49 protein-coding genes and 1 CRISPR repeat array (1 of these 50 cut by a window edge) are annotated in these 47,240 nt (G+C 29.6%); of the genes, 43 read left to right on the top strand and 6 right to left on the bottom strand.

What is annotated here, in order from left to right:
* Both B3630_RS08930 and B3630_RS08935 read right to left on the bottom strand, forming a co-directional pair.
* Window positions 1-4,063: the 5' portion of a hypothetical protein gene (locus B3630_RS08930; RefSeq protein ID WP_346897375.1), read on the bottom strand. The gene continues 3,239 nt to the left of window position 1, outside the view; the window shows 4,063 of its 7,302 coding nt (coding positions 1-4,063); the start codon lies at window positions 4,061-4,063; the stop codon falls past the left edge of the window.
* Between the two features lie 98 nt (window positions 4,064-4,161).
* The gene (locus B3630_RS08935; protein WP_346897377.1) at window positions 4,162-4,587 is read right to left on the bottom strand and encodes a hypothetical protein; all 426 of its coding nucleotides are present in this window, start codon (window positions 4,585-4,587) and stop codon (window positions 4,162-4,164) included.
* Between the two features lie 302 nt (window positions 4,588-4,889).
* On the opposite strand from B3630_RS08935, the gene B3630_RS08940 reads away from it, so the two are divergent.
* From B3630_RS08940 to B3630_RS09015, 16 genes are all read left to right on the top strand, one after another.
* A complete protein-coding gene (locus B3630_RS08940; RefSeq protein ID WP_346897379.1) occupies window positions 4,890-5,102 on the top strand; it encodes a hypothetical protein in 213 nt (70 codons plus the stop codon).
* 521 nt (window positions 5,103-5,623) lie between these two features.
* The gene (locus B3630_RS08945) at window positions 5,624-6,502 is read left to right on the top strand and encodes a conserved phage C-terminal domain-containing protein (protein WP_346897381.1); all 879 of its coding nucleotides are present in this window, start codon (window positions 5,624-5,626) and stop codon (window positions 6,500-6,502) included.
* 1 nt (window position 6,503) lies between these two features.
* Window positions 6,504-7,832, top strand: coding sequence for a replicative DNA helicase (gene dnaB, locus B3630_RS08950; protein WP_346897383.1), 1,329 nt, complete (start codon window positions 6,504-6,506; stop codon window positions 7,830-7,832).
* Between the two features lie 187 nt (window positions 7,833-8,019).
* Window positions 8,020-8,634, top strand: coding sequence for a hypothetical protein (locus B3630_RS08955; protein ID WP_346897385.1), 615 nt, complete (start codon window positions 8,020-8,022; stop codon window positions 8,632-8,634).
* Between the two features lie 267 nt (window positions 8,635-8,901).
* Entirely contained in the window at window positions 8,902-9,063 is a 162-nt protein-coding gene (locus tag B3630_RS08960; protein ID WP_346897387.1) for a hypothetical protein, read from the top strand.
* A gap of 105 nt (window positions 9,064-9,168) precedes the next feature.
* The gene (locus B3630_RS08965; RefSeq protein ID WP_346897389.1) at window positions 9,169-9,606 is read left to right on the top strand and encodes an HI0074 family nucleotidyltransferase substrate-binding subunit; all 438 of its coding nucleotides are present in this window, start codon (window positions 9,169-9,171) and stop codon (window positions 9,604-9,606) included.
* A 1-nt stretch (window position 9,607) separates the two neighbouring features.
* Complete coding sequence (locus B3630_RS08970) at window positions 9,608-9,907, top strand: nucleotidyltransferase domain-containing protein (RefSeq protein WP_346897391.1); 300 nt, start codon at window positions 9,608-9,610, stop codon at window positions 9,905-9,907.
* A gap of 2 nt (window positions 9,908-9,909) precedes the next feature.
* A complete protein-coding gene (locus B3630_RS08975; protein ID WP_346897393.1) occupies window positions 9,910-10,068 on the top strand; it encodes a hypothetical protein in 159 nt (52 codons plus the stop codon).
* A 77-nt stretch (window positions 10,069-10,145) separates the two neighbouring features.
* Window positions 10,146-11,132, top strand: a complete 987-nt coding sequence (gene cas1, locus B3630_RS08980) for a CRISPR-associated endonuclease Cas1 (RefSeq protein ID WP_346897395.1) — start codon at window positions 10,146-10,148, stop codon at window positions 11,130-11,132.
* The gene (gene cas2, locus B3630_RS08985) at window positions 11,132-11,422 is read left to right on the top strand and encodes a CRISPR-associated endonuclease Cas2 (RefSeq protein WP_346897397.1); all 291 of its coding nucleotides are present in this window, start codon (window positions 11,132-11,134) and stop codon (window positions 11,420-11,422) included. Before cas1 ends, cas2 begins: the two co-directional genes overlap by 1 nt.
* Entirely contained in the window at window positions 11,397-12,008 is a 612-nt protein-coding gene (cas4, locus tag B3630_RS08990; protein ID WP_346897399.1) for a CRISPR-associated protein Cas4, read from the top strand. Before cas2 ends, cas4 begins: the two co-directional genes overlap by 26 nt.
* Before the next feature lie 223 nt (window positions 12,009-12,231).
* On the top strand, window positions 12,232-13,917 hold the full coding sequence (locus B3630_RS08995; protein WP_346897401.1) for a TIGR02556 family CRISPR-associated protein: 1,686 nt from the start codon (window positions 12,232-12,234) through the stop codon (window positions 13,915-13,917).
* A 1-nt stretch (window position 13,918) separates the two neighbouring features.
* Window positions 13,919-14,839 carry a type I-B CRISPR-associated protein Cas7/Csh2 gene (cas7b, locus tag B3630_RS09000; protein WP_346897403.1) on the top strand — a complete coding sequence of 307 codons (921 nt, stop codon included), beginning with the start codon at window positions 13,919-13,921 and terminating at the stop codon, window positions 14,837-14,839.
* A gap of 20 nt (window positions 14,840-14,859) precedes the next feature.
* Window positions 14,860-15,528, top strand: a complete 669-nt coding sequence (gene cas5b / locus B3630_RS09005; RefSeq protein ID WP_346897405.1) for a type I-B CRISPR-associated protein Cas5b — start codon at window positions 14,860-14,862, stop codon at window positions 15,526-15,528.
* Complete coding sequence (cas3, locus tag B3630_RS09010) at window positions 15,512-17,824, top strand: CRISPR-associated helicase Cas3' (RefSeq protein WP_346897407.1); 2,313 nt, start codon at window positions 15,512-15,514, stop codon at window positions 17,822-17,824. Before cas5b ends, cas3 begins: the two co-directional genes overlap by 17 nt.
* A 12-nt stretch (window positions 17,825-17,836) precedes the next feature.
* On the top strand, window positions 17,837-18,487 hold the full coding sequence (locus B3630_RS09015; RefSeq protein WP_346897409.1) for a CRISPR-associated endonuclease Cas6: 651 nt from the start codon (window positions 17,837-17,839) through the stop codon (window positions 18,485-18,487).
* A gap of 200 nt (window positions 18,488-18,687) precedes the next feature.
* Window positions 18,688-19,596: direct repeats of the CRISPR family, unit length 37 nt; unit sequence GCCATAGAGGTTAATCCATTAAAACAAGGATTGAAAC.
* Between the two features lie 348 nt (window positions 19,597-19,944).
* Here B3630_RS09015 and B3630_RS09020 read toward each other — a convergent pair.
* A complete protein-coding gene (locus B3630_RS09020; protein WP_346870754.1) occupies window positions 19,945-20,178 on the bottom strand; it encodes a BhlA/UviB family holin-like peptide in 234 nt (77 codons plus the stop codon).
* 204 nt (window positions 20,179-20,382) lie between these two features.
* Between B3630_RS09020 and B3630_RS09025 the strand changes: the two genes are divergently transcribed.
* Complete coding sequence (locus tag B3630_RS09025) at window positions 20,383-21,684, top strand: hypothetical protein (RefSeq protein WP_346897411.1); 1,302 nt, start codon at window positions 20,383-20,385, stop codon at window positions 21,682-21,684.
* A gap of 110 nt (window positions 21,685-21,794) precedes the next feature.
* Here the strand turns inward: B3630_RS09025 and B3630_RS09030 are convergent, their stop codons facing one another.
* Window positions 21,795-22,817 carry a branched-chain amino acid aminotransferase gene (locus B3630_RS09030; protein ID WP_346897413.1) on the bottom strand — a complete coding sequence of 341 codons (1,023 nt, stop codon included), beginning with the start codon at window positions 22,815-22,817 and terminating at the stop codon, window positions 21,795-21,797.
* 252 nt (window positions 22,818-23,069) lie between these two features.
* Here B3630_RS09030 and B3630_RS09035 point away from each other — a divergent pair, with 252 nt between their 5' ends.
* From B3630_RS09035 to B3630_RS09050, 4 genes are all read left to right on the top strand, one after another.
* On the top strand, window positions 23,070-23,285 hold the full coding sequence (locus tag B3630_RS09035; RefSeq protein ID WP_346870757.1) for a heavy-metal-associated domain-containing protein: 216 nt from the start codon (window positions 23,070-23,072) through the stop codon (window positions 23,283-23,285).
* A gap of 171 nt (window positions 23,286-23,456) precedes the next feature.
* Window positions 23,457-23,756 carry a DUF2089 family protein gene (locus B3630_RS09040; RefSeq protein WP_346897415.1) on the top strand — a complete coding sequence of 100 codons (300 nt, stop codon included), beginning with the start codon at window positions 23,457-23,459 and terminating at the stop codon, window positions 23,754-23,756.
* Between the two features lie 2 nt (window positions 23,757-23,758).
* Entirely contained in the window at window positions 23,759-24,055 is a 297-nt protein-coding gene (locus B3630_RS09045) for a hypothetical protein (RefSeq protein ID WP_346897417.1), read from the top strand.
* Window positions 24,056-24,280: 225 nt separating this feature from the next.
* On the top strand, window positions 24,281-24,514 hold the full coding sequence (locus tag B3630_RS09050; protein WP_346897419.1) for a hypothetical protein: 234 nt from the start codon (window positions 24,281-24,283) through the stop codon (window positions 24,512-24,514).
* Between the two features lie 103 nt (window positions 24,515-24,617).
* Here B3630_RS09050 and B3630_RS09055 read toward each other — a convergent pair whose 3' ends face one another.
* Window positions 24,618-25,286, bottom strand: coding sequence for a RusA family crossover junction endodeoxyribonuclease (locus B3630_RS09055; RefSeq protein ID WP_346897421.1), 669 nt, complete (start codon window positions 25,284-25,286; stop codon window positions 24,618-24,620).
* A gap of 314 nt (window positions 25,287-25,600) precedes the next feature.
* Between B3630_RS09055 and tsaD the strand changes: the two genes are divergently transcribed.
* The 20 genes from tsaD (at window position 25,601) to B3630_RS09155 (ending at window position 44,447) form a co-directional block, all read left to right on the top strand.
* Window positions 25,601-26,641 carry a tRNA (adenosine(37)-N6)-threonylcarbamoyltransferase complex transferase subunit TsaD gene (gene tsaD / locus B3630_RS09060; protein WP_346870760.1) on the top strand — a complete coding sequence of 347 codons (1,041 nt, stop codon included), beginning with the start codon at window positions 25,601-25,603 and terminating at the stop codon, window positions 26,639-26,641.
* A gap of 318 nt (window positions 26,642-26,959) precedes the next feature.
* Window positions 26,960-27,238, top strand: coding sequence for a CD3324 family protein (locus tag B3630_RS09065; protein ID WP_346897423.1), 279 nt, complete (start codon window positions 26,960-26,962; stop codon window positions 27,236-27,238).
* A 129-nt stretch (window positions 27,239-27,367) separates the two neighbouring features.
* Entirely contained in the window at window positions 27,368-28,087 is a 720-nt protein-coding gene (locus B3630_RS09070) for an MBL fold metallo-hydrolase (protein ID WP_346897425.1), read from the top strand.
* Between the two features lie 395 nt (window positions 28,088-28,482).
* The gene (locus tag B3630_RS09075) at window positions 28,483-29,070 is read left to right on the top strand and encodes a bifunctional transcriptional activator/DNA repair enzyme AdaA (protein WP_346897427.1); all 588 of its coding nucleotides are present in this window, start codon (window positions 28,483-28,485) and stop codon (window positions 29,068-29,070) included.
* Between the two features lie 32 nt (window positions 29,071-29,102).
* On the top strand, window positions 29,103-29,576 hold the full coding sequence (locus B3630_RS09080; protein WP_346897429.1) for a methylated-DNA--[protein]-cysteine S-methyltransferase: 474 nt from the start codon (window positions 29,103-29,105) through the stop codon (window positions 29,574-29,576).
* A 32-nt stretch (window positions 29,577-29,608) separates the two neighbouring features.
* Entirely contained in the window at window positions 29,609-30,280 is a 672-nt protein-coding gene (locus B3630_RS09085; protein WP_346897431.1) for a response regulator transcription factor, read from the top strand.
* 1 nt (window position 30,281) lies between these two features.
* Complete coding sequence (locus B3630_RS09090) at window positions 30,282-31,295, top strand: sensor histidine kinase (protein WP_346897433.1); 1,014 nt, start codon at window positions 30,282-30,284, stop codon at window positions 31,293-31,295.
* Window positions 31,296-31,509: 214 nt separating this feature from the next.
* On the top strand, window positions 31,510-32,277 hold the full coding sequence (locus B3630_RS09095) for an ABC transporter ATP-binding protein (RefSeq protein ID WP_346897435.1): 768 nt from the start codon (window positions 31,510-31,512) through the stop codon (window positions 32,275-32,277).
* A complete protein-coding gene (locus tag B3630_RS09100; RefSeq protein WP_346897437.1) occupies window positions 32,270-34,243 on the top strand; it encodes an ABC transporter permease in 1,974 nt (657 codons plus the stop codon). The genes B3630_RS09095 and B3630_RS09100 overlap by 8 nt, the downstream gene beginning before the upstream one ends.
* Before the next feature lie 417 nt (window positions 34,244-34,660).
* The gene (locus B3630_RS09105) at window positions 34,661-34,786 is read left to right on the top strand and encodes a hypothetical protein (protein WP_346897439.1); all 126 of its coding nucleotides are present in this window, start codon (window positions 34,661-34,663) and stop codon (window positions 34,784-34,786) included.
* Between the two features lie 234 nt (window positions 34,787-35,020).
* Window positions 35,021-36,028 carry a YHYH domain-containing protein gene (locus tag B3630_RS09110; protein WP_346897441.1) on the top strand — a complete coding sequence of 336 codons (1,008 nt, stop codon included), beginning with the start codon at window positions 35,021-35,023 and terminating at the stop codon, window positions 36,026-36,028.
* 473 nt (window positions 36,029-36,501) lie between these two features.
* The gene (locus B3630_RS09115) at window positions 36,502-37,287 is read left to right on the top strand and encodes an ABC transporter ATP-binding protein (RefSeq protein WP_346897443.1); all 786 of its coding nucleotides are present in this window, start codon (window positions 36,502-36,504) and stop codon (window positions 37,285-37,287) included.
* Window positions 37,288-37,289: 2 nt separating this feature from the next.
* Entirely contained in the window at window positions 37,290-38,945 is a 1,656-nt protein-coding gene (locus B3630_RS09120; RefSeq protein ID WP_346897445.1) for a hypothetical protein, read from the top strand.
* A gap of 76 nt (window positions 38,946-39,021) precedes the next feature.
* Window positions 39,022-39,831, top strand: a complete 810-nt coding sequence (locus tag B3630_RS09125) for a MerR family transcriptional regulator (protein ID WP_346897447.1) — start codon at window positions 39,022-39,024, stop codon at window positions 39,829-39,831.
* Between the two features lie 430 nt (window positions 39,832-40,261).
* A complete protein-coding gene (locus B3630_RS09130) occupies window positions 40,262-40,540 on the top strand; it encodes a CD3324 family protein (RefSeq protein ID WP_346897449.1) in 279 nt (92 codons plus the stop codon).
* 219 nt (window positions 40,541-40,759) lie between these two features.
* Entirely contained in the window at window positions 40,760-41,296 is a 537-nt protein-coding gene (locus B3630_RS09135; RefSeq protein WP_346897451.1) for a GNAT family N-acetyltransferase, read from the top strand.
* Between the two features lie 270 nt (window positions 41,297-41,566).
* A complete protein-coding gene (locus tag B3630_RS09140) occupies window positions 41,567-42,268 on the top strand; it encodes a M15 family metallopeptidase (protein WP_346897453.1) in 702 nt (233 codons plus the stop codon).
* 19 nt (window positions 42,269-42,287) lie between these two features.
* On the top strand, window positions 42,288-42,980 hold the full coding sequence (locus B3630_RS09145; protein ID WP_346897455.1) for a response regulator transcription factor: 693 nt from the start codon (window positions 42,288-42,290) through the stop codon (window positions 42,978-42,980).
* Complete coding sequence (locus B3630_RS09150) at window positions 42,970-44,061, top strand: HAMP domain-containing sensor histidine kinase (RefSeq protein ID WP_346897469.1); 1,092 nt, start codon at window positions 42,970-42,972, stop codon at window positions 44,059-44,061. Before B3630_RS09145 ends, B3630_RS09150 begins: the two co-directional genes overlap by 11 nt.
* 152 nt (window positions 44,062-44,213) lie before the next feature.
* Entirely contained in the window at window positions 44,214-44,447 is a 234-nt protein-coding gene (locus tag B3630_RS09155) for a hypothetical protein (RefSeq protein WP_346897457.1), read from the top strand.
* A gap of 267 nt (window positions 44,448-44,714) precedes the next feature.
* Here B3630_RS09155 and B3630_RS09160 read toward each other — a convergent pair whose 3' ends face one another.
* Window positions 44,715-44,876: a hypothetical protein gene (locus tag B3630_RS09160; protein WP_346897471.1), complete on the bottom strand. Its 162-nt coding sequence runs from the start codon at window positions 44,874-44,876 to the stop codon at window positions 44,715-44,717.
* A 469-nt stretch (window positions 44,877-45,345) separates the two neighbouring features.
* On the opposite strand from B3630_RS09160, the gene B3630_RS09165 reads away from it, so the two are divergent.
* Together B3630_RS09165 and B3630_RS09170 are read left to right on the top strand one after the other, a co-directional pair.
* Complete coding sequence (locus B3630_RS09165; protein ID WP_346897459.1) at window positions 45,346-45,879, top strand: NUDIX hydrolase; 534 nt, start codon at window positions 45,346-45,348, stop codon at window positions 45,877-45,879.
* Window positions 45,880-46,078: 199 nt separating this feature from the next.
* Window positions 46,079-47,134 carry a spermidine/putrescine ABC transporter substrate-binding protein gene (locus B3630_RS09170; RefSeq protein ID WP_346897461.1) on the top strand — a complete coding sequence of 352 codons (1,056 nt, stop codon included), beginning with the start codon at window positions 46,079-46,081 and terminating at the stop codon, window positions 47,132-47,134.
* Window positions 47,135-47,240 lie beyond the last annotated feature (106 nt).

The following is a 47,240-nucleotide window of genomic DNA, read 5'->3' on the forward strand; positions in this document are numbered from 1 at the left end:
CAATTAGTGTACCCAATGGTAATGGTGTTCCACTAAATGTTCCTGGAACATAATTTTGTTCAATAGGGATAATATCTCTAAATGATAGATTGTATACGGCAACTTCACTTGGAATTGTTACCGTTAGAGTATAGTTTATTATACTTCCTATAGTAGCTACGCTAGTATTAGCTGTTTTAAAGAAAGAAATTAAAGGTGTATCTAGAGTAACTGTATTAGAATTCTCATTATAAGTTATTGGATTTACATCATTAGAGTCGTAGGTGGAGGTTGCAGTATTAGATATACTATCACCAGCACCAATTCCGCTATTTATATCTACTTGAAATTCATAAATTGCAATGGAGCCATTAGCTAATTCAGGAATATTCCAATTCAAAGATGGTCCAGGTGGGGTAACTGTACCTATTGTAGGTCCAGATATAGTTCCAATAAAAGTTATTTTGTTACTTAATACATCATCTAGATTAACATTATAAGCAGGAGAAGCACCATTAGATGTTATTGTAAGTCTATAATAAATAATATCTGTTGGATAGGCTGAGATATTAGAAGTTGTATAGCTTCCACCAGTACTTACATTTCTTTGTTCCTTTAATATAGTGATGTTAGGAGTTTTTACAGTAATGTTTATATTAGATGATCTATTTACACTTTGACCAATTGGAGTTCGACGCCAATTAATATTGGATCTATTTGTTTGAATTTCTTGAAAAGGAATACTATGGGTAGCACTTGTTATTCTTGCTACAAAAGTATAAGTTAGTGTTCGTGTTCCAGAAGTTGCATCTATATTAGGATCCGTTGGGAAAGTAATATTAAGACCTACTACAGTTGGTATTACTGGTAATACTGGACCTCCAGTATCTTGCCTTGTGGCTGGACCAATATAAGTTTGCCCTATGGGAAGGATATCCGTCAAAATAGGACTATAGGCTATAGTTCCATTAGGTACCGTATAGGTAATAGTATAGGTAATATCATCTCCTATTTCCCCTTCAGTAATGGATGAGGTTTTCAATATAGTTACAGCAGGGGCTACAAGTTGTACAGTGTTTGTATTTATAGGTCCATAGGTTACTTCAAATCCATTATTGTTTGAGTTATATATAAATGAAGAACTGTTTGGAATTCTACCATCAGATCCTATTCCAGTTAATGTAGTTACAGTGAATGTGAGTGTAGCACTAGCACCTGATGGAATAATTGGTATCTCCCAAGTGATAGTATTCCCTATATTAGAAGCTGAGCCATTAGTTGTAGAAATTGACCCTGAATTAAAGGATAATAGTGGATTTACGATATCAGTTAAAACAGTATTAAAGGCTGATTCAGCTCCAGTGTTAGTTAAGGTAATTCTGTACTGGATGATGTCCCCTATGCTATAGATTAAATTTCCAGATGTAAAATTACTTCCAGTTGAAACGTTTCTTTGTTGTTTGCTACCTATAAGATTAGGTGTCCTTACCTGAAGGGTAGCAGAAGTATTAAATGGAACAGCTGGAGTACCTAAATTATCAAGATCCCAATTTACAGTAGCATCATCAATTTGATTTTCAATAAAAGGTGGGACGTGAGTACCACTTACAACTCTTATATCAAAGGCATAAACTATTGTTACTGCCTCAGTGGAGGCATCGACAAAGGGAATCATTGGAAAGGTTACTGTATCTCCTACAACAACTGGGAGGATAGATACGCCATCCTTAGTTGCATTTCCTTCGTAGGCTTGAGTAGCCACAGGAAATTTATCTGTTACCTGTATATTATACGCAGTAGTTCCAAGAGGAACTGTAACTTGAAGTAGATAAGTTACTAAGTCACCTATTTTGGAGGATATTGGCGATATAAGTTTGGTTATGGTGATTCCTAAAGCTATCAAAGTAGTAGAGGCGGCAAAAGGAGCTCCAGGAAATTTATATGATCTATCTGGCTGTGAATAAGGTCTTTGAAGTTCTGCATTATTGATATAACTTTGACCACTAACAACAAGGGGTGTAATTAGTACATCATAGGTAAATGTTAAACTTTCATCAGGAGCAAGTTTTAAAATAGTCATAGATATATTTTGACCTACAAAGGTTGGCGTTGAATAGATACCTGTACCAATGACACTGTAAGTTCCTGTATAGCTAAGGCCAGTAGGGATTACATCTGTTAAATCCATTTCAAAGGCGTCAGTTACATTGCCATCTTGATTTTGAGGATTAGAAATCGTAATGGAATAGGTATAGGTTTCACCAGCTTTTATAGCATTTATATCAGGTCCTGTCACTGTTTTTTCAAAGGTTATATTTGGCTCACCAAAAGTGACTTCAACTTGATCTCGACTACTGTAACCAAAACCTTGTGTGTCCATACCTCCAAGCTTAGCAAGGTTATTATTTTTACCTACAAAATCTACATCTGCAACAGGAATAATAAAATTAGCAGTCCAAAAACTATTTCCAGGTACTGTACCCAAAGCCCATCTTAAACCGTTTGGAGATACAGTGATTGGGGTAAAAGAGGTACCAAGAGTTCCACCGTAAGTTACTGGTAGAGTATCAGTTAGGGGTCCCATATTTAGTGGAGCATATTCATCTATTTCAATACCTAGTTGTGGAGCTGTAAGACCTAAAGAACTATAAGTGATTATAAATTCCACACCATCTCCAGGAGCAACTACGTTGCTTGTTTTTAAACTACCATCTTTATAGAAGTAATTAACTATTTCTTTTGAAATACTAGGTAAACCTATACCTATACGCGTACTAGAGTTATCAGGTGTAGGTGTTATAGTAGTATCATTTGTACCTGTAATTGTAACATTATTATTTAGTGAATCCCCAGCACTTACAGGGCCTCCTAGGTAATAATTATTGCTTGTTGTAGTACTAAAGGTAATGGTACCAGCTTTACCTGTAGTGAGTGGACCAAGATTCCAAGTTAAGGTAGTGGTGCCGTTAGGATTTATTGGTGGGTTAGGGTTAACAGGTAATAAAGATGCAGAGCCTATATTATAGGTTTGGCCATTACCTATAACATCGGTTATAACAACATCATCTACATCATCATATTGGTTTATTCTATAGGTTAGAGTATAGTTGTTTATTTGTCCAACATCTGTAGAAGAGGATGATACACCTTTATTAATAGTGGCATCCATAGCATTAGTTACAACTATACCTTGAACTGGTCCAGAAGCTCCATTCAACGTTGACACATTTTGAAGAGGTGTCATATGTGAGATTTTATCTCCACTATTTTCAATACAGTTTGCTGTATAGTTATCCCAAATAGCAGCGTCAAATACAATTGTATTTACGCTATTAGGTGACAATGTCACAGTTCCCCAGTCAATAGTTACAAAATCTTGACACAAGGGACCTACTGAAGGCGTAATTATAGTAGGAGTAGAAAGTTCTAAACTATCTGGGCCAGTTACTGAAAGATTTCCAAGATATCTTACTCCATTTGGGAAATTATCAATTAAGGTAATAGTAGAAGGGGTTAGGCTATTATTCATAATTGTTAAAGTGTATTGATATGGCCAAATCGGTGGAGTAATAGGGCTTAAAAGTCCGGCTCCTTTTGGAATTTTACTTGGACCAGTTTTTGCAATATTATATCTAAGTGGTATAAAATTAGCAGAATCAGACTTAGTTATTTGAACATTCCCTGGATCATCATTACTTCTAGGCATGGTATCTAATGTACCCTCGAGATCAACGCTTATTAATGGTATATCAAAAGGAACAGGCAGCCCACTATCTCTAAAAAATTCATCAGACTTTAAAGTAATTCCTAGATTGTATCCAATTTCATTGGATTCTAAATCTTTTATACTTTTCCATGTAAGTATAATGGTTCCATTTGTGCCCTCTGTAGTTGAAGTTGGCGGTATGAGTCCACCAGCATAAGAAACACCATCAGGTAAGGTCAAAACTACTGACAGATTATATCCTTTCTCTGTTAAACTTGTATTTGAAAATGATAGGTTTACATCGCTAGTCATGCCAATAACTGCTCTTATTGGGTCAGGAGATATGCTTAGATTAAAATCGTTGGGGTCTAGTGCCATAAAATCACTTCCTTAGGTTTTATAAAAATCATAGTATAATATATTCTTTAGCAGTAGTATAAGTGCCTTGAAAGCTATTTTATATTTGGTAAATATTGTTATAAAGTATTAAATCCATCCTTATTGAAAATAAAGTCATAGTAATTTCTAATTGCTGCATCCACAATGGTATTCATATAAACATTAACATTGGGATGAACAGCTTTAATTTCATTTAGCATTCTAACAGTGGAATTTCTTATTTTATAACATCTCTGAGTATCAAAGAATTCACCATCTATGGGTGGAGTTATTCCAGGAGCTTCAGTTTTAACCTTGCGATTATTAGTAAAGCTATCAACAGAAGGTGGTAGAGAAGTTAGATTAGCTGTGGATAAATTCTCCTTAGAGAGAGTATCTTTTTCAAAATTAAAGGATGATATGGGAATACCAGTTATGGCCTCACAGATGCCATTAAGTTCTTCCAAATCTTCTTCAGAATTAAATTCATCTATGGGATCATTAATTTTATTTTCTTTTTTCATGAAAAACCTCCTTATAAATTATTTAACACTTACTATATATGCTTTTATTAAGAAAATTCACTAGAGTCAATGATTAAAAAAAGATTTGGATAATATTTATTGGGATTTCAATATATGAAATTGTAATCTTATGCAGTAAAATCATACTTTCATGTATTTTTATGGAATGTAAAACATTAAATGCATTATAATAAATTTAGCACATATGCAAACCAAAAGATTGTCTTAAACATTATTGAAGGTTTAAATTTTGATATTAAAGGGAAGAATAATTGATAATAGTGAGTTGAGGAGAATTAAGTATGAAAGATATAAGGAGAAAGAAATCCAAAGGAATTCAATTAAGTAGGAATATTTTCATTTTAGTTATAGCTATATTACATCAACCTATTAGTAAAATTATTGAAAATAGAAACCTATATGTTGCTTTTAATTTAGCTTATTTATTGCTTGCGATATATTTTATTACATTACTTTTGAAAGATATTGGGTATTGTAAAAGTAAAACTCAGTAAGTTATTTTAACAAAGTTTAAGAAAGTATTATAATTAGTAATTAACATACAGTGCTTATTAGAGAAAGCCTTGAAACCCCCATAAACACAACAAATAGTTAACTATATTACTATTTAACTATTTTTCTATATTCCTATATTCATATTTATATATTTCTATAGGTATATAGTTTTCTAGGTAAAATGTGGTGTAATTTAATGTGAGATTTTAGTAATATAATTTAATGAAAATCAGATTTTTACAATGTGGTTTCGGCAACGTTATTAAAAATAAAAGGCTGCGTATTTCACTAGAATCTTTAAGGGATGTCCATCAATATTTCCATAGCTTGTATATTTTATCACTGTAATTTTCAATAGAGCCAAATAAAAAAATAATATTGTATAAGTATTTTAGACAATTCAGCATTAACTTCTGGATTGTCTTTTTCATTTTCTATAGAATAATTTTCCACTTTTCGTATAAATTGCTTATTTAGTATATAGAGATACTTATTTAAATAAAGATAGGAGAGGAAGATTATGAAACATACAATTATGGGTTTTAGGCAGGATAAATTAATAAAATTTGGACTAGATATTATTGATGCAAGTATTCTTAGGTATTTCATTGATTTTAAAGAAAGTAATAGAATGAACACAAGGGAGGTAGAGGGACATATTTATTATTGGCTTCGTTATGATGCAGTTTTAAGAGAGTTTCCTGTTTTTGAAATTAAGAAATGTACAGTTCAATCTAGATTTTTTAAATTGAGAGATGCAGGAATGCTTACTCATTTGGTAGTGAGGGAAAAGGGAACATACTCCTTTTTTGGCTTAGGTGAAAATTATAAGGAACTTATAACTAGAGAAGGAGCAGAGGAGGAAAACTCTAAGGGTATTAATGAAGGAGCTAAAGGTATGGATGAAAAATTTAAGGGTATTGATGAAAAATCTAAGGGTGTGGATGAAGAATCTAAGGGGTGTGGATTTAAATCTACAACAAATAATCTCTCTACTAAAGACTTATCTACTAAAATAAATAAAAATCTTCTTTTGGAGAAAAGTGCTTTTGAAATAATAGAATATCTAAATTTGAAAACAGGAAAAAACTTTAGAAGCTCAACAAAGATAACTATTAGGCTTATTAAAGCAAGGTTTAGTGAAGGCTTTACCATAGAGGACTTTAAAACCGTTATTGATAATATGAAATATAAATGGACAGGCACCAAGTTTCAGCAATATTTAGTTCCGACTACTCTCTTTGGCAATAAATTTGAGACCTATCTAAATCAAGAAAGAAAACCAGAAAAGGAAAGTGACGGGAAATTTAAGAGGGGAAATATGGTCCTTAGTGATGAAAGAAATAAAGTTGAGTTAAAGGAAAAGCTAAAGAATATAGTTTTGAAGGAGGACATGTAGCATGGATATGGTGATGCCACATAGTTTAGAAGCAGAGCAGGTAGTCCTTGGGGTCTTAATTAACGATAAGGATAAAATTTATGAAGTGGAGGATATTTTAAACTTAGAAGATTTTTATTATGAAAATCATAAAGTGATTTATAGGGGGATTTTAAATCTTAGAGCTAGGGAGATTAATATAGATTTAATAACCCTTTCCGAGGAACTAAAATCTAGGGAAGTTTTAGAAAAATGCAATGGTATAACATACCTTTCTAAGCTTTCTAGTTCTGCTGTGTACTTAAGTAATATAAGAAATTATTGTGAAATTATCATGGATAAGGCAAGCAGAAGAAGGGTTATAAAGGCTTGCAGAAAAGCCATTGATGAGAGTCATGGAGAGTTCCTTGTAGACCAAGTGGTGGAAGAGTTAGAGGATAATATTCATAAAGCCTATAGCAGTGAAGCCATGGAAGATATGGAACCCATTATGGATACACTGGAGAATACCATAAGTCATATTGAAAAAAGATACCTGGATAAAAGGGCCCTTGAAGGTATTTCCACGGGGTATAAGGACCTAGATGCAGTAACCTCAGGCTTAAAAGCTGGAGAACTAGTTATTATAGCTGCAAGACCCTCCATGGGAAAGACAGCCTTTGCTTTAAATCTTGCCCAACATGTTTCTAAAGAGGCAAAGGTGGGCTTATTCTCCTTAGAAATGCCAAAGAACCAACTTGTACAAAGAATGCTTTCTGCTAGATGCTTGGTTTCTTTAAAAAATATACAGAGTGGAAATCTAGAAGAAGACCACCTAAAGAAGCTTATTATAGGAGCCTCAGAACTTTCAAAGAGAAAAATTTTCATAGATGACACATCAACTACACTTTCAACCATAAGAGGAAAGGCGAAGACTTTAAAGGAAAAAGAAGGTTTAGATGTGATAATAATTGATTATCTTCAGCTCATAGAATCTGTTGGAGTAAGTTCATCTAGAGAGCAAGAAGTTGCAAAGATATCAAGGGAGCTAAAGGTAATGGCAAAATCCTTAAAAATTACCGTCATAGCACTAGCTCAACTCTCCAGGGCAGCAGAAAGCAGGAATGATTCAAGACCAATGTTATCAGACCTAAGAGAATCTGGCTCCATAGAACAAGATGCAGATATGGTGCTCTTTCCTTACAGGGAAAGTTATTATGACGCTGAAAATAAAGATAAAAATAAGGAGGAAGATAGGGAAACACCTAAAGAAATCATGGAAATTATCATAGGTAAAAATAGAAATGGTGAAGTGAGAAATGTAAATCTAGGATGGATTGGAAAGTATCAGAGAGTGTTGGGGCTTCGGTAGAGGTCTAATAGATAATTTCATGTAATTAATTTATACTTTTAAGCAAAATTAATGATATATAATGTTATTTGTGTTATATTTTAAATATAATATAAAAAATATTATATCTTTGCTTATTTTTTATAAGAATTATGTTAAAAAACATAAAAACAAGGCTATATTTAGCTAAGTATGGGGGTAAAAATTTATGAAAAAGAGAATTTTAACATTACTACTTGTAACTACAATGGCAATTACAATGGTAGGATGTGGTTCAAAGACTTCAGGAGATGGAGCTACAGCAGAAAAGAAAACAGAAAGTAATGATGGAGAGATGTCTTCACAAAAAAATTTATTTGATGTAGAAGTAACATTGCCTGCAGCTTTTTTTGACGGAAGTGATAAGACTACTATAGAGACAGAAGCAAAAGCAAAAGGTGTCCATGAAGTTAAAGTCAATGAAGACGGTTCTGTAACCTACATTATGGATAAGAAAACTCACAAAGAGTTATTAGCAAGTATGAAACAGGCAGTAGACGAGAGTATTAAGGAGACTTTAGCTGATAAAGAAAATTATCCTTCTTTTGCAGAGATAAAATATAATGATGATTTGACACAATTTGATATTATGGTTGATAAAGCAACCTATGGCGGACTTCAACCTTTTGTAGCAGTAGGATTTTATATGTCTGGAAACATGTATCAAGCTATGAATGGAAAATCCTTTGATACAGCAAAAACTATAGTTAATTTTAAAGATAAAGATACTGGAGAAGTCATTGAAAGTGGGGATTCTTCAGCGCTAGGTAAGGGCGGAGAATAGTTTATAAATTTGAAGGGTAGTTACATTCATATATGAAGAATAGCTATTGATGAAATAAAAATAATAGGGGTTTTCTTAAAGTAAGATAACTTAAATAAATGGTGAGTATGCACTTATATTAAAGTACATGCTCACCATTTTTAATAAGATTAGTGATATATTTTTGGAAAGTTTCTGTTTCATACACAGTATAAGAATGTATATTCGTATAAATTCTTTTTAGTTGGAAATAATAGTAATATAAACAACTAGAAAGAGGAGATAATTATGGATTATAATAAAGTAAAGGATGCTGTATTAAAAAAAGCAATGGAATTTTTTAAAGACAATGCTGTAAGTTTCTTTAGCATTGATACAAGAATAATAGCTTCAGCAGAAACAGAGATAAAGAATATTGATATTAAAACTAATTATACTGATTATCTTTAACATTATAAGTGGACATTAGAAAAGAGGACTATAACTCTAATAGATGTTGAGATATAATAATATAAACAACAATAACTTTTAGATTTAAAACTTAGGGGCGATTAGATGAGTGGAATATTAGATAAATATGATGAATCAATTAATTTAACTTATAATTACACATATAGGATGCTTATGAAATTAAAAAATATAAGAGGAAATTATAGAAAGTTAGAAGATGCAGATGAGATAACATTAGAAGTATATAGAGATTCTATTATAAAAAAGTATGAAACTTTAGAGGATTTAACATGGAAGTTATTATCTAAAATTTTTAAAGATGATGGACTTGAGATAAATAACCCTAGAGGATGTTATAAACATGTATTCAAGGAGGGGCTCATAGAAGATATGATTGTTTGGAATGACATATTATTTGCAAGAAACTCAAGTGCCCATATATATAATGAAGAGGATTATGAAATTATAAAAAATGACATAATAGACAAATATATAGACGCCATAGAAGAACTTTTAGATAAAGTATCAATGGAGAAATTGTAAGATGTATGGAATAGAAGAGAAGATATATATAAACTTAATGTCATATTTTAAAAGTAATAAATATATAAAAAAAGTGATTCTTTTTGGTTCAAGAGCAAAGGGAAACTATAATTATAATTCTGATATAGACCTAGGCATTCTATGTGATAAAAAGTATAAGGGTACTATATCTGTAGAATTGGATGAACTTGTGGGAATATATTCTTTAGATATTGTTTTTTTAGATCCTATGAACGAAGATATAAAATTACAAATAGATAGATATGGAATAGAAATTTATAATAATTTAAGTAGAAATTAAAGATGGATAAGAATAAAATAAAATCTTTTGCAGTTTGGGCGAGAAGAAGTTTAATTGCAGTAGTTAGTGAAAAAATAAATAGAATTAAACACAAGCCATTTCTTTTTAGAGATGGCTTGTGTTTATTTGGTAAAGGGGAAATTTTACAGGTGAATAATTAAGAAAAGGTAAGAAGAAGAATAAAAGAGTAAAAGCATGTCCACAATTAAGATATAAATAATAAGGAGTGGATATATTTATGGAATTAGTAATTAACTCAAGGGGAGCACATATTGGCAAAGTTGATGAGCGATTTCAAGTTACTATAGATGGAGTTAAACAAGAATTTTCAAGTAAAAAGGTTGAGAAAATATTAATAACAACATCTGCTCTTGTAACAACAGATGCATTAAAATTAGCAATAGAAAATAATATTGATGTTATTTTTTTGGAGTATAATGGAAAACCTTTTGCTAGGGTATGGCATTCAAAGTTAGGTAGTATAACTACAATAAGAAGACATCAATTAAAATTAAATGAATTATCAATGGGAACAGAGTTTGTTAAAGAATGGATAGACCAAAAAATAAGTAATCAAATAAATCATTTAAATAAACTTAAGTTAAATAGAAGTGATGAAAAAATTCAGTTGATAGATGAAGCTGTTAAAGATATGGAAGAACACAAGCGTACTTTATCCTTGTTAAACAATACACCTATAGATATTATAAGGGGAACAATGGAGGGACAAGAAGGTTACTGTGCTAGAAGGTATTTTAGTACTTTAGGAGAGTTGATACCTGAGAAGTATAAATTTAAGGGTAGAAGTAAAAATCCAGCTAGTGATGAATTTAATTGTATGCTTAATTATGCTTATGGGATACTTTATTCAAGGGTAGAAAGTTCATGTATAATTGCAGGATTAGATCCATATATAGGAATAATGCATACTGATAATTACAATAGAACAGCTCTGGTTTTTGATCTTATAGAAATGTATAGAGGGTATATGGATGAGGTTGTTTTTAGTTTGTTTTCTAAGAGGAAAATAAAGCAAGACATGTTTGATAAGATAGAAGGTGGAGGGTATTGGCTAAATAAATTAGGTAAACAGACATTAATCGAGGCCGTAAATAATAGATTTGAAGAAAAAATTAAGTATAAGGGTAGAGTTATAAGGATTAATAATGTTATTCAATATGATTGTCATAACATTGCCAATAAAATTTTAAATGAGGTGATGTGATGCTTTATTGGGTAATGTATGATATTTCGGAGAATAGAGCTAGAAATACAGTAGTTAAAGCTTGTAAGAATAAAGGATTATATAGGGTTCAAAAGAGTATTTTTTTAGGGGAACTTAATAAAAATCAAAAAGATGAGCTTAAGATTATCATGGAAAGATTAGTAGATGATGGCACAGATTCTATATATATTTTTCCGACTAGTAAAGATTATATCTATGATACAGATATAATTGGCAATGGTTTTGATAGGGAGTTGATTAGCAATGAAATTGTATCAAAATTCCTTTAGTGAATTTGAGGAGTATGTAACACCTTCAGATATAATAGAATTTTTATATTGTCCTAGATTTATATACTTTATGAAGAACTTAGGAATAAGACAATATGAAGAAAATAGATTTAAGGTACAAATAGGAAGAGAGAAACATTTAGATAAGAAATTACAAAATGTGAATCAAGTTAGAAAAAGAATAGGTGGAGTAAGCAAAGAACAGGAGAAATATATAGTATCTAAAAGATATGGAATAAAAGGGATAGTAGATGAAATATATCTGCTAAATGATGGAACCTATGCACCATTAGATTATAAATTTGCAGAATACAAAGATAAAGATTTTGAAACTTATAAAACTCAGATGGCTATGTATGGATTAGTTATTGAAGAGTTATATAAAGTTAAGGTAAATAAATTGTTTTTAGTATATTTAAGAAGTAAAAATTTACTTAAAGAGATTGACTTTGATGATAAGTTGAAAAAGAAATCTATTAAATATATTTATGATTATAAAAAGGTTGTAGATGGATATTATCCAAAGGCTACATCGAGCAAAGCTAGATGCATTGACTGTTGTTATAAAAATATATGTGAAAAATAATAAAAGGGAGATTTTATCTCCCTTTAGCCTTGTTTTAATGGATTTTAGTAAGAAATAGACATTACATTTCAAAACTTATTTAACTGTATTTATTAATATTTAACAATTATATGATAAAATATACATATAAAATATATTAGATATAAGATATAGATATTACTAAAGGATAAAACTTATAAAAATGAAGATAATAAGAATAACATTTAATTTAGGAGGTGAAAGAATGATAAATGCAATAAGAGATATAGGGACATATTTAAGAGAAAGTAATGGAATAACAGAAGTTGATATTGTAAGAAGTTTAGTTAACAAAATTGAAGGGGATGTAGTAAAGGAAATTCTTCTTATTGATATTAAGGATAATGGTGAAATAGAGACACAAAGTCAAGAGTTTTATGGAGATATAACTACTAAAGCTCTTTTTTATCAAGCAGGAAATGATGCTCAGGGTGGAGCTTTAAGAGCAGATTTTTATAAAGAGGATTCTAAAGAAATAGAAAAGTTTGATAAAAAAATAAAAACTACATTAGCTTATTGTGGGGTTGAAAACAGTTATAACCAGATTAAAGATATAATTTATCAAAAGATAAGTAATCAACATAAAAATTTTATAGTAGTAATATTATTAAATGGAAAATATCCTTATGAATTATTTAAAGATAAATTTTTAGATAAAATGTATGCTACTAGATTTAAAGCTATAAGTGGAAAGCATATATGCCATTTTTGTGGAGAAAAAAAGCAGGTTTTTAATACTACAACTTATAAATTTTACACCAACGATAAGGATGTATATGGTTCTGTAGATGAAAAAGATAAATTTGGAGTAACTATGTGTAAAGGTTGCTTAAATGATATTTTGATAGGTAAAGAGTATGTTGAAAATAAATTAACTACTTATTGGATTGATAAAAGTGTAATGTTTTTACCTCATAATTTTAATGAACAAACAAAAGCAATATATGAGAGTAGCACAATTGTTAGCGAAGATAGACAGAATTTTATATCTAATATATATAATGATGAAGAGATAGTATTGGAGTTATTAGGTAAAGGAAATACTGAGACAGATATAATTTTCTTTGAAAAGGAAGGAAATAAGACATTTTATGTACAACATACAATAAAGAGTATGCTACCATCAAGATTTGGTGAATTATCTATACTACTTACTAAATATGGTATTAAGTTATATAATATTATAAACTATTCCACTGCTATAAAGGTGGGATTAAAAGGAATTGACACTACTAATAAAGAGAAACTAAGAATGGTAGATGCTTTATTTTTAGGAAAAAGTATTAATAGAAACACTTTTTTTACTAGAGCTATGATGGTGCATAAATATGAATTTATAAACGGTAAAAATAAATTTACTGTTAGCAATATAGGTAAGGTTTATAATTTCTTAGTAGATGCAGGGTGCATAGAGGGAGGATTTAAAGTTATGACTCAATATGGTGATTATAAAGAATTGTTTATGGATAATCCAAGTTATTTTAATAGTAATGAAAAAAAATCATGGTTTTTAATTGGTATGGCTTATAATTTTGTTAACTATATGATAAAAAAAGGCAACTCAAATGAAGAAGGAAAGATCGCAGATAGAAGCTCATTAGATAAAAATTTCTTCTTTGCAAGAAAATTTGACTTTAAAGATTTTATATATTTTAGTAATTTACTAAGTGATAAGATGATTAAATATAAAATTTCATCTGCATGGCTTAAAGATATTCTTACAGAATCTAAAGAGCTAATGGCTAATCCAAGTGGTAAGTTAAGTTCAGATGAAGCTAAATATATATTCTTTTGGGGAATGGATAGTTACTTTAAAAAGGTTCAAGAGAATGCTATTGATTTAGAAAATGATATAAATGAAGAAATACAAGAAAATAAGGAGGGAATATAAAATGGCGAATACAAGAGAGTTTTTGTTATTTACTGATTGCACTATGGCAAATCCTAATGGAGATATGATAAATGAAAATAGACCTAGATATGATGAGAGTACAGGGAAATTAGAAATGTCTGATGTTAGGATAAAAAGATATTTTAGAGAAGAAGCAGATAATAGAGGATTAAAAGTATTTGTTAGAGCAACTAAAGATGATAAAGATAAGTATTTAGATTGTAAGGGAGTAGCAAATAAAATAATATTAGATAATTTTATAAAAGATGAAACGGATAAAAAGAAAGTAAAGGAGTTAAATGAAAAAGGTAAAGCAGAATTGGAATCATTATTAAAGTCAGATTATATAGATGTTAAATTATTTGGAGCTGTTGTTACAGAACCTAAATTTAACATAACTGGACCACTTCAAGTTATGTGGAGTAAAAGTATACATGAGGCTGAAATAAAATTTGCACAAGGTACAGCTTCATTTACATCAGGTGAAGGTAAAGCACAAGGAACAATATGGTCTAAATACTATACACCATATGCATTATTTAAAACATATATGGTATATAATGATCAATGTGCAAAAAGACAAGATATAAATGTAATAGATCAAGATTTAGAAAACTTTAAGGATATATTACTATCAGGTATTAGAAACTATAAAAGTACATCTAAAAATCAAATGCCTAGAGTATTAGTTGAAGTAATATATAATAAAAATTATATAGACGGAGAGCTTGATTATGTAGATGTAAAATATGATAAAGAAGATTTAGAATTAAGAGGAATAGATGAGTTTACCTTTGACTTTACAAACTTAAAAAGGTTTGTAGATTTGCATAAAGAAGTTGTTGAAAAAGTAAATATATATCTTCATCCTAAGGTACAAGTAGAAAATATATCTGAAGAATTTAATGTGGTATACATGTAGAAAGCTTAGAGGTGTGTATAATGAAGGCTTTAAATTTTAGAGCGTCTGGAGATTTTGCAAGGTTTAGGTGTCCCTACACAACAACTTCTGCTTTAACCTACACTATTATGCATCCTATAGCTATAAAAGGTCTTATAGGTGCAGTAATGGGAATAGATTATAAAGATTTATATGAGTATACTAAGGAAATGAAGATAGGAATTGAAGTATTAAAACCCATAAAAAAGGATACTCAAAGTTTTAATTTAGTTCCACAAATCAAAAATAATGGTTCACCTACATTTCCGTCAAGAATAGAGTTTTTAAGGGATGTAGATTATAGAATTTATGTTATGGATTCAGAGGAAAAATTAAAGGAAATAAAGAAGATATTAATAAATAGAAGTTATATATTTACTCCTTATTTGGGAGCTAGTGAACATATAGCAAAGTTAAACTTTGAAGGTATGGAAGAAATAACTAAAGTATCGGAAGATGTGGGGTTAACTAATTGTGTAATACCTAAAGCTCAAATTATCTTGGAGGAGAATCAGGAAGTGCAACTTTGTCTTGATAGAATTCCAATAAAGAATGAGAAAAATAGAGAATATATTAAATATGAAAAAGTAGCATTTGTACCAGGAGGAAGTATTGTTGCACAATTTAAAGGTGTTTTAAAGGTAGGAGAATCTAATGTGTACTTCTTTTAAGTTAAAATCGCATATATTTGATAACAATAAAGGTGATCAACTTTTAGTTGACCACCTAACTGGTGTTGCAGAAATAGCTTTGAATACTACAAAATATAATGGTGTTATAAACAATGAGTTAGAAAAAGTTATAAAAACAATAGGATTATGCCATGATTTTGGAAAGGCGAGCTCATATTTTCAAGAGTATTTGCAAGGTAGGTATTATGGAGAGCGGAAGCAACATGGAGAGATATCAGCTTATTTTACTTATTATATGCTACCTGAGCGTTGGAAGATGATAGGATTTATATGTGTTAAGAGACATCATGGTAACATAGATATTGATAATAGTTTTTTTAATACTGATAATGAGAAAAATTTAAAAGATATAAGTGAAGATATAAGAAAAAATATAGATGAGTTACAATCTATATATAATAAGAATCTGAAAGATTTCTTTGATAAGATGAAGGATGGAAGCCTTATTAAAGAAGTAAAACTAAGTTATATAAAAAGAGCATTAGTTATTAAAAAGAAATCTATAAAAGAGCAAGAAGAAGAATTTATGTGGCTTCAATATTTATGGTCATTATTACTTACAGGAGATAAAACTCAGCTAATTACAGGAAATACATTTAAAAATAAGGGAATATTAACTGATGAGTTTACTGGAAATTATAAAAATAAATTGAGAAAAGATTTAATAAATAAAATTCCTGATATAGAAAAATCACCATTATTTAGTATTAGAGATGATATATATAATAACACTATAGATTCAATAAATAATATAGATTTAGATAAGGATAGGATAATGTCTATTAATGTGCCAACAGGAACAGGTAAAACCATATCTGTTTATGGTGCAGCATTTAGATTAAGTGAAAGATTGATAGACGAGAAGAAGATAATACCTAATATAATTTATAATATTCCTTTTATGAGTGTTATAGATCAAAACTATGATGTATTAGAAGAAATAATAAACTTGAGTAATATAGATGTAACTAGTGATTTAATACTAAAACATCATTCTATGTCACCAATAGAATATAAGGACAGCGAAGATAAAGAATATAGAAATTATGATGCAAGATTTTTGGTTGATAACTGGCAGAGTACAGTTATAACTACAACATTTGTTCAATTATTTAATACTATGTTTAAGTCAGGGTTGAATTCAATAATGCATAGATTCCATAAGCTTGCAGGATCAATAATAATACTTGATGAGGTTCAAGCTATACCACCTAAGTATTATCTTATAATTGAAGACTTATTTAATATTTTATGTGATAAATTTAATTGTTACGTTATAACGGTAACAGCAACTAAGCCTTTATTCTTACAAGGTAAAGAATTAGTTAAGGATAATGATGTTATATTTAGTAAAATGAATAGAATAGTATTTGAAAATCATACTGAAAATATGTTGAATTTAGTTGATTTTAGAGAAATAGTAGTTAAGGATATTGAGGAGAATAAAAATAAAAGTTTTCTTATAATATTAAACACCGTGAAATCAACTTTAGAAGTATTTGATTTTCTAAAAGAAGAATTAAGTGGAGCTAGAAAAGTTATATATTTAAGTACAGAAATTATTCCAGAAGTAAGATTAAAGATAATAAAAGAAATCAAAAATAGTAAAGAAAAATATATATTAGTATCAACACAGTTAATTGAAGCAGGAGTAGATTTAGATTTCGATATTGTGTACAGAGATATTGCTCCAATGGATTGTATAAATCAATCGGCTGGCAGGGCTAATAGAAATGGGGTTAATGGTAAAGGAATAGTTAAGATTTATAGGTTAATAGGTGAAAGTGGAAAAACATTTGCTTCATATGTTTATGCTGGACCATTATTAGAAGCTACGTTTAAAATACTAGATGATAGAGAAAAATTTGAAGAAAATGAATTATGGCAAATTAATAGTAAATATTTTTCTAAGTTGAGAGAAGTTACTAAGAATAAAAGTTTACAGGATTATAAAGAGTACTGTGAAGAAATAAAAGCTTTAAGGGTACAAAATATTAGAAAATTAGAGTTAATAGAAGAAAATAAGAATAAAATAGATGTAATCATTAGATATAATAGTGAATCAGATGATTGTATAAAAATAATTGAGAACAGTGAAAATTATGAAGAACAGGAAGTTGTCAATGCTTGGAGGATACTAAATAAATATAGAATAGCTGTAAATAAAAATGATGTTATAGATATGGTACATGAGATAAAGGGGAGCAATTTTTTAAACAAAGAAGATTATGATAAGGATAGAGGAATAATAAGAAGAAATACTACTTGTATTTAAGGAGGAAAATTATTGAGATTAGAAGTTTGTAGGGTAATGTTTGATGATATAAAACTAACCTCAAGACATGGAGAAAAGATAAGAGGATATTTAGGGAATAAATATAGTGAAAATAATCTTCTACATAATCATGAGGAAGATAAATTTATATATAGATATCCAATGGTACAGTATAAGGTGTTATCAAAAATTCCAATTATTATAGGAATTAAGGAAGGAGCAAATACTGTAGCTAAGATAGGGGTTAATGATGATGAATTAGTACTTGATGGTATTAAATACGATACATTTCAAAAGGAAATAATTAAGCAAGAATTTGAATTTGGTTGTGAAGATGATTATATTGAATATAAATTTTTAACTCCTTGGATATCCTTAAGTCAAAAAAATATTGAAGCATATAGAAAGGGTAATAAAATAGATCAAGAAGAAATATTAAAGAAAATTCTAATAGGTAATGTTATTTCTATGTCAAAGGGAATAGGTTACACTGTGGATAGAAGAATTACCTGTTGGGTTAATTTAAAAGAAAAAGAAGTTATGTTAAAAGGTATTAAGCATATAGCATTTATAGGAGATTTTAAAGTGAATTTCAATATTCCAAACTATTTTGGCATTGGTAAATCTGTATCAAGAGGATTTGGAACTATAGAGAAAGTGTAAAATATATTTAAATTTTTAGAAGTAGACAAGTGGTAAGTTTTATAATGTTGATAAATCAATAAGTTTTAGGGTATACTAAGTATGTAATGTGGACAGAATTAAGCATTTTTTAGATTAAAAAAGTATACTTAATGAAGTTTTTAAACTTGTCTTTAAACTGCTATAAAGGGCACTAATTCAATAAAATTTAAGAAAATGCTGCCATAGAGGTTAATCCATTAAAACAAGGATTGAAACAAGAAACTATAAGCGTAGACCACGTATTAAATCCGCCATAGAGGTTAATCCATTAAAACAAGGATTGAAACAGTAGGTGTTTTGATGATTAGTGTTAAACAAAGAGCCATAGAGGTTAATCCATTAAAACAAGGATTGAAACATAAGTAAATTTAAGAAACTAACTAAAAAATTTATCAGCCATAGAGGTTAATCCATTAAAACAAGGATTGAAACATTGAGAATTATGAAAGTCAGCTTGAACTTGTTAAAAGCCATAGAGGTTAATCCATTAAAACAAGGATTGAAACTCAGGAAACGGATTTTGGTCCATAAATCTACTTGTGCCATAGAGGTTAATCCATTAAAACAAGGATTGAAACCTAACATCAAGCAAAATATAGAAACTAATAAAAATGCCATAGAGGTTAATCCATTAAAACAAGGATTGAAACAGGTTTTGTCTTAATATTTCTGCATATATAGCAAATGCCATAGAGGTTAATCCATTAAAACAAGGATTGAAACATAAAACAAAATAAAGAGCTGAAAGGTAGAAAATAACGCCATAGAGGTTAATCCATTAAAACAAGGATTGAAACGAAGGTACGGGCATAGTAAATGAAGCTGATAAGATATGCCATAGAGGTTAATCCATTAAAACAAGGATTGAAACAGTACAGTTGATTCCAAAGGAACAATAGAACAGAGCCATAGAGGTTAATCCATTAAAACAAGGATTGAAACTATTATACCAAGAAAAATCTTTCCAATATATAGGAAGCCATAGAGGTTAATCCATTAAAACAAGGATTGAAACGATAATGCTTATTATGGTTATCCTAACAAGGTGTTTGCTATAGAGGCTAATCCATTAAAATAAGGATTGAAATAATACATTTCATGTTAAAGTTAATCTTATGTTTAAGACATAGGATTCTTCTATTAAAATAAGGTTGAAAATTTTATGAAGCAACCATTTTATAATATTGCATTCTAATATTTTTCATTAATATGAATGTAACTTTAAAGAGTTGTACGTACTATTAGTGTAAAAATAAAAACTTTAAATATCTATTCTATAAGGAGATGATAGCATGGAATTAATGATAAAAGGTGCAGTCATGTTTGTAGTAACAAGGGGAATTAGAATATTATTAAACATAATTTAATCTCAACAATAAGCATAATAATAAATAAGCCAATGACAGTATTAATGTCATTGGCTTACATTTTATTTATTACTTATTGTTGGTTATAATATATTTTTTTATATCTTCAACATCTTTTTTAACTTCTTCTATTATCATTAATTTATCTGTTATTTTTGATATTATCTCTTGGTAGTTCTTTTCTCTTTCTTCTTGCTTTTCATCTCTTTTTTCTTGAGCTTTTAATATATAAAACAATAGAAATATGCTGAGAACTGCCCATATACCTTGAGATAGAGCTATTTTTAATATTTCAGCTTCCATTTGCTTTAGTATCCCCCCTTAACTTTAATCAAGATATTATTAAACTTTTATTGATGTTCAAAAATACCCCTTAATACTATATATGCAATTATCTTTATTAGGGTAATTTTTATGGATTATATTTATATATATACTAGGTTAATGAACTAATTACATATATATTAAATTTATGATAAAATTAGATAGACATGAAAGGAGAGGCTTATGAAAAAATTATTAATTCCAGTAGATTTAATTGCAGTTATACTATTTAGCTTTTTTAGTTTTTACCAAGTAAGAGTAGAAAAAGATTATGCTCAGGGGTTCTCCAATAATTTAGGTGAACTTTCTAATTATATAAATCCTGTAGAAAAAAGTAGATTATATGATGTGTATAAAGAGATATCTATTATTGAAGAACAAAAGTTAGCAGATGGAATAGGTGACAGGAGTGAAAGAGAAGAAAGTTTAAAGTTACAGTTTAATAAAAGGTTAAATAAATTAACTAAAAAGTATAGCCGAAGACTTTTAAAGGAAAATCAGGTAGATTTAATCGATGACATTAATGAAATCGAAGAACTTGAAAATACTGAAAAAGAAAAAGAAGAACTAAGGAATCAATATAGAGAAAAGATTATAAATGATTTAAAAGGTTATATAAGTGAAGATGATTATGAAAGTGTAATAGCTTTAGAAGAAAGATTTAAAGCAGGTGAGGATTTTGATTTTGAATGTGATATGGACAATATCCTTAAGAAATACTCTGATTTAGACTCATCAATGATTATATATCAAATTGTAGAGCCGTCAGAGATAAAGGGTGTATTTAAAATTAATGAAGACCTTTCTATAAGTTATAAACCAATTAAAGTGTTAACTCCAGATAAGCCATCGGAAGAAGTTGTAAAAGAAGCTAATGAGATATGGAATGAGGTTAATAAAGTATTACCTAAAAATGAAATGAAGTATTTTAAAAATTTAACTATCTTCTCGGATGGAGAGTATGATACATTAGCTTATGTAAGGATAATGGAGAATGATTTATTTAAATATGATTTAAGCATAGATTATGAAGATGCTAGAAGTGAGGATAACGAACTTACTGCAACGGTAATACATGAATTTGCCCATGTTCTTACTACCAATGGAGAAGAATTAGAATATACGGAGAAAGTGGATCCGAATTATTATTATGAAGAAGGATATTTTTTAGCTAAAGAAAATTCCTATTTAAATGAATTTTATAAGAGGTATTGGGCTGATATTTATGAAGATTCACTTATAGCTGAAAGAGTGGAAGATCCAGATGAAGCTAGGGGTTATTTTTATATTAGACATATAAATGATTTTGCAAATGAGTATGCATCTACATCTCCAGCAGAAGATATTGCAGAATCCTTTGCTTTATTTGTATTAGAAGACAAGCCTTGGGGTAATGCTGTTCCAGAGCAGAAAATAAGATTTTTTTATGAGTTTGATGAATTTATAAAAATTAGGAAAGAGATAAGAGAAAAGCTAAAACTTTAAAATATTTAAGGGGAAAATTTTAAAGTTTTGGAATGAGACTAAATTCATTCTGTTAATAGAATATAGTAAAGGCTCACCATAATTTTTTATGATGAGCCTTAAATATTATATTAAACTTCTACGTTGAATATCCATCCTTCTGGTGCTTCTATATCTCCAGCTTGAATTCCTAGTAAAGTTTCATAAAGTTTTCTAGTTACTGGGCCAACTTCTGTTTCACTATGGAAAACGTGTTTGTTTTCTTTATGTTGGATTGCTCCGATTGGAGTGATTACAGCTGCAGTACCGCAAGCTCCAGCTTCTGCAAATTCATCTAAGTTATCTATTAATACGTCTCTTTCTTCTACCTTCATACCTAAGTTATGCTCAGCTAAATATAATAGAGATCTCTTAGTTATACTTGGTAATATAGATGGAGATTTAGGTGTAACAAAGGTACCTTCTTTAGTTATTCCAAAGAAGTTTGCAGCACCTACTTCTTCTATTTTTGTATGAGTTGCTGGATCTAAATAGATACAATCAGCAAAGCCTGCTTTAACAGCTTCTGCATGAGGTAATAAACTTCCAGCATAGTTACCACCAACTTTAGCAGCACCAGTTCCCATAGGAGCAGCTCTATCGTAGTCAGAAGTTATGAAGTTAACTGGAGCCATTCCACCTTTGAAGTATGGTCCAACTGGTGTAACAAAGATTCCAAATATATATTCCCTAGCAGGACGAACACCTACATTGTCACCTACACCTATTACGTAAGGTCTAAGATATAGTGTTGCTCCACTTCCATATGGTGGTATAAGCCTTTTGTTTGCTTTAACAATTCTTCTGCAAGCATCTAAGAAAAATTCTACTGGTACTTCTGGCATTAAAACTCTTCTACAGCTTTCATTTAATCTTTTAGAATTTTGATCAGGTCTGAATAAGCATACTTTTCCATCTTTATGAGTATATGCTTTTAAACCTTCAAAACATTGTTGTCCATAATGCAGGCATGTTGAACCTTGGCTAATTGTTATTTTATCATCTTCAACTAAGTTTCCTTCATCCCATTGTCCATCTTTATAATGAGAAATAAAATTAAAATCTGCCTTTAGGTAATCAAACCCTAATTCTTTCCAATTGAATTCTTTCTCCATTACCAAATCTCCCCCTAATAAAATTAACTTTTTTATTTGATTTTTTAATGTGTAGTTAACATAATCCTTAATTTTAATGAAACCGTATACTTGCAAATGGAACTATGTAAATGAAATCGTATACTTTCTTATGTTTAAAAAATTTAGAATTATGTGTCTATAATACTATACTAACACTTTTAAATATTTTATCAATAATTTTTAATAATTATATTAATACTATATGTATATTAATGAAAGGGGAAATTAGAAATGAAAAAAAGACTAACTGTTGAAGGTATGACTTGTGGAAAATGTGTTACCAATGTTAAGACAGCCTTGCAAGGAGTTCATGGGATTGATAATGTGGATGTACACCTAAAATCTCAAATAGTAGTGGTTGATGGAACAGATTCTGTTAATGATAGAGAAATGAAGTGTGCCATTGAAGACGCAGGTTATATAGTAGAAAAAATAGAGCAGGCTTAGTTCGAAATGGAATAGAATATTATAAGAGGTTGAGTAAAAACTCCACCTCTTATTTGTTATATAATTTTGAGTAGGGAAAATTAATTAAATTTATATTATGTTACTTATTGACTTTAATATTATTTAGGTTATAATTAATATTATTAAACATAATATGAAAGGAAGGTTAAAATGGATATTGATAAAATACCACAATGGATACTTGCTTTAGAGCAAGAAGATGCAGGTTTTTTGAAAAACTTTGTGTTGAAATCTGGATCTTTAAAAGATATTGCAAAAATGTATGAAGTATCTTATCCTACTGTGAGATTGAGATTGGATAAACTGATTCAAAAAATTGAACTAAATGATAAGAAAGAAGAAGAGCCATTCCAAATATTTATTAAAGGATTGGCGGTGGATTCTAAGATTGATTTGGAAACTGCAAAGTTGATTATTGACAAGTACAAAAAATGTTCGAAAGGAGAATAACCATGTCAAATATAAGTACTATTATTATTGCATTTGTAATTGCAGGTGCACTCTTAGGAGTTGAATATTTTCTTGGCAAACAAAAGAACTGTTTATTAGGAGGGATTATACCTTTAATATCAGTGATTTTTACAATATGTGTGTTTAGATTTACAAAACTAACACTTAGCTTTAGAAATTTATTTCCATTTCTCATATTAACTAATATGTTTTTGGCAGAATGGGAATATGGACGTAAGAGATACAAAAAAGAGAAAGAAGCTGAACTGGATAAAATGAAAGCTCAAGATATAAATTAATTATATTAAACCATGGGTATAACTCCATGGTTATTTACATATTCTTTTTTCTTCACTTATAATAAAGAAGCCATATTTTATTATTGCCTATTTTAGAATGTTAGGAATTTATGTGAACCTAATATTTATTACAGAGAAAATTATACTGTTAGGGTTGAATGACCATCAAATGAAGTGGCGAGCAGCAGTAAACGGTACGGATTACCATGTGGAAGGTAGTATATTTTGGGATTGTATATATCTTTAATAGGTATATGCACTGGGGTGAAAGATTCACAGGAAACCAGAAGTGGAAGCCAGTATTGGATTGTCTATATTGATGACTTCAAAAATAAAAGAGAAATTGTCTATAGAACTTATAATTATCCTTTTATCTCTCGGGGAGAAGAGGATAAAGTTGTTCATGGCATGTTTTCTAAACGAGTAGTTCTCATTAATGGAAGAACCATTTTAAATTGATGCTTTTGTAAGTTATAAAATGTTGAGCATGTACTTAATAATTATAAGGACATGCTCAATCTTTCTTTAAATAAATTTATTACTTTAAATTCCTTGTGTTTTTTTAGAATAGTTTTTTAAAGCAACTTTTACATATTAGAGTTTTTCCTTTATTACAAGACATGATATTATCTTTGGAAACTTCCTTTAGACAAAGTTCACAGATTTGTTTAGAGCTTTTACTGGAAGATAGATTGTTATCTCCAAGGGAGAGCTCTTTGCATAAACCTGAGGCACTATAGCTATCTAAGGTTTTATTTTTTTTGTTGCTGGGAGGTTCATAATTTATTATGGGCTGTTTTTCTTCTAGCTTGACTATTTTATAATCCATGGCATAGGAACTTTCCCCAAAGAGTTCTAGTTCAAATCTTGGGTTCTCTTTATCGTAAAATTCTTCTATAATAAGTCTTCTTACTTGGGCATCATTTATGATAAGGCCGCTTTTCTCAACACCATCTAAAATACTTTTTGTTATGTTATTTGTGTCTGGATGACGTTTTTCACTTTTATAATAAACCTTAAGGACAGCTATAAGTGCCTCTGTTAAGGTTACACTTGGATTTTGAACCCTACATTCGTAGGCTATTTCTTCCTCGTATAGTGCATATCTATCATGATATTTTCCAGAGTTATATGGTAAAATAGCTCTGTTACTGCTATTGAAAAGTTTAAAGTTAGATTTAGAAATTGGTGATCCCTTTACCACAACTTTAGCATAGTTAATATCTTTCATTTTAATTCCTCTTTCTATGATTGTGTGATTAATTGTTTAAATAAATAACTTTAGTAAGTATATTATAACACAGGAACTTATGTTTGAATAAGAACAATAAATCTATATTAAATTTTAAAGTAAATAATATAAAGTGTGTAATTACTCTTTAAAAAATGATAAAATGTATGAAGTAATCACATTTGTTAATATAATTGTATAAATATGTGGATATATTATTTTAGCATGTGGATAAGTTTAAGTTAGTACCTTAAGGGTAAACTTATAATATAAACTTTCATAGTGTGTAAATTATTTAAAAGTAGGTGAAAAATATGAAAGAAGCAAATGAAGTAAAAGAAAATTTTAAAATACTTGCTATAGAGTCAAGTTGTGATGAAACAGCAGCTTCAGTAGTAGTGAATGGAAGAGAAGTTTTATCTAATGTTATAGCTTCTCAAATTGATATACACAAAAAATTTGGTGGAGTTGTGCCAGAGGTAGCTTCAAGAATGCATATAGAGGCTATTAGTGCTGTGGTGGAAGAAGCACTTAGAGAAGCAAACCTAACTTTTCAAGATATAGATGCAGTGGGCGTTACCTATGGACCAGGACTTGTGGGAGCTTTACTTGTAGGGCTTCAATATGCTAAGGCTTTGGCTTATGGATTAAATATTCCCCTTATAGGAGTGAATCATATTGAAGGGCATATAAGTGCTAATTTTATTGAACATAAGGATCTAAAACCACCTTTTATTACTTTAGTAGTATCAGGAGGACATACCTTTATTGTTCATATGAAGGATTATGGCAGTTTTGAAGTTCTAGGAGAAACTAGAGATGATGCAGCAGGGGAAGCCTATGATAAAGTGGCTAGAGCTATTGGACTTGGATATCCTGGTGGACCTAAAATTGATAAGATTGCTAAAGAGGGAAATGAGGACGCTATTAAGTTTCCAAGGGCAAATTTCCACGATAAGACACTAGATTTCTCCTTTAGTGGAGTTAAATCAGCTGTACTTAACTACTTAAACTCTCTTCAAATGAAGGGTGAGAGCTATAATCAAGCTGATGTAGCGGCTTCCTTCCAAAAGGCTGTGGTAGATGTACTAGTAGATAATGCTATGAAGGCTTGCAAAGAGAAACAAGTAGATAAAATAGCTATATCTGGAGGAGTTGCATCTAACTCTTATCTTAGAGCAAAGCTTATGGAAAGAGGGGAAAAGGAAGGGATAAAAGTTCTATTCCCAGCACCAATCTTATGTACAGATAATGCAGCTATGATTGGAAGTGCTGCTTATTATGAGTATAAAGCTGGTAGAATTGCAGATTTAACACTAAATGCAGTACCAAATTTAAAGTTAGGACAAAGATAGATACAAAGATTTAAATTTAGGATTTCATATGTTGAAACGTATCATAAGTAAATGAGGTTTTTACTAAATTGGAACTAATGAATAATTAGTATTTAGAGTTTAAAATTTAGTAAATATATAAATCAATAGTTAGGAGAAAAGAGATGAAAAACTTGACACAAAAACTAGTTATTGCATTAAGCTCCAAGCAAAGACTGTAATAACACAGAACATATTTTGTTAGGAGCTGTTTTAAAAGAGAGATTTAATCAAAATAGTTTTGTGCAGTTTTTGCTTTAATATTTTTAAAAATATAAATATTAAATAGGAGCAAAGACTATGAAGTATAAAAATGCACAAAATATATTACCTAAAGAAATTATTAGTATAATTCAACAGTATGTTGATGGAAGTTATTTATATATACCTAGAAAAGATGAAAATAGAAAAAGTTGGGGAGAGAATAGTGGGTTTAAAAATGAATTAATAGAAAGAAATACACAAATTTACAATTCATTTAATAATGGAAGTTCAGTTAAGGAATTAGCAAATAAATATTATCTTACTCAAAATAGTATTAGGAAAATTATTAGGGAATATAAAATGTATTATAAATAAAGCATGAGAGCATGTATGCTTATGGTTAGTATGTGGGAATAAATAATACATAAATATTTAGAGACTAACTACATGTTTCAACTACATGATACTATTTAAGTGACTAGATTATTATTAGGAGTGATTAGCATGAGTAAGATAAATATATTAGAAGTGTCTTTCAAATTTGGTGACAAGAACGATACTATTTACCCTGTAATGTTAGAAGATGAAAATGAGATGGTATTAATAGATTGTGGATATCCTGATTTTCTCAGATTGATAGAGGATGTTTCAATAAATAATGGAGTTAATATAAAAAATTTATCTAAAATAATTATAACTCATCATGATTTTGACCATATGGGAGCGTTAGCAGAATTTAAGAGACAATATCCTAGTATACAGATATTGGCATCTGAAGAAGATGCACCATATATTAATGCTAGTAAAAAATCGTTAAGACTACAACAAGCTGAAAGTATATATGATTCTTTAACAGAAAAGGAAAAAGAGCAAGCTAATTATTTTCATAAAATCCTTGAAACAGTAGAAAGTTGTAATGTAGATGTAACATTAAAAGATAAAGATTATTTAGAGTTTTGTGGAGGAATTGAAATAATAGCTACTCCTGGACATATGCCAGGGCACATATCTATTTATCACAAAGAAAGTAAATCATTAATAACTGGAGATGCTTTGGTTGTAGAAAATGGAATTATAGATATCGCACTACCTCAGTATACTTTAGACATAGAAGGGGCTAAAAGGTCTATTAAAAAGTTTTTAGATTATGATATTGATAGAATAATATGTTATCATGGTGGAATATATGAAAATGAGATAACAAAAACACTTAAAAACATTTAATATTAAAGAATAAAGATTAGAAGGTTTATTTTGTTTTAGGGCTATTGGATAAAACTTTTATATCAACTATGAATCTTAAAAAAGTGCTAATCTTGCGAGGATGGAGCACTTTTTTTGCTTTTACTTCTATAAATGACGTAGACTCTTTTGAGTACCTGAAGTGCCTTAGTGAAAACACTTAAAATTACATAGCGAAATGCAGGAAGATTTATAATTTTAGTAATGCTAGAATCAAAACATAAAATAAACTTTTACGAGGAATGGAATTATAATTATGAGTAAAATTAGCATTATTAATTGTTATAAGGAAAGTAAGGAAATCTATATAGAATAAGTTTAGTTATGAGCTTAGAACCCTATAATAATTATGTAAATGCTTTTAGGAGGTGGTAATTATGCAAGGAAACATAGTAGTATCTGAAGATGAAAAATGGAATGCAGTAATAAGTTGTAATAAGTATTATGATGGGTTATTTTACTATGCTGTGAAAACAACAGGTATTTTTTGCAGACCATCATGTAAAGCCAAGACACCACTGAAAGAGAATATATTGTTTTTTAATAGTGTAGATGATGCTATGAAAGAAGGTTTCAGACCATGTAAATTATGCAGACCTGATATAAAGGAATATAATTTTGAACCGAATAGAGAATTAATTGAAAAAATAAAGAAAAAGTTAATCCAGAACTATAATAAACAAATTAATTTCAGGTTTATTTCAAAGGAATTTGGTATTAGTACTAGTCATTTAACAAGATTGTTTAAAGAATATACAGGACTAACACCTAACGAATATGTATCACAATTAAGAATAAATAAAGCGATGCAGCTTCTAAGTAAAAGTAATGATACTATTCTAGAAATTGCATACGATGTAGGGTTTAAAAGCCTTTCTAATTTTTATAATTGTTTTAAGCAAAATACAGGTATTGCTCCTAAGGAGTATAGAAAAAGAAATAGTATCAATGAGATAAAAGTATAACAGATTATAAAAATTTATTAGGAGGTTTTTGTATGATTGAAAAATATTATGGTTATTATAATTCACCTATTGGCATTTTAGAAATAATTTGCTCTGAAGATTCAATACTATCAGTTATGTTTGTAGAGCAAGAAAAGTCCGTGATGAATAAAGGAAATGAAATATTAGAAAATACTATTGCTCAGTTAGATGAATATTTCAATGGAAGTAGAAAAGTATTCGATTTAGAGGTTTCATTAAATGGGACTGATTTTCAAAAGAATGTATGGAATGAACTATTGAAGATTCCTTATGGGGAAACCTTATCCTATAAGAACTTAGCGATTAGGTTAGGAAATGAAAAAGGTGTTAGGGCAGTGGGAAGTGCAAATGGTAGGAATAAAATATGGATAATAGTACCTTGTCATAGGGTTATTGGGACTAATGGAAGTTTAACTGGGTATGCTGGTGGCGTAGATAGAAAGCAATGGCTTTTAAACCATGAGAAAAATATACTATCGATTTAAAATATTAGAAAGAAAAGTAAGGAGAGCAATAAATGTATAAAATTCTAATAGTAGAAGATGATTTGATAATTGCTAAAACAGTGAAGAATCACATAAGGTCTTGGGGATTTGAGGCAGAATGTGTGACTGATTTTAAGGATGTACTTGCAGCCTTTGTTTCCTATAGTCCGCAGCTTGTTCTTTTAGATATTACCTTGCCATTTTTTAATGGCTATCATTGGTGCAGCGAGATTAGAAAAGTTTCTAAGGTGCCTATTATTTTTATTTCATCAGCCTCGGATAGTATGAACATAGTTATGGCTATGAATATGGGGGGAGACGATTTTATTGCAAAGCCTTTTGACCTTAATGTGCTGACTGCAAAGGTACAAGCTTTATTACGCCGAACCTACGATTTTACAGGACAGACTAATTTGATTGAGCATAAAGGTTCAATACTTAATATAAGTGATGCTACCTTAAATTATCAAGACAGAAAAATTGAGCTTTCTAAGAATGAAAACAGGATACTGCAGATTCTTTTGGAAAATAAAGAAAAGGTCGTGTCTCGGGATACCATTATGACGAGGCTTTGGGAAACTGACAGCTATATTGATGACAATACCTTAACCGTTAATATAACAAGACTTCGCAAAAAGCTGCAGGAGGTAGGTCTGGCTGATTTTATTACAACAAAAAAAGGTATAGGGTATATGGTGGAATGATATGAAGAAAATAGAGGTTTTTAAGTTTGTGATTTCCTATTTTAAAATGCGTCTTAGAGGGATTATTCTCTTAGTTTTGTTTTGTATCACCTTTGCACTTGTATTTTCTTTATATAATCTCCTCGTAGAACCCATAGTTTATGCTAGTGTACTATGTGCATGCATAGGTATTATCTTCCTTATAATAGATTTTATAGGGTTATATAATAGACATAAATTACTTCAAGATTTAAAAAGCAGCATTACCTTAAGCTTTGATAAACTCCCTGAGCCTAAAGATATAATTGAAAAGGACTATAAGGATCTGCTTAGTATCCTCTATAGCAATAATATTCAGATCGCTCATAGTGCAGATATGAGTCGAAGTAATTTAATAGACTACTATACTTTATGGGCGCATCAAATTAAGATACCTATTTCGGCGATGGGTTTAATCCTTCAGTCAGAAGAAAATGAGCTAAACTCAGAGCTTTCCATGGAGCTTTTTAAGATTGAGCAGTATGTAGAGTTTGTGCTACAGTATCTAAGGCTTGAGAGCATGTCTTCTGACCTTGTGTTAAAAAAATATAGTCTTGATGATATAGTAAAACAGGCAGTACGAAAATATGCAAGAATGTTTGTAAGAAAGAAAATTAAGTTAGATTTTCAAGAATTAAGCTGTGAGGTTTTAACGGATGAAAAGTGGCTTGTATTTGTCATTGAACAGATTCTATCAAACGCTTTGAAGTATACTAAAGAGGGTACCATTTCAATATACATGGATAATTTCAGTGAAAAGACTCTTGTTATAGAAGATACGGGTATTGGCATAAGGGAAGAAGACTTAAATCGTATATGTGAAAGAGGTTTTACAGGCTATAATGGTCGATGGGATAAAAAGTCTACAGGCCTTGGATTATACTTATGCAAGCAGATTCTAAGTAAGCTCTCCCACTGCATAGCTATAGACTCCAGGGTTGATGAAGGTACAAAAGTAATAATTAATCTGGCAACAATTGAAGTGCAAATAGAATAAGATTTTGATGCAGCCTTACAACTGTGTAAGGTTAAAGGAAGAAATGTAAGCCAAAGTTAAGGCAGACATTTCTTCCTTTTGCTATACTGAACATGATAAGAAGTTAGGATATAACATTACTAAATAAACTTTGATGGGTGTCCTAAATTAACAAGTTCCTAAAAGGAAACGAGTAAGGCAGGCTATTCAGTGTTTCGAGTGAAAGGAGAAAATTATGTCAATATTAGAAGTAAAAAAACTTAAAAAAATATATACCAGCCGTTTTGGTACAAACCATGTTCAGGCTTTATCCGATGTGTCCTTTTCAGTTGAGAAGGGTGAGTACTTAGCTATTATGGGTGAGTCTGGGTCAGGTAAGACTACCCTTTTAAATATTATTGCAGCACTAGATAAGCCCTCAAGCGGTGAGGTAGTGCTGAGCGGTATAAGCAGTATGAATCTTAAGGAAAAGGAAATTTCTAAGTTTCGTCGTGATAATTTAGGCTTTGTATTTCAAGACTTTAATCTTCTTGATACCTTTTCTTTGCAGGATAATATATTTTTGCCCCTTGTTTTATCTGGTAAGTCCTTTAATGAAATGAATAATCGTTTAAAACCTATTGCAAAGAAACTTGGAATAGATGATATTTTGCAAAAATATCCTTATGAGGTTTCTGGAGGTCAAAAGCAGAGAGCTGCCGTTGCTAGGGCATTAATTACTCATCCCCAGCTTATTCTTGCAGACGAACCTACTGGAGCATTGGATTCTCATTCAAGTGATGAGCTTCTTCGCCTGTTTAATGATATTAATAAAGAAGGCGAAACCATAATAATGGTTACTCATAGCACTAAAGCAGCCAGCCATGCAAGTCGTGTGCTTTTTATAAAAGATGGAGAGGTGTTTCATCAGCTATATAGAGCTTCCATGTCCCAAGAAGAAATGTATCAAAAAATTTCCGATACACTTACTATAATTGCTACAGGCGGTGTAAAAAATGAGTAAGATGTTCTATCAAAAGTTGGCTGTAACTAACATTAAAAAGAATGGAAAGACATATTTTCCATATATACTAACTTGTATAAGCACTATTGCTATGTTTTATATCATGAACTTTATATCAGTAAATGATGGACTAGACAGTATGTATGGTGGAAGGGAACTCAAAACAATACTCAATTTAGGCACTTATGTTATTGGTTTTTTCTCAGTGGTTTTTCTTTTTTATACTAACAGCTTTCTTATAAAGAGGCGTAAAAAAGAGCTGGGTTTATATAATATTTTGGGTATGGAGAAAAAGCATATTGCTAAGTTATTGCTTTGGGAAACCCTTTTTGTGGCAATTATAAGCATGATATTGGGACTCATATCTGGAATTGCAGTAAGCAAGCTTATATTTTTAGTACTTCTTAAGATTTTAAACTTTAAGGTTACAATGGGATTTGTTATATCAACTAACTCAATAGTTAAAACAGTTATTCTCTTTGGCTCTATTTTTCTATTAACACTTATAAATAATATGAGACAAATTCATCTTGCAAAACCTGTTGAGCTTCTTAAGGGTGGTCAGATTGGTGAAAAGGAACCAAAAACAAAGTGGATTCTTACTTTAATTGGAATTCTCAGCCTTGGAGCAGGCTACTATATTGCCTTAACTACGGAAGCGCCTCTAGCTGCACTTAATATGTTCTTTCTGGCAGCAATTCTTGTTATGATAGGAACTTGGTCTTTATTTACTGCAGGAAGTATTGCCCTTTTAAAAATGCTTAGAAAAAATAAGAAGTTTTATTATAAGACTAATCATTTTATAAATGTGTCTGGCATGATTTATCGTATGAAACAAAATGCAGTAGGTCTTGCTAACATTTGTATTCTTTCAACTACTGTTCTAGTCATGTTATCTACAACAGTGTCGCTGTATATTGGTATGGAGGATGTGCTTAGAACAAGATTTCCAAGAGATATTTCAATAAGCGCAAAAAATATATCAAAAGAAAAGTCAGAAATGATTAATAATCTTGTAAAAGAGCAAGCAGATAAAGATAATATTACTTTGAAAAATATAGTTAAATACCGATCTTCATCTCTAGCTATGATACAAGATAAGAATTATTTCACAGATAATGACAGTGATTTGGACGTAAACAATTTAGGCTTCCTAGAGTTTATACCACTAAGTGAATATAATGACTTGGAAAATAAGTCTATTACTTTAAAGGAAAATGAGGTGCTGCTCTTTACTTATAGAGGAGAAATAGCCGAAGACAGCATTAATATTTTAGGTAATGAGTTTAAAATAAAAGAACGTATAAATAGCATGACAGTGGATGGAATAGCTTCCTCAGTACCTGCTAACGGCTACTTTATTATCGTACCTGATGAAAAAACAATTGAAAAAATATATACTTCAATCACTCAGGATGATGTGAAAATAGAGGATTTATCTTATTACTTTGCCTTTGATACTGATGATAATGCGGAAAAGGAAATTGCTTTAACTAATGAAATTAATAGCAAAATAAAACAATTATCTCTTGATGCACGTTGTGAGGGCTTGGAAGAATCCAGGGAATCCGCTTTTTCTCTATACGGAGGACTTTTCTTCCTAGGGATATTCCTTGGAGCACTATTTATTATGGCTACTGTACTTATTATATACTACAAGCAGATTTCGGAAGGCTATGATGATAAGGAGCGCTTTGAAATTATGCAGAAGGTTGGCATGAGCAAAGAAGAAATTAAAAAATCAATAGGCAACCAAGTGCTTATGGTGTTCTTCCTGCCACTTGTAACAGCAATTATTCATATTGCCTTTGCCTTCAAGGTTATAGTGAAGCTTTTTGAAGTATTAAGTTTCACTAATGTTACATTGTTTGTAATCTGCACAGCAGGAACAATTTCTGTCTTTGCCATCTTGTATGCTATGGTTTATTTCCTCACTTCACGAGTTTATTATAAAATTGTCAGCTAATTTGATTTTTAGTTAACTTTTTTATTAGATATATTATAATATTATATTTAAAGATAAATGATAAGTTAATAGAATATTTAAGTAGTGAAGAAGCTCCTACTAGAGGAGTTTCTTCTTTTTTTATAAAAAATTTAAATTTGGGAGAATAAAATTAAATATAGAAATTTAGAAAAACCTCACTTAAAATTGTTATGGAGAACCGTATCACAAATAAGTGAATAAAGAGTTGATATGTAAAGTTAAAATGTGTTAAGCAAGCTTATGAACAATTTTTTTGCGGGATTTATTAAAGCTATCAGTGCAGGTTGTCTTGTTATAGGAATACTTCTTATATTTAATGCCTGGGTAAAGTACTCAATAAGAAATTCAAATAAAGATAAGAGATAATCTTGTTAAAAATAATATAGAATTATTTAAGTGTATACAGGGATAGAATTAAATTTCAATAAACTTACAGAAGATGATAAGAGAAAATTAAGCAAGTGGTTAAGAGTAACTTTAGATGATGGAGTTAAAGAAAAAGTAAAATGCTCATTAATGTAATTTTATTCATTAAGGGGAGATTTAGTATAAGTGAGCTACTCCAATTTCTATAGGGCGGAGTAGTTCACAGTATATCCGATGCAATTTTTCGAAAAAGCACAACTTGGAAACTAGTTACGATTCTACAAATATATACAAAATAATCTTTATTATACCATGAAAGTGTCTTATAATTTATGTGAATATAAAATTATAGGAGGTGAAATCTTAATATAGTACATATTAAGAATTGTCATGGAAAAAAAGATTAAGAGGATTGTTTGCATTTTAGTTGTATTACTTTCATTATCGCAAACAAGTTATGCACATTCAGGTAGAACTGATTCAAATGGGGGACATAAAGACAATAAAAATGCTTCAGGATTAGGGGGGTATCATTATCATCATGGACTTGGACCACACTTACATCCAGGAGGAGTTTGTGAACTTGTGGGAGGAGGAGATAATAATACTCCTGTAAGTTCACCTAAGGGTGGAAGAGATAATAGTACTGCTGTAAGTCAACCTAAGAGTTATTATGATGATGGATATAACGATGGTTATGCAGGAAAAGAGTCTAATAGTTCTTCAAAATCTAAAAAAGGCTATTCTTCTGGGTACAATGATGGAGTTAATAAATTAAAATCAGAAAAAGACCAAGCATATAATACTGGATATGATGATGGTCGTGAAGGGAAAAATTCATCTGAGTCATCACAAGGTGAAAAGTTAAAGAAATCATATAGTGATGGATATACTAAGGGAAGAAATGAATATATAGAAAATAATAAAGAAATCTATAAAAACTATGGTATAGAAGATGCAGCAGCAACAAAGGAAAAAAGAACCTTAGAAAATTCATTGGGACAAGCAATAGTTGAATCGTATAATAAGGCATATGATGAGAAGATACAAGAAATAAAAAATGAATACAATGAACATGGATATAAATATTACCTTGGAAAAGAAGAATATAAAATACAAAACTTTGAAAGTAATAAGCTAGAATATTGGTTTAAAGAAGGTTATGATAAGGCCGAAGCAGATATGAAAGAAGCCATAAAGGTAGCATACGATAAAGGAGTTAATGGCGAAAAAATAGAATTGAAAGAAGAGTATGGTAACTATTCTCAAGAAATAAACGAATCCTATACTCTTGGAAATAAAAAAAGAACTACAAGAAACATGATTGCTGGAGGAGCCTTTGTTACTGTTGTAAGTGGAGTAGGTGTAGTAGTTATAAAAAAAAGAAAGAAAAAGTAAAAATAGTATAGACACTTATAGATGGTAAGATGATTAAGTAGTGCTGATTCTATGAAAGAAAGAAGTAGCTAAAAATTTATTAGATATATTGGATGATGAAATAATAGCTTTAAAAACAGGATTAGATATAGAAGAGCTTAAAAATTTAAGATATGAACTTTAATACAGGTAGGCTTTAAAATAAGTCTACCTTATCTTCCATGAATAAACCTTAATTTTACAATAACTTATTTATTTGGTACGATATTAGTGTATAAGATACAAGGCATCTTCAAAAAATAAATAAGTCAGAATGCTCGTCTATTTTGTGTTATACTGCGTCAACAGAACCCTTAGATAGTGCTACTATCTGCGGAACCTGTTTCCTTGTCTAACTCAAAATATACTTCCCATCTTTGACTTATTATTTATTTTCAGATGCCTAAACAAAATATTAATTTTGCACATATTGTGTTTTTGAGGTGGAAAAGCTTATGGAGAATTTAGAGAGTATAATATCAATTAAAGATCTTAAAATGAACTTTGGAGATAAGCGTGTCTTAAATGGAATAAATTTAGAGATACAGAGAGGACAAATAATAGGATATATAGGAACTAATGGTGCTGGTAAAAGTACAACTATAAAAATAATGCTTGGTATAGTAGAAGGATATACAGGACAGGTAAAAATATTAGGACAAGATATAAGTAATGGAAGTGTAGAGTACAAGAAGAAAATTGGATATGTCCCAGAGCTTGCTGATATATATGAAAATTTAACTGCATTTGAGTATATAAGCTTTTTAGGTGGAGTATATGGCATAGATCAAAATATCCTTATTGAAAAAGCAAAAAAACTTATGAAGTTATTTAAAATTGAAGGAGCTATAAATTCAAGAATATCTTCATATTCAAAAGGAATGAAGCAAAAGCTGCTAATAATATGTAGTTTAATTCATAATCCAGATATATTATTTTTTGATGAGCCGTTAAGTGGACTAGATGCTAATAGTGTAATGATATTTAAAGAAGTTATGAGTAATCTTGCAAAAGAAGGAAAAACTATATTTTATTCTTCACACATAATGGATGTTGTAGAGAAGGTAAGTGATAGAATTATACTTATTGATAATGGAACAATAGCTGCAGATGGAAGTTTTGAGGAGCTAAAAAATAGTGAAAAGGAAAGCTCTTTAGAAGAAGTATTCAATCAATTAACAGGATTTAATGAACATGGACAGATTGCTAAAGAGATTGTTTCTTTAGTTCAAGAGGTATAGCTATGAATGAATTTGCGGTATTAAGACTATTAGATAAATTTAAAGGTCTGTATAAAAAAGCCGGTGTTAATTATGCTATTATGCGAATGATTTTGCAAATAAAATTAACTATGGATGGACGCAGAGTAAGTACTGTTTTCACAAATAATAAATCTTCCGAAAATAAAGATAAGAATAATTATACGCATCTACTTCTTTTTAATGGATTTTTAAGCATTTTTATTGGAATGTTAATGTTAGTTGATATGCCAGCTTTAAAAAATATAAATATTGTTATAGGTGTAAATCTATTTATGATGGTATCGCTTATGATATCAGATTTTTCAGCTGTTTTATTAGATGTAAAGGAAAAAAACATACTATTACCAAAGCCTGTAGATAGTAAAACCTTTAATGCTGCGAAGCTTACTCATATATGTATGTATCTACTTGGTATATCTTTGTCTCTTAATTTAATACCTTTAGTTTTGGGAACAATAAAATATGGAGTGATATTTTTACCAATATTTTTTATAGAGAATATACTAATAGCTTTATTAGTTGTAGTAATAACGGCATTTTTATATACTTTAGTTTTAAAGTTCTTTGATGGAGAAAAGCTAAAGGATATTATAAATTACTTTCAAATATTATTAGCATTTTTATTTGCTTTTGGGTATCAGTTATTTAATAGATTTTTTACGACTATAGATATTACGGCTATTTATGTACCTAAGTTTTGGCATAGTTTAGTTCCATCTATGTGGTTTGCAGCTCCTTTTGGAATATTAATAGATGAAAATAGAAATCCTTTTTTAATATTTTTATCTGTAATGGCAATATTAGCTCCAGTAATACTAATTAGCCTTTATGTTAAGAAGGTAGTACCATATTTTGAAAAGAACCTTCAAAAGCTAAATGATAATGGGGGAGCTATAAGAGGTGGAGATAAAATAAGAAAAGATTTTATAGCGGGAATAATTTGCAAAGATAAAGTTGAAAAAAGCATGTTTAAATTTACTAAAAATATGATATCTACAGAAAGAAACTTTAAACTTAAGGTATATCCATCTCTTTCAATGGCTGTATTTATGCCAGTTTTATTTATTTTTACAGATAGAGATAAATCTTTTATTGAAACTGTTCAAACAAGCTATGGTGGAAAAGTACATTTATTAATGTATTTAACCGTATTAATGCTATGCTTCTGCACTGCTTATATAAATAATAGTGATAATTATAAAGGTGCATTTATATATAAGGTATTACCAATAAAAGAGCCAGGAGTAATATTAAAAGGAGCAATAAAAGGAACTTTATTTAAATTAGTTATACCAGTTTATTTATTTACGGCTATAGTATTTTTAATATTAAAGGGACCATTAATAATCTTAGACTTAATTGTAATGTTTTTAGTCCTTTTAATATCATCATTAGTTTATTTTAAACTATCAAATAAGATGATGCCTTTTAGTGTGAAATTTGCTACAACCGATAGTGGTAAGCTTATAGGCCCAGGGGCGATTACATTAGTGCTTATTGGGATATTTGCTGCAATACACATAATAATTAGAAATAATATTACCTTTATAGGAGCATTTATAGTAATTCTTTTTGTAATTAACATAGTTATTTGGAAAATCAGCTTTAAAATAAGCTGGGAAGATATAGGGATATAATATTGACTCTCACATGGTGTTAGGCATTATTCTAAAGATGTCATTCGAATGGCAGTAATTTATAGGAGTTGATTTTATGTTCAAGATCGGAGATTTTTCTAAGTTGACCAGGGTATCCGTCCGTATGCTCAGATATTATGATGAAGTGGGACTTTTTAAGCCTGCCAAAATTGATGACTTCACAGGTTATAGATATTATTCGGCAAAACAGATTTCAGATATTAACCTAATAGTATCATTGAGAGATATGGGTTTTAACGTAGCTGATATAGCAGTATTTATGAAGGAAAAGTCTGAGGAAAAGCTAGAAGATATTTTAAAAGTCAAAAGTGAAGAGGTTAAGAATAATATAAGGGCTGAGGAAATAAGACTTGAAAAAATCAACTCCGCCATTAAGGATATGAAAAAGGAGAGGGTTAATATGAGTTACAATGTTACATTAAAATCAATACCTAGTTATAAGGTTATTTCTTTGAGGGATACTATACCAACTTATAATGCAGAAGGCATGCTTTGGGAAAGGATAGATAAATACATTACATCAAAAAACATTCCTTGCAACGACATTGCTTATGCTACTTATCACGATGAGGACTATAAAGAAGGTAAAGTTGATGTAGAGGTATTAATGGGCGTTGACAAACTTATGGAGAATGAAAATGAGTATATATTCAAGGAAACTGAAGTAGTGGAGCAAGCTGTTAGCATATTAGTTCCAGGAGATTATTCTAATTTAGCACCAGCATATAATTTTTTAGGAAATTGGATTGAGGAAAATGGATATAGTATAGCTGGAAATCCACGTCAAGTTGCTATAAAAGGACCCTGGAATGAAAGTAATACAGAGGATTATTTGAGTGAAATACAGATACCAGTAAAAAAATAAAGAAGCTTATAAAAATGGTTGTACATGATGACTTAGTTATCATTATGTGCAGCCATTTTATTCAAATTAGAAAAAACTCAGGGCCTTTAATAATTTGTGGATATAAATTGTTTTAGACTAAAAAGTCTACGTTATGCCCATTACAGTGAACTGTATATTTAAATTTGTAAATATTGTTAAATATAAATCTAATAAGATATAATTGAATTAAGAAAGGTGTGGTTTAATGGAAATCAATAAGATTTTTAGAAGTTTCATAACTTGCTCCTGCAAAGACTACAATAAAACAAAACGGCAATGCTTTGTCAGGAGCCTAATTTAATTAATTGCATATAAATAAATGTTAAACAACTTAGGTTCTTGTAACACATTAACTGAGTTTTAGGGTAGTTTTTGCATCAAATCTATTGAAATAGAGGAGGGCAAGAATTTGAAATATATTAATGCAAATAATGTGTTACCAGAGGATATAATAAAAGCCATACAAGAATATGTTTATGGAGAATTTCTTTATATACCAAGAAAAGATGGTAAGCAGAAAGCTTGGGGAGAAAAAAGTGGTATAAAAGATATGTTAAAGGATAGAAATAATGAAATCTTTCAAAAGTATAATGAGGGTATGACTGTCAGAAAGTTATCATTAATGTATTACTTATCAGAGCAGAGTATAAGACGCATAATAAGTGAACAGAACAGATTATGTTTATAATTAATACATAACTGTTTATGAAATTGAAGGTTTATTTAAAGTCATGATATGATTTATTTAGAGAGTTTTATAAGTAAACTTTATCTGATTTTAAATAGACATTATAAATTGAATTTTAAATTATATATAATGTCCTATTTTAAATCAGCATGCTAGTTAAAGTGATAATTAGCATACTATTTATTTTACGATTATATTATAAGATAGGGGATGAGGGGTATGGAAGTAAAGGTAGTTTTAGCAAGTAAAGAAAATGCAAATATCATAAAAAATATTTACCCATTATATTTGCATGATTTATCAGAGGTTTATGGAAATGTACCAAATGAATATGGAATTTATGAGGATGAGCCTATAAAAACATTGGCTGAGCAATATGATGTTCAAAATGATTGGTTTCAGAAGCCAAATGAGCTTTTCCCATTTATTATAATGGTGGATGGAAAGCCGGCAGGGTTTGATTTAGTTTCAACTGGTAAATATGCACCTAAAGGAATGGATTATTATGTTTATGAGTTCTTTTTATTAAGACCATATAGGGGAAAAGATATTGCATCTATTGCAGCAAAGCAGGTATTCGATAAATTTAAAGGTAAATGGGGATTATATGTGGCGGCAAAAGCAATCGGGGCAAACCAAAGGGCAGAGAAGTTTTGGAGAAAAACTATTAGTTCTTATACAAATGATAGTTTTCAAGAAAAGTATGATGAAACTTTTGATGGATATAAGCTAATATTTACATTTAATAACCTTTGATTGTTAAGCTATCCCTTTTGTATAAGTAATAATAAGAAGTGATTCATAAAAATATTTACATGTATTAATAAGAATTTCAAATATTGAACTATATAATAAATAAATGAGGTTTTTAGTCTTAACTATTAAAATTACTTGGTTAAGGCTATTTTTGCATATATAAGTATAGTATTATATTTATAAAGTTAAGGTTTCTTAAGAAATTTTTATAATTCTTGTAAACTCTATATTCTATACTGAATTTAAGATTTTGAAAAGGAAGTGTAGAAGATGAATAAAGGATTTAAAAATATATTAGCTGTAAGTACAATAATAATTTGTGGATCTCTATACATTTTAGGAAATAATGAGATAGCTATAAATAATACAAGATATAAAGGAATGGAGATTAGTTTAAATGATAAAACTAATGTAGTGGAAGAAGGTAATGGGCTTTTACTAGTAAATAGTAAGTTAGGTTTAGATACAAAGTATAAACCTAAAGATTTAGAGATACCTAATATACCATTTGCTAATGAATCACAAACTGAAGAAAGACAGGTAACTAAAATTGTTGTAAAACCCCTAGAGGATTTGATAAATAGCGCAAAAGCTGAGGAAATAATCTTACTTGGAAACTCAGCATATAGATCCTATGATTTGCAAAAACGTATTTATAAAGACAGTGTGAAAGCTTATGGAAAAAAGCATACGGAGGATTATGTAGCAAAAGCTGGCTTTAGTGAACATCAAACAGGGCTAGCTATTGATATTACAAATGAACATAGATATTTTGTAAAAGGAACAAATGAAGCGGATTGGCTTGAAAAAAACTGCTATAAATTTGGGTTTATTATCAGATATCCTGAAGGTAAAAATGATATAACAGGGATAGCTTATGAACCTTGGCATATTAGGTATGTTGGTGAACAAGTAGCTACATATATTCATAATAAGGGTATTACATTAGAAGAATATTTAGAGGAACAATAGATAATAGGAGGACTATACCATGAGCAAAAACATTCTTGTAGTAGATGATGAAAAAGATATAAGAGATTTGTTAGAGATAACATTAAAAAATGAAGGATATACTGTCTTTAAAGCAATCTGTGGAGAAGATGCTTTAGATATACTAGATAAAGAAGAAATCCACTTAATTGTTTTAGATATAATGATGCCAGGAATGGATGGGTTGCAAGTTTGTAGATTAGTAAGAGAAAAACATAACATTCCAATTCTTATGCTTAGTGCAAAGGTTGAGGATATGGATAAGGTACAGGGTATTATGACAGGTGCAGATGATTATGTATGTAAGCCTTTTAATAATTTAGAACTTACAGTTAGAATAAGAGCGCTACTTAGAAGAGCATATTTTCTAAATACTAAAATGGATATTTCCGATGACATAATAAGAATTGAGTCAATGAGTATAGATAAGAAGAAACACAACGTAACTATAGATAATAATGAATTAGATTTAACAGCAACAGAATTTGAAATTTTGTATCTATTAGCTACTAATAGAGGTAGAGTTTTTAGTGCTGAGGAAATTTTCCAAAGGGTCTGGAAGGAAAAGTATTTTCAATCAAATAATACTGTGATGGTACATATGAGTAGACTAAGAGATAAGATTGAGGAATATATGAAAGGTAATAAGATAATACATACTGTGTGGGGAGTTGGATACAAAATTGAAAAATAAGAGGCTATACGAATATTTGTTAAGACAATTAGTTGATGTCCTAAGTGCAATGATATTAACCTATATTACAGTAGAAATAGGTAAGTTAATATTAAATTATATTTTAAAAGGTATTTCTGGTATTGCTTATGAGGCTATCTTTAATATTAGATATCTTAGCTTTGGAGGATATACAAACACATTAGTAGGTTTATTTTTATTTTGTACTTTTTATTTACTTAAAACTTATAAAAAAAGCAAGAGTTTAGTGGCTATAATTAATGAAACAGAAATAATGGCTAATGGAAATTTAGATAGAGTAATACAGGTTGAATCTAATGGTGATATCAAAAATCTAGCTGAAAATATAAATAATATATCAAAGCAACTTAAAGAAATAACTTTAGAAGAACGAAAATCACAACAAACTAAGAGTGATTTAATAACTAATGTTTCCCATGACTTAAGAACTCCATTAACTTCAATCATGGGGTATTTAGAACTTATTGATACTGATCAATATAAGGATGAGGTGGTTCTTAGATATTATGTTAATATAGCATATGAAAAATCTAAAGCTTTAAATCTACTTATAAATGATTTGTTTGAACTTACTAAAATGCAAAACAATACTATTAATCTACATAAGGTTAACATTAATTTAGTGGATTTATTAGGGCAGGTTGTTGCTTATTTTGAATATCAATTTAAGAGTGCAAATATGAAATCAAGAACTAATTTTTCAGATGATAAATTAATAGTAAATGCGGATGCAGGGAAATTGGTTAGGGCTATTGAAAATTTATTATCTAATGCCATTAAGTATGGAGAAGATGGATATTATGTTGATGTGGTAACAAAAAGAGAAGGGGATATGTCAGTGGTTCAGGTTATAAATTATGGGCAATCCATATCACCAATAGACTTACCATATATATTTGATAGATTCTATAGGATAGAAAAATCAAGAAACAGTAATATAGGTGGATCTGGATTAGGATTGGCTATAACAAAAAATATTATAGAGTTACATGGAGGAAATATATCTGCTTATAGTGATGAGGTGAGAACCATCTTCGAAGTGAAATTGCCTATTAATTGATATAGAGATATTAGTTTTTATGTGTGTGACAGCATGGGCGTAATCTTAAGGGTGAAAGTCCTTAATGCGACCTAGTAGTGGTAAGCGTATAGCTTAAGACAGAGGAAATTGGGTTAAGAGTAGATTTTAAAAATATTAGACCTCATATTACCATGAACTTTAACAATGGATTTGATGATATTTATTTAATTGAACAAGATGTTGATATCAATGAACTATCATTGCAGTATGAAGAAGTTCAGAAAGTGAAGTGGGCTTCTAAAGAAGAGATATTTTCAATGATAGATAGTGGTGAATTTATACCATATTATCAGAGTTTGATACAACTATTTTTTGATTCTCGAAAAAAATATGGTGCCATCAATGAAAATGAGCATATCCTGTAACTTATCGGATTCCAATTTATATAGCAGTTAAAAAATTTTAAGTTAAAAAATTTTTTATGTTTATTTTTATAAGAAGTTTGATATAATATATATAGGAAACTCACTCAGACGAGCTGAGGAGTACAGAATTCTAAAGAAACAAGTTTCTAAGAATTCTAGTAAGAAAAGCTTAGTGCTGGTAACACTAAGCAATCCTTAGAACATTTATTTTGTTTTAGGGCTATTGGATTAGATTTATGTTATAAATTATGAATCTTAGAAAAAGTGCTAATCTTCGTTGGATGGAGCACTTTTTTCTTTGCTTTTAACTTCTATATCAAGACCAAGAAATTTGATCTTGATTTTTAAATGATGTATAAAAAGATTATGTTTTAGAATTAATCTAATTACATAAATAATTGATATACACTTTATAAAAGTATCAAACATATCCAATACCACCCCCTAGCTATAGTGAAATAGTTCACCAATAGCCCAGGAGGATAAAACGTTCAAAACCCCCGTAGCCATCCACTACGGATTTCAAAATATTACTTTAGAATTATACCATAAGTGAAATTTTAAATCTATGATTTAGTTAATTGAACTTACTCCTATGAACGTATGTGAATAGTGAGTTTATTCTTATGAATAATATATACACAAGAATAAACTCACTTGTAATAGTTAAGTGGAACTGTATCATAAATAAGCCTCTAAATCTTTGATTTAGTTAGGCGAACTTACTCAGCGAACGAAGTGAGTCGAGTTTCCTTTAAGACCAAGTACAATTTCTAGCCTTAGGCATTGATATGACTTAACTAGGGCTGTTATTATACGTGAAAATACTGTAACATAAGTAATGAGATATAATAAACTTATCAGTAGATATAATAATATATATTAGGGGAGGTATGATATGGAACTTTGGGATGTATATGATATTAATCGAAATAAAACAAATGAAACTATGGTTCGAGGTGAACCTATTGAAAAAAATAATTATCATTTAGTTGTGCATGTATGTGTTTTTAATTCAGATGGTGATATGCTAATTCAACAGAGACAACCTTTCAAAGAAGGTTGGTCAAATATGTGGGATATAACAGTAGGTGGAAGTGCTATAAAAGGTGATACAAGCCAATCAGCAGCTGAAAGAGAATTGTTTGAGGAAATTGGGTTAAGAGTAGATTTAAAAAATATTAGACCTCATATTACCATGAACTATAACTATGGATTTGATGATATTTATTTAATCGAACAAGATGTTGATATCAATGAACTATCATTGCAGTATGAAGAAGTTCAGAAAGTGAAGTGGGCTTCTAAAGAAGAGATATTTTCAATGATAGATAGTGGTGAATTTATACCCTATTATCAAAGTTTGATACAACTATTTTTTGATTCTCGAAAAAAATATGGTGCCATAAATGAAAATGAGCATATCCTGTAACTTCTCAAGTTAAAACTTATAATTTAATAAAGTGAAAATTTTAAAATAAAAAACATAGAGGTTTATTTTGTTTTAGGGGTATTGTGTGAATTAAATAATAAATACTATACAATTAGACATATATTTAAAATAATGTTATAATCCGAAAGAATATTTGGGATTTAAATAATATATAAAATCATGTGGAAGGAAGTGTAGTATGAGAAAATTATTTAAATTATTGAGCCTATCAACATGTCTTTTAATAATGTTGGTGGTTTTTGCAGGTTGTAGTAAAGATTCTTCTAAAGAAATAAGCTTTTTCAATTATGGTGAAAATATAGATGAAGAGACTATAAAAGAATTTGAGAAAGAATATGGTATAAAGGTTAATGTAGAAACCTTTGATGATATGGAAACTATGTATCAAAAAATTAGTCAGGGCGGAGTAAACTATGATGTTATATTAGTATCTGATGTTTTAATGCCTAGAATGATAAAAAATAAGTTTGTTCAAGAGTTAAATAAAGATAATATACCTAATATGTCTCAAATGGATGAAGACTATTTAAATCTAGAAATAGATCCAGGTAATAAGTATTCAGTTCCTTATATGTTTGGAACGGTAGGACTTATTTATAATAAAGATGTAGTAAAAGAAGAAGTAGATAGCTTCGATATATTATGGGATGAAAAGTATAAAGATAAGATTTTTATGTTTGATACCTATAGAGATACCATAGGAGTAGCTTTAAAGAAACTTGGATATTCTTTAAATTCAACTGATCCAAAAGAAATTGAAGAAGCTAAAGAGCTACTATTAAATCAAAGGAAATTAGTTAATCCTATATATGGTGTTGATAATGGAACTGTAATGATTCCAGCAGGAGAGTCTGCTATAAACATGATTTGGTCTGGAGAGGGATTAAATCTTCAAGCTGAATACCCTAATTTAGTTTATGTAGTACCTAAGGAAGGGGCAAACTTCTGGATTGATAGCTTATGCATACCTTATAATGCTAAAAATGTTCATGGAGCTGAGAAGTTCATAAACTTTGTAAGTGATAAGGAAAGTGCATTAAGAATAGCTGATGAAATAGGGTATACAACTCCTAATAAAGAAGCAAGACTTGAGCAACCAGAGGAAGTTAGAAATAATCCTAATGCATATATGACTAAAGAAATAATGGATAGATGTGAAATCTATGTGGATTTTCCTAGTAATGTGAAAAAGGTATATGATGATGCATGGATACGCATAAAATCAAGTAATTAGAAATCATATATAGTATTATATAACAATAAAAAAGAGAGTAGATAAATTTGCGTTTATACAAACCTATTTATTCTATAATAAAAATGGGGCTTTCGCAAAATAGATA

This window comes from Clostridium sp. UBA7503, from assembly GCF_002477055.1.
Lineage (GTDB): Bacteria > Bacillota > Clostridia > Clostridiales > Clostridiaceae > Clostridium_J > Clostridium_J sulfidigenes.

Coding starts and splice junctions, on each gene's coding strand:
- B3630_RS08935 (WP_346897377.1), bottom strand. CDS start 4,587: ATGAAAAAAGAAAATAAAATTAATGATCCCATAGATGAATTTAATTCT.
- B3630_RS08940 (WP_346897379.1), top strand. CDS start 4,890: ATGAAAGATATAAGGAGAAAGAAATCCAAAGGAATTCAATTAAGTAGG.
- B3630_RS08945 (WP_346897381.1), top strand. CDS start 5,624: ATGAAACATACAATTATGGGTTTTAGGCAGGATAAATTAATAAAATTT.
- dnaB (WP_346897383.1), top strand. CDS start 6,504: ATGGATATGGTGATGCCACATAGTTTAGAAGCAGAGCAGGTAGTCCTT.
- B3630_RS08955 (WP_346897385.1), top strand. CDS start 8,020: ATGAAAAAGAGAATTTTAACATTACTACTTGTAACTACAATGGCAATT.
- B3630_RS08960 (WP_346897387.1), top strand. CDS start 8,902: ATGGATTATAATAAAGTAAAGGATGCTGTATTAAAAAAAGCAATGGAA.
- B3630_RS08965 (WP_346897389.1), top strand. CDS start 9,169: ATGAGTGGAATATTAGATAAATATGATGAATCAATTAATTTAACTTAT.
- B3630_RS08970 (WP_346897391.1), top strand. CDS start 9,608: ATGTATGGAATAGAAGAGAAGATATATATAAACTTAATGTCATATTTT.
- B3630_RS08975 (WP_346897393.1), top strand. CDS start 9,910: ATGGATAAGAATAAAATAAAATCTTTTGCAGTTTGGGCGAGAAGAAGT.
- cas1 (WP_346897395.1), top strand. CDS start 10,146: ATGGAATTAGTAATTAACTCAAGGGGAGCACATATTGGCAAAGTTGAT.
- cas2 (WP_346897397.1), top strand. CDS start 11,132: ATGCTTTATTGGGTAATGTATGATATTTCGGAGAATAGAGCTAGAAAT.
- cas4 (WP_346897399.1), top strand. CDS start 11,397: ATGAAATTGTATCAAAATTCCTTTAGTGAATTTGAGGAGTATGTAACA.
- B3630_RS08995 (WP_346897401.1), top strand. CDS start 12,232: ATGATAAATGCAATAAGAGATATAGGGACATATTTAAGAGAAAGTAAT.
- cas7b (WP_346897403.1), top strand. CDS start 13,919: ATGGCGAATACAAGAGAGTTTTTGTTATTTACTGATTGCACTATGGCA.
- cas5b (WP_346897405.1), top strand. CDS start 14,860: ATGAAGGCTTTAAATTTTAGAGCGTCTGGAGATTTTGCAAGGTTTAGG.
- cas3 (WP_346897407.1), top strand. CDS start 15,512: ATGTGTACTTCTTTTAAGTTAAAATCGCATATATTTGATAACAATAAA.
- B3630_RS09020 (WP_346870754.1), bottom strand. CDS start 20,178: ATGGAAGCTGAAATATTAAAAATAGCTCTATCTCAAGGTATATGGGCA.
- B3630_RS09025 (WP_346897411.1), top strand. CDS start 20,383: ATGAAAAAATTATTAATTCCAGTAGATTTAATTGCAGTTATACTATTT.
- B3630_RS09030 (WP_346897413.1), bottom strand. CDS start 22,817: ATGGAGAAAGAATTCAATTGGAAAGAATTAGGGTTTGATTACCTAAAG.
- B3630_RS09035 (WP_346870757.1), top strand. CDS start 23,070: ATGAAAAAAAGACTAACTGTTGAAGGTATGACTTGTGGAAAATGTGTT.
- B3630_RS09040 (WP_346897415.1), top strand. CDS start 23,457: ATGGATATTGATAAAATACCACAATGGATACTTGCTTTAGAGCAAGAA.
- B3630_RS09045 (WP_346897417.1), top strand. CDS start 23,759: ATGTCAAATATAAGTACTATTATTATTGCATTTGTAATTGCAGGTGCA.
- B3630_RS09055 (WP_346897421.1), bottom strand. CDS start 25,286: ATGAAAGATATTAACTATGCTAAAGTTGTGGTAAAGGGATCACCAATT.
- tsaD (WP_346870760.1), top strand. CDS start 25,601: ATGAAAGAAGCAAATGAAGTAAAAGAAAATTTTAAAATACTTGCTATA.
- B3630_RS09065 (WP_346897423.1), top strand. CDS start 26,960: ATGAAGTATAAAAATGCACAAAATATATTACCTAAAGAAATTATTAGT.
- B3630_RS09070 (WP_346897425.1), top strand. CDS start 27,368: ATGAGTAAGATAAATATATTAGAAGTGTCTTTCAAATTTGGTGACAAG.
- B3630_RS09075 (WP_346897427.1), top strand. CDS start 28,483: ATGCAAGGAAACATAGTAGTATCTGAAGATGAAAAATGGAATGCAGTA.
- B3630_RS09080 (WP_346897429.1), top strand. CDS start 29,103: ATGATTGAAAAATATTATGGTTATTATAATTCACCTATTGGCATTTTA.
- B3630_RS09085 (WP_346897431.1), top strand. CDS start 29,609: ATGTATAAAATTCTAATAGTAGAAGATGATTTGATAATTGCTAAAACA.
- B3630_RS09090 (WP_346897433.1), top strand. CDS start 30,282: ATGAAGAAAATAGAGGTTTTTAAGTTTGTGATTTCCTATTTTAAAATG.
- B3630_RS09095 (WP_346897435.1), top strand. CDS start 31,510: ATGTCAATATTAGAAGTAAAAAAACTTAAAAAAATATATACCAGCCGT.
- B3630_RS09100 (WP_346897437.1), top strand. CDS start 32,270: ATGAGTAAGATGTTCTATCAAAAGTTGGCTGTAACTAACATTAAAAAG.
- B3630_RS09110 (WP_346897441.1), top strand. CDS start 35,021: ATGGAAAAAAAGATTAAGAGGATTGTTTGCATTTTAGTTGTATTACTT.
- B3630_RS09115 (WP_346897443.1), top strand. CDS start 36,502: ATGGAGAATTTAGAGAGTATAATATCAATTAAAGATCTTAAAATGAAC.
- B3630_RS09120 (WP_346897445.1), top strand. CDS start 37,290: ATGAATGAATTTGCGGTATTAAGACTATTAGATAAATTTAAAGGTCTG.
- B3630_RS09125 (WP_346897447.1), top strand. CDS start 39,022: ATGTTCAAGATCGGAGATTTTTCTAAGTTGACCAGGGTATCCGTCCGT.
- B3630_RS09135 (WP_346897451.1), top strand. CDS start 40,760: ATGGAAGTAAAGGTAGTTTTAGCAAGTAAAGAAAATGCAAATATCATA.
- B3630_RS09140 (WP_346897453.1), top strand. CDS start 41,567: ATGAATAAAGGATTTAAAAATATATTAGCTGTAAGTACAATAATAATT.
- B3630_RS09145 (WP_346897455.1), top strand. CDS start 42,288: ATGAGCAAAAACATTCTTGTAGTAGATGATGAAAAAGATATAAGAGAT.
- B3630_RS09155 (WP_346897457.1), top strand. CDS start 44,214: ATGAACTTTAACAATGGATTTGATGATATTTATTTAATTGAACAAGAT.
- B3630_RS09160 (WP_346897471.1), bottom strand. CDS start 44,876: ATGTTTGATACTTTTATAAAGTGTATATCAATTATTTATGTAATTAGA.
- B3630_RS09165 (WP_346897459.1), top strand. CDS start 45,346: ATGGAACTTTGGGATGTATATGATATTAATCGAAATAAAACAAATGAA.
- B3630_RS09170 (WP_346897461.1), top strand. CDS start 46,079: ATGAGAAAATTATTTAAATTATTGAGCCTATCAACATGTCTTTTAATA.